Annotated in this window: 51 protein-coding genes, 1 pseudogene and 1 riboswitch (2 of these 53 only partly in view); of the genes and pseudogenes, 32 read left to right on the top strand and 20 right to left on the bottom strand. The window is 67.7% G+C overall.

All coding sequences use genetic code 11. The features are described from left to right. The 3 genes from ALI144C_RS09480 to ALI144C_RS09470 all read right to left on the bottom strand — a co-directional run. Window positions 1-546: the 5' portion of a TetR/AcrR family transcriptional regulator gene (locus ALI144C_RS09480; protein ID WP_076986641.1), read on the bottom strand. The gene continues 21 nt to the left of window position 1, outside the view; the window shows 546 of its 567 coding nt (coding positions 1-546); its start codon is at window positions 544-546; its stop codon lies beyond the left edge, outside the window. A 72-nt stretch (window positions 547-618) separates the two neighbouring features. Further along, entirely contained in the window at window positions 619-1,632 is a 1,014-nt protein-coding gene (locus tag ALI144C_RS09475; protein ID WP_076986640.1) for an NUDIX domain-containing protein, read from the bottom strand. Between the two features lie 31 nt (window positions 1,633-1,663). Continuing rightward, a complete protein-coding gene (locus ALI144C_RS09470; protein WP_076986639.1) occupies window positions 1,664-2,227 on the bottom strand; it encodes an AAA family ATPase in 564 nt (187 codons plus the stop codon). Window positions 2,228-2,269: 42 nt separating this feature from the next. Here ALI144C_RS09470 and ALI144C_RS09465 point away from each other — a divergent pair, with 42 nt between their 5' ends. Further along, window positions 2,270-3,430, top strand: a complete 1,161-nt coding sequence (locus ALI144C_RS09465) for an NAD(P)-dependent oxidoreductase (RefSeq protein ID WP_076986638.1) — start codon at window positions 2,270-2,272, stop codon at window positions 3,428-3,430. 49 nt (window positions 3,431-3,479) lie between these two features. Here the strand turns inward: ALI144C_RS09465 and ALI144C_RS56640 are convergent, their stop codons facing one another. Together ALI144C_RS56640 and ALI144C_RS09455 are read right to left on the bottom strand one after the other, a co-directional pair. Then, complete coding sequence (locus ALI144C_RS56640; RefSeq protein ID WP_202818896.1) at window positions 3,480-4,919, bottom strand: PKD domain-containing protein; 1,440 nt, start codon at window positions 4,917-4,919, stop codon at window positions 3,480-3,482. A 309-nt stretch (window positions 4,920-5,228) separates the two neighbouring features. Beyond that, window positions 5,229-6,020, bottom strand: coding sequence for a S1 family peptidase (locus ALI144C_RS09455; RefSeq protein ID WP_076986636.1), 792 nt, complete (start codon window positions 6,018-6,020; stop codon window positions 5,229-5,231). Between the two features lie 270 nt (window positions 6,021-6,290). Here ALI144C_RS09455 and ALI144C_RS09450 point away from each other — a divergent pair, with 270 nt between their 5' ends. The 5 genes from ALI144C_RS09450 (at window position 6,291) to ALI144C_RS09430 (ending at window position 13,084) form a co-directional block, all read left to right on the top strand. Next, on the top strand, window positions 6,291-7,337 hold the full coding sequence (locus ALI144C_RS09450) for a sensor histidine kinase (RefSeq protein WP_143230530.1): 1,047 nt from the start codon (window positions 6,291-6,293) through the stop codon (window positions 7,335-7,337). Continuing rightward, window positions 7,334-8,014, top strand: a complete 681-nt coding sequence (locus ALI144C_RS09445; RefSeq protein WP_076986634.1) for a response regulator — start codon at window positions 7,334-7,336, stop codon at window positions 8,012-8,014. Before ALI144C_RS09450 ends, ALI144C_RS09445 begins: the two co-directional genes overlap by 4 nt. Window positions 8,015-8,092: 78 nt before the next feature. Then, entirely contained in the window at window positions 8,093-10,108 is a 2,016-nt protein-coding gene (locus ALI144C_RS09440) for an MMPL family transporter (protein WP_237774063.1), read from the top strand. 54 nt (window positions 10,109-10,162) lie between these two features. Then, complete coding sequence (locus ALI144C_RS09435; protein ID WP_143230529.1) at window positions 10,163-12,448, top strand: sensor histidine kinase; 2,286 nt, start codon at window positions 10,163-10,165, stop codon at window positions 12,446-12,448. A gap of 9 nt (window positions 12,449-12,457) precedes the next feature. Beyond that, complete coding sequence (locus ALI144C_RS09430; protein ID WP_076986631.1) at window positions 12,458-13,084, top strand: response regulator transcription factor; 627 nt, start codon at window positions 12,458-12,460, stop codon at window positions 13,082-13,084. 7 nt (window positions 13,085-13,091) lie between these two features. Here the strand turns inward: ALI144C_RS09430 and ALI144C_RS09425 are convergent, their stop codons facing one another. Both ALI144C_RS09425 and ALI144C_RS09420 read right to left on the bottom strand, forming a co-directional pair. Continuing rightward, window positions 13,092-13,535 carry a hypothetical protein gene (locus tag ALI144C_RS09425; protein WP_076986630.1) on the bottom strand — a complete coding sequence of 148 codons (444 nt, stop codon included), beginning with the start codon at window positions 13,533-13,535 and terminating at the stop codon, window positions 13,092-13,094. After that, window positions 13,532-14,671 carry a DUF5995 family protein gene (locus tag ALI144C_RS09420; protein ID WP_076986629.1) on the bottom strand — a complete coding sequence of 380 codons (1,140 nt, stop codon included), beginning with the start codon at window positions 14,669-14,671 and terminating at the stop codon, window positions 13,532-13,534. Before ALI144C_RS09420 ends, ALI144C_RS09425 begins: the two co-directional genes overlap by 4 nt. Before the next feature lie 134 nt (window positions 14,672-14,805). Between ALI144C_RS09420 and ALI144C_RS09415 the strand changes: the two genes are divergently transcribed. Genes ALI144C_RS09415 through ALI144C_RS09405 form a run of 3 tightly spaced genes read left to right on the top strand, consistent with a single transcriptional unit; the run spans window position 14,806 to window position 17,060 of the window. Next, the gene (locus ALI144C_RS09415; protein ID WP_076986628.1) at window positions 14,806-15,576 is read left to right on the top strand and encodes a nucleotidyltransferase domain-containing protein; all 771 of its coding nucleotides are present in this window, start codon (window positions 14,806-14,808) and stop codon (window positions 15,574-15,576) included. Between the two features lie 6 nt (window positions 15,577-15,582). Then, window positions 15,583-15,993, top strand: coding sequence for an FxsA family protein (locus ALI144C_RS09410; protein ID WP_076986627.1), 411 nt, complete (start codon window positions 15,583-15,585; stop codon window positions 15,991-15,993). A 29-nt stretch (window positions 15,994-16,022) separates the two neighbouring features. Beyond that, on the top strand, window positions 16,023-17,060 hold the full coding sequence (locus ALI144C_RS09405; RefSeq protein WP_076986626.1) for a DUF3616 domain-containing protein: 1,038 nt from the start codon (window positions 16,023-16,025) through the stop codon (window positions 17,058-17,060). Between the two features lie 15 nt (window positions 17,061-17,075). Here the strand turns inward: ALI144C_RS09405 and ALI144C_RS09400 are convergent, their stop codons facing one another. Beyond that, window positions 17,076-17,528: a MarR family winged helix-turn-helix transcriptional regulator gene (locus tag ALI144C_RS09400; protein WP_076986625.1), complete on the bottom strand. Its 453-nt coding sequence runs from the start codon at window positions 17,526-17,528 to the stop codon at window positions 17,076-17,078. A 63-nt stretch (window positions 17,529-17,591) separates the two neighbouring features. On the opposite strand from ALI144C_RS09400, the gene ALI144C_RS09395 reads away from it, so the two are divergent. After that, a complete protein-coding gene (locus ALI144C_RS09395; RefSeq protein ID WP_076986624.1) occupies window positions 17,592-17,960 on the top strand; it encodes a VOC family protein in 369 nt (122 codons plus the stop codon). Then, on the top strand, window positions 17,953-18,810 hold the full coding sequence (locus tag ALI144C_RS09390; protein ID WP_083752869.1) for an NAD(P)H-binding protein: 858 nt from the start codon (window positions 17,953-17,955) through the stop codon (window positions 18,808-18,810). Before ALI144C_RS09395 ends, ALI144C_RS09390 begins: the two co-directional genes overlap by 8 nt. A gap of 51 nt (window positions 18,811-18,861) precedes the next feature. Here ALI144C_RS09390 and ALI144C_RS09385 read toward each other — a convergent pair whose 3' ends face one another. Continuing rightward, window positions 18,862-19,323, bottom strand: coding sequence for a MarR family winged helix-turn-helix transcriptional regulator (locus ALI144C_RS09385; RefSeq protein ID WP_143230528.1), 462 nt, complete (start codon window positions 19,321-19,323; stop codon window positions 18,862-18,864). 87 nt (window positions 19,324-19,410) lie between these two features. Here ALI144C_RS09385 and ALI144C_RS09380 point away from each other — a divergent pair, with 87 nt between their 5' ends. Both ALI144C_RS09380 and ALI144C_RS09375 read left to right on the top strand, forming a co-directional pair. Next, window positions 19,411-19,779 carry a cupin domain-containing protein gene (locus ALI144C_RS09380; protein WP_202818895.1) on the top strand — a complete coding sequence of 123 codons (369 nt, stop codon included), beginning with the start codon at window positions 19,411-19,413 and terminating at the stop codon, window positions 19,777-19,779. 93 nt (window positions 19,780-19,872) lie between these two features. Beyond that, window positions 19,873-22,872, top strand: coding sequence for an alpha-mannosidase (locus tag ALI144C_RS09375; RefSeq protein ID WP_076986622.1), 3,000 nt, complete (start codon window positions 19,873-19,875; stop codon window positions 22,870-22,872). A gap of 14 nt (window positions 22,873-22,886) precedes the next feature. Here the strand turns inward: ALI144C_RS09375 and ALI144C_RS09370 are convergent, their stop codons facing one another. The 6 genes from ALI144C_RS09370 to ALI144C_RS09345 all read right to left on the bottom strand — a co-directional run bounded on the left by ALI144C_RS09370 (window position 22,887) and on the right by ALI144C_RS09345 (window position 29,964). Continuing rightward, window positions 22,887-23,252, bottom strand: a complete 366-nt coding sequence (locus ALI144C_RS09370; protein ID WP_076986621.1) for a hypothetical protein — start codon at window positions 23,250-23,252, stop codon at window positions 22,887-22,889. After that, a complete protein-coding gene (locus ALI144C_RS09365) occupies window positions 23,249-25,951 on the bottom strand; it encodes an FtsK/SpoIIIE domain-containing protein (RefSeq protein WP_076986620.1) in 2,703 nt (900 codons plus the stop codon). Before ALI144C_RS09365 ends, ALI144C_RS09370 begins: the two co-directional genes overlap by 4 nt. Beyond that, on the bottom strand, window positions 25,951-26,196 hold the full coding sequence (locus ALI144C_RS09360) for a hypothetical protein (protein ID WP_076986619.1): 246 nt from the start codon (window positions 26,194-26,196) through the stop codon (window positions 25,951-25,953). Before ALI144C_RS09360 ends, ALI144C_RS09365 begins: the two co-directional genes overlap by 1 nt. Continuing rightward, window positions 26,193-26,453 carry a hypothetical protein gene (locus ALI144C_RS09355; protein WP_076986618.1) on the bottom strand — a complete coding sequence of 87 codons (261 nt, stop codon included), beginning with the start codon at window positions 26,451-26,453 and terminating at the stop codon, window positions 26,193-26,195. The genes ALI144C_RS09360 and ALI144C_RS09355 overlap by 4 nt, the downstream gene beginning before the upstream one ends. Window positions 26,454-26,689: 236 nt before the next feature. Beyond that, complete coding sequence (locus ALI144C_RS09350) at window positions 26,690-29,290, bottom strand: AfsR/SARP family transcriptional regulator (RefSeq protein WP_076986617.1); 2,601 nt, start codon at window positions 29,288-29,290, stop codon at window positions 26,690-26,692. A 98-nt stretch (window positions 29,291-29,388) separates the two neighbouring features. Next, window positions 29,389-29,964: a histidine phosphatase family protein gene (locus tag ALI144C_RS09345; RefSeq protein ID WP_076986616.1), complete on the bottom strand. Its 576-nt coding sequence runs from the start codon at window positions 29,962-29,964 to the stop codon at window positions 29,389-29,391. A gap of 160 nt (window positions 29,965-30,124) precedes the next feature. Here ALI144C_RS09345 and ALI144C_RS09340 point away from each other — a divergent pair, with 160 nt between their 5' ends. The 3 genes from ALI144C_RS09340 to ALI144C_RS09330 all read left to right on the top strand — a co-directional run bounded on the left by ALI144C_RS09340 (window position 30,125) and on the right by ALI144C_RS09330 (window position 31,728). Then, on the top strand, window positions 30,125-30,316 hold the full coding sequence (locus tag ALI144C_RS09340; RefSeq protein ID WP_076986615.1) for a CbtB domain-containing protein: 192 nt from the start codon (window positions 30,125-30,127) through the stop codon (window positions 30,314-30,316). Window positions 30,317-30,334: 18 nt separating this feature from the next. Next, a complete protein-coding gene (locus tag ALI144C_RS09335; protein WP_076986614.1) occupies window positions 30,335-31,093 on the top strand; it encodes a CbtA family protein in 759 nt (252 codons plus the stop codon). Between the two features lie 170 nt (window positions 31,094-31,263). Then, on the top strand, window positions 31,264-31,728 hold the full coding sequence (locus ALI144C_RS09330) for a hypothetical protein (RefSeq protein WP_143230527.1): 465 nt from the start codon (window positions 31,264-31,266) through the stop codon (window positions 31,726-31,728). 102 nt (window positions 31,729-31,830) lie between these two features. Here the strand turns inward: ALI144C_RS09330 and ALI144C_RS09325 are convergent, their stop codons facing one another. Further along, window positions 31,831-33,048 (bottom strand): glycoside hydrolase family 18 protein, encoded by a 1,218-nt coding sequence (locus ALI144C_RS09325; protein WP_076986612.1) that lies wholly within the window; start codon window positions 33,046-33,048, stop codon window positions 31,831-31,833. A 137-nt stretch (window positions 33,049-33,185) separates the two neighbouring features. After that, complete coding sequence (locus tag ALI144C_RS09320; protein ID WP_076986611.1) at window positions 33,186-35,222, bottom strand: AMP-binding protein; 2,037 nt, start codon at window positions 35,220-35,222, stop codon at window positions 33,186-33,188. A 348-nt stretch (window positions 35,223-35,570) separates the two neighbouring features. Here ALI144C_RS09320 and ALI144C_RS09315 point away from each other — a divergent pair, with 348 nt between their 5' ends. Together ALI144C_RS09315 and ALI144C_RS09310 are read left to right on the top strand one after the other, a co-directional pair. Further along, window positions 35,571-36,389: an LLM class flavin-dependent oxidoreductase gene (locus tag ALI144C_RS09315; RefSeq protein WP_237774062.1), complete on the top strand. Its 819-nt coding sequence runs from the start codon at window positions 35,571-35,573 to the stop codon at window positions 36,387-36,389. Between the two features lie 37 nt (window positions 36,390-36,426). Then, window positions 36,427-40,005 (top strand): CHAT domain-containing protein, encoded by a 3,579-nt coding sequence (locus tag ALI144C_RS09310; protein WP_076986609.1) that lies wholly within the window; start codon window positions 36,427-36,429, stop codon window positions 40,003-40,005. Here ALI144C_RS09310 and ALI144C_RS09305 read toward each other — a convergent pair. Beyond that, window positions 39,988-40,539 (bottom strand): PadR family transcriptional regulator, encoded by a 552-nt coding sequence (locus ALI144C_RS09305; RefSeq protein ID WP_076986608.1) that lies wholly within the window; start codon window positions 40,537-40,539, stop codon window positions 39,988-39,990. The two genes, ALI144C_RS09310 and ALI144C_RS09305, sit on opposite strands and share 18 nt — an antisense overlap. A gap of 74 nt (window positions 40,540-40,613) precedes the next feature. On the opposite strand from ALI144C_RS09305, the gene ALI144C_RS09300 reads away from it, so the two are divergent. From ALI144C_RS09300 to ALI144C_RS09290, 3 genes are read left to right on the top strand one after another with little or no spacing between them, the layout of a single operon-like run. After that, complete coding sequence (locus ALI144C_RS09300) at window positions 40,614-41,636, top strand: LLM class F420-dependent oxidoreductase (protein WP_076986607.1); 1,023 nt, start codon at window positions 40,614-40,616, stop codon at window positions 41,634-41,636. Then, window positions 41,633-42,682, top strand: coding sequence for an MBL fold metallo-hydrolase (locus ALI144C_RS09295; RefSeq protein ID WP_076986606.1), 1,050 nt, complete (start codon window positions 41,633-41,635; stop codon window positions 42,680-42,682). Before ALI144C_RS09300 ends, ALI144C_RS09295 begins: the two co-directional genes overlap by 4 nt. Continuing rightward, the gene (locus ALI144C_RS09290) at window positions 42,679-43,446 is read left to right on the top strand and encodes a GrpB family protein (protein ID WP_083752867.1); all 768 of its coding nucleotides are present in this window, start codon (window positions 42,679-42,681) and stop codon (window positions 43,444-43,446) included. Before ALI144C_RS09295 ends, ALI144C_RS09290 begins: the two co-directional genes overlap by 4 nt. A gap of 172 nt (window positions 43,447-43,618) precedes the next feature. Here ALI144C_RS09290 and ALI144C_RS09285 read toward each other — a convergent pair whose 3' ends face one another. Next, window positions 43,619-44,002 (bottom strand): DUF6319 family protein, encoded by a 384-nt coding sequence (locus ALI144C_RS09285; protein WP_441297544.1) that lies wholly within the window; start codon window positions 44,000-44,002, stop codon window positions 43,619-43,621. Window positions 44,003-44,111: 109 nt separating this feature from the next. Here ALI144C_RS09285 and ALI144C_RS09280 point away from each other — a divergent pair, with 109 nt between their 5' ends. From ALI144C_RS09280 to ALI144C_RS09240, 9 genes and pseudogenes are all read left to right on the top strand, one after another. Next, entirely contained in the window at window positions 44,112-45,680 is a 1,569-nt protein-coding gene (locus tag ALI144C_RS09280; RefSeq protein ID WP_076986604.1) for a cobyric acid synthase, read from the top strand. Between the two features lie 92 nt (window positions 45,681-45,772). Further along, the gene (locus ALI144C_RS09275; protein WP_076986603.1) at window positions 45,773-48,469 is read left to right on the top strand and encodes a lectin; all 2,697 of its coding nucleotides are present in this window, start codon (window positions 45,773-45,775) and stop codon (window positions 48,467-48,469) included. A gap of 165 nt (window positions 48,470-48,634) precedes the next feature. After that, window positions 48,635-49,117 carry a DUF11 domain-containing protein gene (locus ALI144C_RS09270; RefSeq protein ID WP_076986602.1) on the top strand — a complete coding sequence of 161 codons (483 nt, stop codon included), beginning with the start codon at window positions 48,635-48,637 and terminating at the stop codon, window positions 49,115-49,117. Window positions 49,118-49,136: 19 nt separating this feature from the next. Continuing rightward, a pseudogene (locus ALI144C_RS09265) lies at window positions 49,137-49,256 on the top strand (MMPL family transporter); the annotation flags it as partial. Next, window positions 49,257-49,397: riboswitch (cobalamin riboswitch) on the top strand. Between the two features lie 99 nt (window positions 49,398-49,496). Then, entirely contained in the window at window positions 49,497-51,410 is a 1,914-nt protein-coding gene (locus ALI144C_RS09260; protein WP_237774070.1) for a VWA domain-containing protein, read from the top strand. A 12-nt stretch (window positions 51,411-51,422) separates the two neighbouring features. Then, complete coding sequence (gene cobO / locus ALI144C_RS09255) at window positions 51,423-52,037, top strand: cob(I)yrinic acid a,c-diamide adenosyltransferase (protein WP_076986599.1); 615 nt, start codon at window positions 51,423-51,425, stop codon at window positions 52,035-52,037. 175 nt (window positions 52,038-52,212) lie between these two features. Continuing rightward, window positions 52,213-54,411: a sensor histidine kinase gene (locus ALI144C_RS09250; RefSeq protein ID WP_143230524.1), complete on the top strand. Its 2,199-nt coding sequence runs from the start codon at window positions 52,213-52,215 to the stop codon at window positions 54,409-54,411. Next, window positions 54,375-55,034 carry a response regulator gene (locus ALI144C_RS09245; protein WP_076986597.1) on the top strand — a complete coding sequence of 220 codons (660 nt, stop codon included), beginning with the start codon at window positions 54,375-54,377 and terminating at the stop codon, window positions 55,032-55,034. Before ALI144C_RS09250 ends, ALI144C_RS09245 begins: the two co-directional genes overlap by 37 nt. Window positions 55,035-55,110: 76 nt before the next feature. After that, window positions 55,111-55,485 (top strand): hypothetical protein, encoded by a 375-nt coding sequence (locus tag ALI144C_RS09240; protein ID WP_143230523.1) that lies wholly within the window; start codon window positions 55,111-55,113, stop codon window positions 55,483-55,485. A gap of 147 nt (window positions 55,486-55,632) precedes the next feature. Here the strand turns inward: ALI144C_RS09240 and ALI144C_RS09235 are convergent, their stop codons facing one another. Continuing rightward, complete coding sequence (locus ALI144C_RS09235) at window positions 55,633-55,860, bottom strand: hypothetical protein (RefSeq protein WP_076986595.1); 228 nt, start codon at window positions 55,858-55,860, stop codon at window positions 55,633-55,635. Window positions 55,861-55,992: 132 nt separating this feature from the next. On the opposite strand from ALI144C_RS09235, the gene ALI144C_RS09230 reads away from it, so the two are divergent. Together ALI144C_RS09230 and ALI144C_RS57335 are read left to right on the top strand one after the other, a co-directional pair. Beyond that, window positions 55,993-56,856 (top strand): helix-turn-helix domain-containing protein, encoded by an 864-nt coding sequence (locus ALI144C_RS09230; RefSeq protein ID WP_076986594.1) that lies wholly within the window; start codon window positions 55,993-55,995, stop codon window positions 56,854-56,856. Beyond that, a protein-coding gene (locus ALI144C_RS57335) for a DUF397 domain-containing protein (protein ID WP_076986593.1) crosses the window boundary here: on the top strand, window positions 56,853-57,031 show its 5' portion. The gene runs 4 nt beyond the window's last position; the window shows 179 of its 183 coding nt (coding positions 1-179); the start codon lies at window positions 56,853-56,855; the stop codon falls past the right edge of the window. The genes ALI144C_RS09230 and ALI144C_RS57335 overlap by 4 nt, the downstream gene beginning before the upstream one ends.

The raw sequence follows: 57,031 nt of genomic DNA, 5'->3' as shown, positions 1-57,031 counted from the left end.
GGCACTGATCAGCGCGCGGACTCCGGCCGCTATCTCGTCGGCCGAGGCCAGCCGCACCTTGGCGATCAGGATCTGGCCCTGGATCTGGGCGAGGATCATCCCGGCGAGCCGCGCGGGGTCCACGCCGGCCCGCAGATCGGCCTGCTCGCACGCGGCCAGGAGGCGTTTCTCCCAGCGGTCGAAGACCGCGGCGACGTGCGTTCTCAGGTCGTCGTCCGTGGTCGACAGTTCGGCGGCCAGATTTCCGAACGGGCACCCGACGATCCGTCCGAAGCGTTCCTCGAACGCCCCCTGCACGTGGGCCACCGCTCCGGCGACGGCGTGGAGCCCCTGGTCCTCCGCCTCGTCGAAGCGCTGGTCGAACTGCGCCGCGTGCAGGTCGATCACCGCTTTGGCCAGGTCCGCCTTGGACGGGAAGAAGTGGTAGAAGCTGCCTTTGCGCACGTCGGCGGCCGCGCACAGGTCGGTGATCCCGACCGACGTGTAGCTGCGGGTCAGGAACAACTTCGCTGCCGAGCGGACGATCCGGTCCCGCGACACCACCATGGGTGGACCGTAGCCTGCGCTTGACTGACCGGTCAACTACGGACGCGAGGCGTCCGCATGGTCACGTCTGCTTCACTTCGCCTCGGTGGAGGTGTAGTGCCTGGCGGTCAGGTAAAGCCGCTGTGCCACATCGCGGCTGGTGCTCTCGCGTCGGCCCCGCGCTTTCCCGTCGTTGATCCGATGCCATTCGGCAACCGCCTCGTCGATGGCACGAATCGCTGCGCCCTCGTCCTGTGCGCAATCGAGCAGGCTCACCTCGATGCGGTCGCGCTCGGTGTACTTGGGTACGACGGCAGGTGCGGTTGATCCCTTGGTCGAGCAGATGTAGATGAAATCCAAGTGCCGCTTGTGGTCCATCTTGCATGACCCGCCGAGGTCCTCGTCGAGCAAGAAGTCGGGCTGCTCGATCCACCTGGTCTCGGTGGTCGAAAGCGACGTCGCCGCGCCTCGGGTTTCCAGTCCCGGAGTGGCCACCAGTTCGGCGATGAAACCCGTCTCACTGGCTATCTTCTTGATCACCACGTCGGTGGGGTCGTCCACGTCCGGGTCGAAGTGGCCGCCTGGGGAGACCCACAGCCCGTGCGGTGAGTTGATGTTCAGGTTGTGTACCAGGACGAAGAACTTGCCCGAAGTCCCCCGGTCGTGAACCAGAACGCTGGTGGCGGCGAACCCCAGTGTTCGACCTGGGGGTGTGCTCGTGTTCTGCGCGGCGAGGCGCCGATAGCCGATGAAGAGCCAGAGTTCGCTGACCGCGAGCACCAGGAGGGGAACGGCCAGATAAGCGTCGTTGTGGACCGGGCTTTCCGCGATGATCGTGGTTCCGACGAAGGTCACGAAGGTAAGGCCGAGCACGCCCAGTCGATCGGCAACGGACGTGTGCTGCTTGCCGCTGTTCCGGGCTGCCAGGTAGTGGACGGCGGGTACCGCCAACAAGATGATCCCGAATACCACCAAACCCGTGGTGCTGTAGATGCGGAGTTGGTCACGCATCCACGGCACCGGCAGGATCAGGATGGCGAAGACGATGTTCGAGCAGACGTTGAGAACCAGGTTTCGCAGGTCAGATCTGCGCTGGGAAGACGACATACGATTCACCTTTCGGCTGAGCTCTCATGCGTCAGGAAAACTCCCTGAGTACGTCGTCTATCTGGCGATGCAATTCCGGCAAGGTGCCGTTGTTGATGATGTGCAGGTCGGCCAGGGCGATGGGAATCGCTTTGTCGAGCATGGTCACCTCGAACTCGTCCCGCCTGTCCAACTCGTCGGCTGTCAGCGGCCGTATCGGGCGCTGTGCCACTCGGTATTTTCTGATGCGGCGCGATGAGTGAACCGCCAAGGTGACCATGGAGCCACCCAAGGATTCTTCCAGCAGTGTTCTTTCGGCTGCGCTGTACAGGCCGTCGATGACGACAATTCCCCCGGTTTGCCGAATGCTGATCACATGGGGTATCGAGCGCTTGGCCATGACGGCCATTCCCTCTTTGGCCCGCAAGTCCTCGCGGACAATCCTCTCGTTCTCCGGTGACACGGGCAGTTCGCGGCGCTTGACTTCATCGATCACCACTCCGCCGAAGTACACCGGGGTGTAACCGTATTTGCTCACAAGTTGCTCGGTCACCCGGGACTTGCCTGTACCCGCCAGTCCGACGACAGCGAGTATGGGGGGAGGCGTCAAGCTCATGGGCCTATCATCTCAGGGCTCCCTGCGCTAGCGTCGCGAGGTGTGCCAGAAGCGACCGCGGCTACTCTGGGTGACCACGAGACCGTCACAGCGTGGAACTTCTTTCACGAGTTGATCGATGTGCTCCCGGCTCGGTCGCCCTGCGACCTGGTTTTGGTGGCTCATCTACTACCGGATCGACCGCCTCTGCTGGACGCCTACGCGGCAACGGGCTCGCTGAAGGCGGTAATACCGATCGAGTACTCGACCGATCACGTCGTGTACGAACAGGCTCGCGCGGCCGGAATTCCGGTCACCGACTGGCAGGCCACACCGACGACAACCGGTCGAATACTGCAAACTGTGCGAGAGGTCCTGAGAACGAGTGACCGGTCGTTGCTCCTGATGGATATCGGTGGGTGGTGTTCCGCGGCGGCGGTGACCGCGCGGAGCGAATTCGGTGATCGATTGCTCGGGGTGGTCGAGGACACCGAAGCCGGGCATCGTGTGTACGAAAAGCTGAACCTGGATTTCCCGGTGGTCTCGGTGGCGCGCAGTCCACTGAAGGATGCCGAGGACAACTTGGCCGGGCATTCGGTGATCTTCTCGGTGGAACGTTTGACGAGACGCCTCGGGCGGCCTTTGTCAGGGTGCAGGGTGTTGGTACTCGGGTTCGGTAAAGTGGGGCAAGGAGTAGCCAGGGCCGCGCTCGGCAGGGGAGCGTCGGTTGACGTCTTCGACGTGCGCTCCGATCGCCGGGCGTTGGCATTGACCTTGGGGTACCGGATACCTGACCGTGCCATCGCGCTTCGCGAAGCGGACATCATTGTCGGCTGCACCGGCAACGGAAGTCTCCATGCCAGTGATCTTGCGAACCTCAGAGACGGCGCCATCGTGGCCAGTGGCAGCAGCAAGCGCCTGGAGTTCACATTTCCGGTACCGATCGAACGGAACTCCGGCTTACCTGACCGGATCGCGACGCTCACCACGCCGTCGGGTGGCCGCGCCCTGCTGGTCGCCGATGGTGAGCCAGTGAACTTCCTCGATGACGCGGTGATCGGGCCCGCACTTCGGCTTGTGCAGGGCGGGCTGCTCGCTGCCGCGGTGAGCGTCATCTCGCAACGGGCACCCAAGGGGATTTCCGACCTCGCCCCAGAGTTCCTGGAAACGGTCTCCGACACGTGGATCAAACACTATGTGCGCCCGGATGGGCTGTTGAAATAGCAGCGAACAGGGCCCGCGCGCAGAGCGCGGGCCCTGTTCCGTCAAGCTGTCACTGGCCGAAGCAGAAGGCTTGGCTGCCGACGCTGAAGCATTGGACTTGTTTGGTGGCGGTGCTGGCGTTGCCCGCTCGGTCGGTCACCTTCAGTTCGCTGGTGTAGGTGGTTTGTCGGTTGGGGTATTTGTGCGTCGTGGTAGCACCGGTCCCGGTCGTGCCGTCGCCGAACTTCCAGTCGTAGGTGGCGATGTCGTTGTCGGGGTCGGTGGAGCCGGTGCCGTTGAAGGTGCAGTTGTCCCACTGGCACTGCACGGTGAACGACGCCCTGGGTGCTTGGCCTTGTTGCTTGCCTGCGGTGACCTGTTTGGTTTCGGTGTCGGTCTTGCCTTCGTTGTCGGTGACAGTGAGTTCGACGGTGTAAGTTCCGGCCTGGCCGTAGGTGTGTGATGGGGTGACGCCGGTGCCGGTCTGGTTGTCGCCGAACTTCCAGGCGTAGGACGAGATCGAACCGTTCGGGTCACTGGAACCCGACGCGTCGAACGAACATGATGGCTCACTGGTGGAACAGTTCGCGGTGAACGCCGCCGTCGGCGCGCCCGGCTCACCAGGATCGCCGTACTTCTTGATCATCTCGTTGGCCCAGTCGCCCATCGTGCCGGTCAACCGGCCCCAGGCGCCGTAGCTGCCGCAGCCGACCTTGACCCAGGACGCGACGCCGACGATCACGCCGTCGACCACCATCGGGCCGCCGCTGTCACCCTGGCAGATGCCGTCGTGGCCGTCCTGGTACCCGCCGCAGACCATGTAGTCGTTGTTGAACGTACCGAACGAGCCGCAGGTGTTGCTGCCGTTCACGATCGGGTAGCTGGCCACCCGCTTGAGGTGGCCGAACTCGTTCTCGCCGTCGCGGATCCGGCCGTAGCCCAGGAGCAGGGCGTTCTTACCCGGCTGGGTCAGTGCCGAGTCGCCCGACGCGGCGACGCGCGGGTACTTGTAGCCCGCGGGCACCGGGATGTCGGTCTCGGTGACCACGATGCCGACGTCCCAGCCGGTCTGCCAGCCGTTCGGCGGGTCGTAGTTCGGGTGCTGCAGGTATTCCTTGACGGCGATCTTCGTGCCGCCACCGACGGTCAGGTCGTCGGCGCCGTAGTACATCGACTTCGCGCCTTGGCCGTCCTTGCAGTGCGCCGCGGTCACGATGACCCGTTTCGCGACCACCGCGGCCGTACACGTCTGGCCCATCGGGCGGGCGCCGCCTTCCCGCAGCATGGCGATGATGAACGGGTAGTCCTTCACGAACGCCTTCTCGCCGCCGACGATCTGGGTGTGCGGGCCGCCCCCGGCGTCGGGGTCGGGGGCGGTGTCGGTCGGGTTGATCGCCTGCGGCGCAGGGGAATCCACCGCCGGGGCTGCCGACGACACACCGGGTACCAGCGTGGACAGGGCCATGGCCAACCCGGAGACGCAACCGAGCCATGCTCTCTTACTTCGCATCATGCTCCCTCGCGTGAGCGGCCCACCGTGCGCAGGGAGGGACACGGTGCGGCCGACCACTCGAGCATCAGCAGTGGCCCCAGCCGAAACAATCAAGGTATCTATCCGTATCCATACGGCTTTAATGCGTATCAGCCGCTGGCCGGACGACCCGAATACGGTGCGATGCCCGGCGGTTTCGCCGGACACGGGGCAGACGACCGGCTCGCCCAGGTGGAGGTCCGGTACCGCACCCAGGGACAGGGCGCGGGCCGATGTGGCCTTCGCCGCGCTTGTCGCGACGAAGGCCACATCGGTCATCTACCCCGGTCAGACACCTGCGGTCTGGCGAATCCAGGTGCGGATGGTGGAGCTCACCACGGTGTTGTAGCCGCCGAAACCGCTGCCGTCGGTCGGCTTGTTGCCGATCGAGCAGACGCCGATCAGCTCGCCGGACGAGTTGATCATCGGGCCGCCGGAGTCGCCACCGGAGGTGTCACCGTTGTTGCGGATGCAGGCGATGTCACCGAAGTTGGTGGCGCAGTTGAGCTGGGTGACGCTTCCGTTGGAGGTCTTGAGGTTCTCCGGCAGGTTCGTCCAGTTCGAGTTCTGGTAGCCCCAGCCGTAGACGCGCTCGGTGGTGCCGACCCGCAGCGATCCCTGCGCCGCCACGCGCAGGTACGTCGCGTTGACGTCCCTGGACAGCTGGAGGATCGACACGTCGTTGTTGCCCGGCGCGTTGATCACGCGGCTGACGGTGGCCGTCGTGCCGCCGGACGAGCGCGTCAGCGAACCGATGCGGACGTTCAGGTTCGGCGAGCCGACGCAGTGCTTGGCCGTGATCACGTAACGCGGCGCGATGATCGACGCGGTGCAGGAGAAGCTGCTGCCGGTGTGCAGCGCGGCGATGTACGGCACCGGGGAGGTGACGCGGCTGCCGCCCACGATCGCCGTCGACGGACCGGGCTTCTCGCCCTCGGCGATCGGCCGGACCAGTGTGCTCTGGTCCGCGATCCCGTCCGGTGTCGTGGTCTGCGCGCCGCCGGCGCTCAGCGCCGCGGTGCTGAACGCGAACGCCGCCGCCACGGTGACCACCGTGGCGCGCTTCAGCAAGGTATGCATTTACTCGGATCCTCTCAACGAAAATGGAGAACGCAGGGGAGTTCGTCGAATGGAAAAAGGAGTTCCGCAACATCCCATGTTGTTTGTTGCCGCTTGATGCTAGGCAGGTTTCGACGCTCACGGCCAGTGCCTCGTTTTCACACGGACCGTGGCGAAAACTGTGATACGAATCCGTATGAACAAGGCGATTCGGCCAAACACTAGGTATGCGGTGCGCTAGCGATAGGTAGTGCGCCGCGTGGTCGCCCCGAGTGGTGGCACACTCGGGTGGTGAAGTGGACAAAGGACGCACTCTGGGCAGGCGTGGTGCTGGTCGGCGTCTACGTGCTGACTGTCCTGCAGGGACCGCCGCTGGAGTTCTCCGGCTTTGTCCTCATTGTCCTGACGTGTGCGCTGCTTGCTCTCCGGCAGCGTTTTCCGATATGGGTCGCCTTCGGGACGATGGCGGGCTGCGGGATCTACTACCCGTTCGCGGGCAGTGCCGGGCCGTTGCTGGCGGCATTCGTGATCGCGTTGTACTCCGTCGCCGCGACCGGCCGCATCGTTGTCGCGATCGGCATCGCCCTGCTCGCGATGGTCGGGATCGTGCTCGGCGAGGCCGCGAGTCCGGCGCGGCACCTCGACGACATCTCGATGTTCATGCTGGTGGGCTGGTTGGTCGCGGTGATCGCTCTGGGAGCGGTCAGCCACGGCAGGCGCGCACTGGTCGCGGAGGCGGAGAAACGGGCCACGTCGGAAGAACGGCTGCGGATCGCGCGGGAGTTGCACGACGTCCTCGCGCACAACATCTCGCTGATCAACGTCCAGGCCAGCGCCGCACTGCACCGTTCAGGCAAGGAAACCGAGGCGCTCGGCGCGATCAAGCAGGCCAGCAAGGACGCGCTGAGGGAGCTCAGGGCCACTCTCGGCGTGCTGCGCCAGGTCGACGAACAGGCGCCGACCAGCCCGCCGGGGCTCGGTCAGCTCGGCGACCTCGTCGAGCGCACCAGGGCGACCGGGCTCGCGGTGACGGTCGACGGCGAGCCGAGGGCGTTGCCCGCGGACGTCGATCTGGCCGCGTACCGGATAATCCAGGAAGCGTTGACCAACGTGACCAGGCACGCGTCGGCGCGTGCGGTGACCGTGCGGATCCAGTACGACGACAAGGACATGTTGGTGCTGATCGACGACGACGGCCGGAGCGGCGAAGTGAAGCCGGGCAACGGGATCCGTGGCATGACCGAACGGGCGCGGTCGGTCGGCGGTGACCTCACCGTGCGCGGCGACGCCACGGGAACGCGGGTGTCGGCCCGCCTGCCGATCGGGGGTGAGCGGTGATCAAGCTCCTGCTCGCGGACGACCAGCGACTCGTCCGCGCCGGGTTCAAGTCCATTCTGGACGGTGAGGACGACGTCGACGTGGTCGCCGAGGCCGCCAACGGCACCGAGGCCATCGCGTTGACCCGGTCGGCACGGCCGGACGTCGTGCTGATGGACATCCGGATGCCCGAACTCGACGGGCTGGCCGCGACCCGCGAGATCGTCCGGGTCTCGGACGCCAGGGTGATCATCCTGACCACGTTCGACCTCGACGACTACGTCTACGGCGCCCTGCGCGCAGGCGCCAGCGGGTTCCTGGTCAAGGACACCGAGCCGATGGAGCTGATCCACGCCGTGCGCGTGGTCGCCAGGGGAGACGCGCTGCTGGCACCGGCCGTGACCCGCAAGCTGATCGCGGAGTTCGCCGGTCGCGTCGACCGGCCCGCGCCGAGCCCACGGCTGAACTCGCTGACCGACCGCGAACGCGAGGTGATGGTGCTGGTCGCGGCGGGCCTGTCCAACGACGAGATCGCCGCGAAGCTCGTGCTCAGCCCGGCGACGGCGAAGACCCACGTCAGCCGGATCATGACCAAGCTGGGCGTGCGCGACCGCGCCCAGCTCGTCGTACTGGCCTACGAGTCGGCCATGATCACGCCTGGGTGGATGTCAACCCGGGATGTAGGGGATCGCCATTAGGGAACAACTCCGGTCGTACGCGTAGTGCCCGCTGTCGCCCGACGACCGCAACCTGGTGCGTAGCCGACTCTGTGCGGCGTGAACACATCGAAACCGAGCCGGTTCGAGCGGCTGGCTGTCTGGGCGAGGCGACGCCGCTGGCTCGCCGTGATCCTCTGGGTGGCGGCGCTGGCCGGGATCACGCTCGCCGCGCAGGCGGTCGGCAGCGACTACCACAACGACCACACCATGCCGGGCACCCAGTCCCAGCAGGTCGCGGACATGTTCCAGGGGCGCGAGGCAGGCGCTGTCCAGGTCGTCGCCGAGGGCGACCTGACGAGGTTCCCCGCCGTGCTGGACAAGCTCCGCGACCTGCCGCACGTCGCCGCCATCCAGGAGCCACAGGCCAACGGCGACATCGCGTTCGCGACCGTGACACTGGACGCCAAGGAAGTGCCCAAAGAGGACATCCGCCGGATCGTCGACACCGCCAAGTCCACGGACCTGCGGGTCGAGCTCGGCGGTGACCTCGTCCGCGGCGCCGAGGAATCCGCGGGCGGGGGCGCGGAGGGCGCGGGGATGCTGGCGGCGCTGGTGATCCTGGTGCTGATGTTCGGCTCGCTGCTGGCCGCCGGGCTCCCGCTGATCACCGCGGTCTTCGCGGTCGGCGCCACGGTCGGGATCATCATGCTGGCCTCGCACCTGGTGGACCTGCCGGACTACGCGCCACCGGTGATGATCCTCGTCGGACTGGGTGTCGGCGTCGACTACGCGCTGCTGATCTTCGCCAGGTACCGCACCGAACTGCTCGCGGGCGCGGACCGTGACACGGCCGCGAGCCGGGCGTTGAACACCGCCGGGCGGTCGGTGATGTTCGCGGGGTGCACGGTGATCATCGCACTGCTGGGGCTGCTGGCACTCGGGCTCGGGTCGTTGCAGGGGCTCGCGCTCGCCGTGACGTTGACCGTCCTGCTGACGCTGGTCGCGTCGCTGACACTGTTGCCTGCGTTGCTTTCCCTGCTGGGCAGGCGGATCGAGAAGGCCGTGCTGCGCAAGGCGCACAAGCCGCACGGCAATCGGTGGCGTGCGTGGGCGGCTGGGATCCAGCGGCGCCCGTGGCCCGCACTGGTCCTCGCGGTCGCCGCGCTCGCGGCGTTGTCGTTGCCCGCACTGGGCATGCGGTTGGGCTTCGCCGACGCCGGTACCGAATCGCCGAGTTCGACCAGCCGTCAGGCATACGACCTGCTGGCCAAGGGATTCGGTCCCGGTTTCAACGGACCGCTGATCGTCGTCGCGCAGGGCGACGAACAACCACGGCTGCCCGAAGTGCTGGCAAACACGCCTGGCGTGGCCGAGGTCCTGCCGCCGCAGCAGACTCCGCAAGGGACTGTGGTGGTGCTGTACCCGACAAGCGCGCCGCAGGCCAAGGAGACCAACGACCTCGTCGTGCGGCTGCGCGACGACGTTCTCCCATCGCTGCCCGGCAGCACGTTCCTGGTCGGCGGTGCCACGGCCGCGGCGGACGACTTCGCCGAGGCGGTCAGCGACCGGCTGCCGCTGTTCGTGCTCGTCGTGGTCGGCCTGTCCGCGCTGTTGCTGCTGGTGGTGTTCCGGTCGATCCTGATCCCGCTCAAGGCCGCCGTGCTCAACCTGCTCAGCATCGGAGCGTCCATGGGCGTGGTCACGCTCGTCTACGGCGAAGGGCTCTTCGGTGTCCAATCGGGACCGATCGAGGCGTTCGTCCCTGTGCTGATCTTCGCGATCGTGTTCGGCCTGTCCATGGACTACGAGGTGTTCCTGCTGTCGCGGATGCACGAGGAGTGGCGCCGGACCGGCGACGCGGCTCACGCCGTCCGCGAAGGCATGGCGGGCACCGGCAGCGTGATCACGGCCGCGGCGGCGATCATGATCGTGGTGTTCGGCGCGTTCCTGTTCAGCCCGGACCGGATGCTCCAGCAGTTCGGCCTCGGCCTCGCGGTCGCCGTCCTGCTCGACGCGGTCGTGATCCGCTGCCTGATCGTGCCCGCGGTGATGCGCCTGTTCGGCCAGGCGGCGTGGTGGCTGCCACGTCCGGTCGACCGCAAGTTGCCCCGGTTGGCGCTTGAACCCGGCTGACAGGCGGCAGAAATACCCACCCGGCGGACCGGCGATTGCGACTACCGTCTGCGGGTGCGGACAAGTGGTGCACGCGGGGAGACGATGGGGTCCGCGGAACGGGAACTGCTCAGCACGGGTCTGCGGTACGCCCTGGGGTTGAGGCTGGTCGTGGTCGCCATGGCCAGCCTGGTTTCCCTGCTGCTCGAACCGGCGCCGCGGCCCGCGTTCGCGGCGGTCGTGGTGGTCGCGCTGAACGGCTGGAACGCGTGGTACGCCTACCGCCGGGTGCGTGGTGGCGGCAGCCTGCTGACCGTCGCGGATGTCACGGTGATGTGCGCGGTCTGCCTGACCCAGGTCTGGACCGCCACTCCCGAGACTGCCTCAGGCATGAGCTGGGTCCTGGTGACCGCCGAGATCACCCTGGTGGCCTACCCGTGGCAGATCGGCGCGAAGACCCTGGCCGCCGCCACGGTGCTGATCATGGGTGCCTACCTGGCCGGAGGGGCGCTGGCCACCCCGGAGAACTGGGCGGCGACCGTGCCGGTCCAGCTCTGGATGGTCATGGAGGCGGCGCTTTCCTTTGCGTTGTACCGGTTCGTGCGGCGTGGCGCACGCAACGCCGACCGGCTGGTCGCCCGCAACGAACAGCTGCGCCTGCAGGCGGCCGTCGCCTCGGCCAGGCGCGACGACGAACGGGAGTACCTCGCCGCCCTGCACGACACGGCTTCGGCGACACTGCTGATGGTCGGCGCGGGCGTGGCCACCAAACCCGAACGGTGGTTGTCCGACCAGGCGGCCCGCGACCTGGAAGTCATCCGCGGCCGGGAGGACGTGCCCGCCGGTCAGGTCGATCTGCTGGACATGCTGCGCGAAGTCAGCGACCGCACCCCGCTGACCGTCCGGTGGCAGGCCCAGCGGGCGGTGACCGTGCCCGCGGTCGTCGCGATCGCGTTGTCCCGCGGCACAAGGGAAGCGTTGACGAACGTGGTCCGGCACGCCGCGGTCGACACCGCCGAGGTGCGTGTGCGGTCCAACGGTGACACCGTTACCGTCGAGATCGTCGACGAGGGCTGCGGATTCGACGCCGCCAGCGTGCCCGGCAACCGCTTCGGCGTGGCGCGCTCGCTCGTCGAACGGATGTCCCGGATCGGCGGCACCGCCGAGATCACCAGCGAACCGGGGCACGGCACCACCGTGCGCCTGGAAAGCCCGATGGCCGTCAGGCAGTCCGGCGGCGGCGACGCGGACATCATCGCCAACCGGTTCCTGCGCGGGCTGCGCTGGGCGCTCGTCGCGATGAACCTGGTCATCCTCTACGGCCTTGACCTGCCGAAACTCCTGTCCAGTACGGACGCGTACACCACGGTCGTCCCGCAGTACCTCGCGCTCGGCCTGGGGACGGCCGTCTCGCTGTGGGCGGGGTTCGCCACCTGGCGCGGGTTCGAGCGGATCCCGGGGCGCTGGCCGCTGGTGGTGCTGGTGTTCGCCGTGTCGGTCCTGGCGACCCAGACCGCGCTCCCGGAACGGCGCCTGGGCATCGCGCACTGGTCCGAGGGTGACATCGCGTGGTCGCTGGCCCTGCTGTTGCTGGACGAACGCGCGGCGGTGTTCATCGGTGTGGTGGTCGCCCAGTACACGTTGACGTTCGTCCACGTGACGATCGGCGGCACCAGCGCCGTGACCGTGGCGGGTGCGGTGAACGCGACCGTTGTCGTGCTGGCGTACCAGATGGCCGTCGGGATGATCGCGACTGTTCTGCGTGGGATCGCGGTATCCGCCGCGCGCATCGCCCGTGACGAGGAGGAACTGCGGACCTCCGAGGCTGTGGCCGACCAGTTGCACGACGACCGCAAGGAACGCTACGCCCTGGTCGCCGACACGACCGCGCCCCTGCTGGCGGGCCTGGCATCCGGCGAACTGGACCCCGGGGACGTCGCGGTCCGCCGACGGTGCTCGCTGGACGCGGCGAAGATGCGACGGCTGTTCGCGGAAGGCGCGTCCGATCCGCTGCTGCACGAACTGCGCGGCTACATCGAACTGGCCGAACGAAACGGTGTCTCGGTGCGGTTCGCCGAACGAGGCACCAGGCCGACCGTGCCGCCCGACGCACGCCGGGCGTTGACGGAACCGGCGGTGGCCATGCTCGCCACCGCGGTCCGCGTGGCACGGGTCACGGTGGTGGGGACGGGGGAGTCGGTGACCGTGAGCGTGGTGTCCGACTCGCCGCCCGAGGCCGTGCCGTCGACGGAGTTCGCCGGGATCACGACGTCGACCGTGCTGAGCGGATCGCAACTCTGGGTCGAGGTGACCTGGATGAGGGGTGAACGACTGTCACCGGCCGCGCCGGGCGATTCGTAACGTGTTCTCATGGGGATCAAAGTCGGTGTCGTCGAGGACCACCCGCTCTACCGCTCGGCCCTGGTGCGGTTGGTCGAGGGGGCACCGGACTTCGAACTCGACGCGGCCGCCGAATCCGTCGACCGGTTCGCGGCCGTCCGGCGGCACCGCGACTCGGTCGTGGCACTCGACCTGAACCTGCCCGGTGTCAAGGACGCGGCGGCGGTGATGGCGATCGTCGCCATGGGCCACCCGGTCCTCGTGGTCAGCGCCCACGCCGAACAGCAGGACGTGCTCGGGGCGTTGGCGGCCGGTGCCCGCGGTTTCCTGTCCAAGGACGCCGACGGCGCCGAACTGCTGCGGGCGTTGCGGCAGATCGCGTCGGGGGACAGCTACATCTCGCCCGTGCTCGCCTCGTACATGCTCGACGCCCACCGCGGCAGGCACGTGCTCGAACTGTCCACTCGGGAACGTGAGGTGCTGTCGCTCGTCGCGTCCGGCGAACGGGACCAGGACATCGCGGACGAACTGGCGATCAGCATCCGGACCGTGCGCTCGTACCTGGACAGGATCAGGGACAAGACCGGTCAGCGCCGCCGCTCGGAACTCACCCGGTACGCGATCGAGCAGGGCGTGCTCGGCCGCCGCTCGGCGTGACTGCCGACTACAACCAGTCGGGGCTGACCACGAGCCTCCCGTCCGGCCCGACGGCCAGCGGCAACCCGGTGTCGGTGACGTGCACCTCGGTGATTCGACGGACCGACTCGGCGTATCCGGCGGCGGTGGTGCGCTGGTCGGGCGTGAGGCCGTCGGGTGGTTCGGGGACGGCCAGGTCAGCGAGGGCTTGCTCGGTCGCGGCGCTGTCCGCCTGCTTCGTCGACGTCGTCGTCACGAGCCTGTCCAGCAGCCGATCGGCGAACGACGACGCGGGGCTGCGCAGCTCGGCCAGTCCGCTCGCGGCGATTCGTGCCCTGTCCTGCGGATCCACGGCGGCGACGGCACGCAGCCAGCGCCCGGCCATGGACGTCTGCCAGTCCACCAGCCGGGTCAGGGCGGCGCGGTCGTCGCGTTCGGCGGCGGCCAGTGCCGCGGTGATGGTCCGTGTCATCGGGGCTGGTTGTTCCAGTTGTAGTCGCTGATCTTCCTGCCGTCCACGTCGAAGTCGTCGCTGCCCGAGAACGGGTGCGCGCCGGTGCTGTACGCCTCCAGCCTCTTCTGCATGCCGCCCTGGGTGTCGACGCCACGCTGGTGCCCGCTGACGATCGTGGTCGCCTTCTCCCACGAATGGTCGCGTTCCATCGGGATGTCGAACATGAACGGCATGCCCGTGTCCTGCAGCCAGCCCCAGCTCATCGGGTCGTACGAGCCGAGCGTGGCGGTTTCCTGGATCTCCGGGCGGAGGTCGGCGGTCGCTTTCTCGAACACCGGCGCCATCCGGTTGTAGTCCTCGTGGAAGTCGGCGAGGGTCACGTTCGGCAGGCCCGCGTAGTGCTGCTCGTACATCGCGGCGATCGCTCGTGGCAGGTCGAACCTGATGTGCGCCTCCATCGACGGCAGCAACGCGTTGCCGATCTCGTGTGCCTGCGTGCGGATCCAGCTGCCGTCGTTGGAGGACTCGGCGGCGGCGAAAGCCGCCTGCCAGTTGCCCTCCACCTTGTCCTTCTGACCGGCCCGCCACGCCTCCAGGTTCTGGTGGTAGGTGGCGTGGAAGGAGATGACCTCCTGCATCTTCATCAGCGGGTACTGGTAGGCGCCCGCGTCGATCGCCTCGAGCTCGTGCTTGGTGACGAAGTGGTACACCTTGGCGAACCAGTACTTCATGTCGCCGCGCAGGGACTCGGCCGTCACCAGCTGCTCGGCGGCGATCGCCACGCACCGCGACCGCAAGGCGTTGAACGTGGCGATGGGATTGGCGGGCAACGCCTCCGGCTTGGGGTTGCCCGAGAACACGACGTGACCGGCCGACGCCGGGATCGCCGTCAGGTGCTCGTGGCCGCCGTCGATCCGGGTCTGGTTGCCTTCCTGGTCCGTCGTGGTCGTGTCGACGGCGACCGGCCCGAGGACGTTCGGCTCACGCCGCACGGCCAGCACGCGCTGGATCGGCTGGGACTCGCTGGCCCCGCTCAGGACACCGGCGACCGCTCGGTTGCCCGCCTGCCCCAGCAGGTTCAGCACCGGGTGCGCGCGACCGGCCTCAGTGGACGCGGCCGGGCCTTGGTCCGGTTGTCGGTCATGCGTGTGCACGTGTGTTGCCTCCCAGCGCTACCAGCCAGAGTCTGCCGGTGCCGTGCCGTGGGGGACATGCCCGAAAGGGTGGACGGACAGGTCCACCATGATCGCCGGGCGGGCCATCCGCGAAAAGCGATAGGGTCGGGCGAATGATCGACGAGATCGACAAGATCGTCAACCGGTACCTGTCGGTCGCCGACCGGCTGCTGCCCGGCCGGATCAGCGGTTTCTACCTGGTCGGGTCGGCGGCGCTCGGCGCCTGGCACCCCGACACCAGCGACATCGACTTCGTCGCGGTCATGACCGGCCCGGCGACACGGCTGCGCGCGCTGCACATCCTGGGCAACCTGGCGACGGCCGGACGCGCGTTGGTCAAGCGGCAGACCACCATTCCCGGCACCATGAACGGTGTCTTCGTCGCTGCGGACGACATCGGCAAGCCCGTCACCGAGATCCGGCCGATCGCGTCGCACAGCGGCCGCTCGTTCAAACCCGGCGTGGCCTTCGACGTCAACCCGGTCATGTGGAAAGTGCTACAGGACAAAGGAATCACCATCCGCGGCGGCGAGCCGTCCACCCTCGGCCTCGATCCGGAACCCCGAAAGCTGCGGCAGTGGAACCTCGACCAGCTCGACGGGCATTGGCGATCTTTCGCCGAGCAGTGCCTGTCGGCCCACCCGCCCCGCAAGCCGCTGCGCACCGCGCACGAGACGGCCGCGGCGCGGGTCACCGGCCCGCCGAGGCTGCACCACACGGCCGCGACCGGCGAGATCATCTCCAAGGACGACGCGGTGCGCTACGCCGCGGACACGTTCGGTGTGCGCGTCCAAGACCTGGAAAACCCCAGGCAGATCGGCGAATTCATGCTCGAGGTGATCGACGACGCCACTCGGGAGTCTTTTCGCCGTCTCGGACGTTGACCGAGTATGCCCGTTTTGATCCTGGTGTTGCTGGCCATGGCCGTCGAGATCACCGTACTGGTGCTGATCGGCTCGGCGATCGGCGTGCTGCCCACGATCCTGCTTGTGGTCGCGGCCACAGTGCTGGGTGTCGTGCTGCTGCGCCGCGAGGGAACGCGGGCGCTGACGGCGTTCCAGAGCAAGGTCCGATCCGGACAGCAGCCGCAGGGCGAGATGCTCGACGGCGTGCTGATCGCCGCCGCCGGGATCCTGGTGGTGCTGCCCGGGTTCGTCAGCGACGTGCTGGCGATCGCCCTTTTGTTCCCGCCGACGCGGGCGCTCGTGCGCAAACGCGTGCTAAAACGGGCTGAAGAGCGCGCGCGTCGCTACCGGGAGAACGGCCCTGGCCAGGTCTTCGTCATCGACGCGCAGCCCTGACGGCCGTTCAGTTGTAGAAGAGGGGGCCCATGACCGTCAATCGCCAGGTCCGGCTGCGATTCGAAACCGGCGCTGTCGAAGCGCAGACGCACGTCAACCTGTCCGCGGTCCGCAGTGACGGGCGCTACCTGTGGATCGCGGGCGACGAGACCGCGACCATCGAACGGCTGACCGCCGACGAGATCGGCCACCCGGCCGAGTACGCCGAGCACGTGACGTTCCCGTTACCGGACGTGATCAGGCTGCCCGGAGAGGCGGACGAAGAGGTCGACGTCGAAGGGCTCACCCGCGTCGGGCCGTACCTGTGGGCGGTCGGATCGCACAGCGCGAAGCGCAAGAAGCTCAAGCGCGAACACTCGGACGCCAAGTCGGCCAAGCGGTTGGCCAACGTCAGCGCCGAGCCCTCCCGCCGGGTCCTCGCGCGACTGGCGATCGAGAACGACGAGCCGGTGGCGCGGACCAGCGACGGCCACACCAGTGCGGCGCTCGGCCGTCCCGGCCTGATCGACCTGTTGGATGACGACGACCACCTGGCGCCGTTCCTGGCGATTCCCGGTAAGGACAACGGGCTGGACATCGAGGGGATCGCCGCTGCCGGGGAGCCAGGCCAGGAGCGCGTCTTTCTCGGGCTGCGCGGGCCGGTGCTGCGCGGCTGGGCGGTGATCTTGCAGCTCGCGCCGCGTGCGGACGGCAACGAGCTGGAGCTGGAGAAGGTCGACGGCGACCGGTACGTGAAGCACTTCCTGGACGTCGACGGGCTCGGCATCCGGGATCTGTGCGTGCACGGTGACGACTTGTTGATCCTTGCCGGTCCTTCGATGGATCTGGACGGGCCCGTGCGGATCTACCGGTGGCGGGACGCCGCGGACCTCAAGGCCGCCGACGTCGTCCACCGGGACGAGTTGGAGCGGGTGCTGGATCTGCCTTTCGGGGAGGGGGATGACCACGCCGAGGGGATCGCTTTGTTGCCTGACAACGAGTTGCTCGTCGTCTACGACAGCCCCGCGCAGAGCCGGTTGACCGAGCCGGGCGTCGTGCTCGCGGACGTGGTGAGCCTTCCGTCCTGACCAGGGCGGTTGGTGCTACGCACTGTCGTTGCCGTCGCGCAGGTTCCGGATCATGCTCCGCATGATCCGGAACGCGTCGGTCTGCTCCGCCTCGGTCATCCCACCCAGCATCCTGACCTCCACCGACCGCACCGCCGCCGTCGCACGCTCCAGGCTCCGCCGTCCGCGAGGTGTGAGCCGCGCGGGAAGCGCCTTCCCCACAGGCGCCGCCGCGGGCCTGGTCACGTAGCCGTCTCGCTCCAGCGCCTGCAGTAGCACGTTCATCGTCTGCCGGGTCACGAACGCACCTCGCGCGAGCTCGGAGTTCGACAAACCCGGCCGCTGAGCCAGCAACTCCAGACAGGCGTAGTGCGTCACGTTCATCCCCAGCGGCCGTAGCACCTCCTCCATCGCCGCGCGCAACGCGCTCGACGCCTCCTTCAGCAGATAGCCCAGTGACGTGTTCAGGTCGACACCGCCTTGACTCATGTCAGTATTCTGACATACAGTCGGACGTGTCAGAAGACTGACACGTAAAGAAGGAGCAACACCGTGCCCGCCACCGGCCCCGACTTCATCTCACTACAAGCGCGCGACCTCGTCACGTCACAGGCGTTCTACGAGCGCTACCTCGGCCTCGTCCGCTCACCGGCCGGACCTCCGCACGCGGTCGTGTTCGACACGAAACCCATCGCGTTCGCCCTGCGCGACATCATTCCCGGCACCGACCTCGCCGCCGCCGCCCGGCCCGGCATCGGTGCCGCGATCTGGCTGCACGCCACCGACGTCCAAGCCATCCACGACGCCCTCGCCGCCGACGGCCACACCATCGTCACCGCGCCCGTCGACGGCCCCTTCGGCCGGACGTTCACCTTCGCCGACCCCGACGGCTACCAGATCACCCTCCACGACCGTGTCTGAGGCGGGCATCCTGGTTTTCGGGGCCACCGGAGCGCTCGGTCGCCACGTCCTGGACGCGCTGGTCGTCCGGGGAACCAGTCCGGAAACGATCACCGCGGCCGGCCGGAACCAAGTGCGCATCGGGGAACTCGCGTCCGCCGGGTTCGGCACCGCCGCCGTCGACCTGTCGGATTCGGCCGGCGTCGCGGACCTGGTCGCCAGGCACTCCGACATCGTGTTGATCTCGGGCAGGGATCCGGATCGCCTTGCTCAGCACGAGTCGGTCATCGAGGCCGCGAGGAACGCGGGTGTCCGGCACGTCTACTACACCAGCGGAGTCCGGGCCGACGATGACCGGTTCGAGATCAACGCGGACCACCGGGCCACGGAGAACGCGCTCATCGCTTCCGGCGTGACGTACACGATCCTGCGGAACACCTGGTACATCGAGAACTACATCCAGGCGCTGGCAGGCCCCCGCTTCACGGGCGTTCTCGCCGCGGCGACCGGTGACGCCGTCGTCGCGGCAGCAAGCCGGAAAGACCTTGCTGAGGCTTTGGCCGCTGTGGTCACCACTGATGGGCACGACAACGTCACCTACAGCCTCTCGGGCGACAAGAACTTCACCTACGCCGATATCGCCCAAGCGATGGCGGTCGTGCTGAACCGAGAAGTCACGTACCGGCCTGTCACTCCCGACGAGTTGCGGGCAGCGCTCATCGGTTCCGGGATGGACGGCGAACTGGCCGGTTTCCTGGCAGGTCTCGACGAAACCATCGCCGCCGGGGTTTTCGCCCGGGTCGGTGACGATCTCTCCCGGCTCATCGGCAGGCCGACGACGGGCCTTGTCGAGGGACTGACGGCAGAGTGATCACCAAGGACGGCGCGGGCGAGCAGGCGACATCGGCTCGCGCCGTCCTTCTCACCAGACCGGTCGCAGTGCTGGCAGTTCCGGGCCGGACATCGTTCTGATCAGCTTGGTCAGCTCTCCGCGCAGCCCGGTGAAGTTCACCTGTCCGGCCAGTTCCGCTTCGAGGCCGTGCAGGATCCGCCCGGCCACGGTCAGGTGCCGTGTCGCCTTGTCCGTCAGCACCACCAGCTTCCGCCTGCCGCCGTCCGGGTGCGGCGTGCGTGTGACGTACTCCTTCTCTTCCAGTTCGTCGACGATCTGACTCGCGGCCTGCTTGGTCACCCCGAGGCGGTCTGCGAGTTCGGTTCCGGTCATGCCGGATCTGCGCAGCGCCTGGAACACCGCGCCGTGGATGGGCCTGAGGTCCTGGTACCCGGCGGCGTCCAGCCGCGTCACGAACTCCCGTAGGACGAGCTGGAATCCCATGCCGAGCAGGAACGTGAGCTCGGTTCGAGCCAATGGGTCCTCCGTCACGCCTCCATCTTGACACATCTGAGTCAAGTAGGTTTACTTAATATTGAGTAAAGCTGGTTGACACAGAAGCGCAGGGGAGAAGCTGAATTGATCGTTGTCGAGTCCGCACGCGCGACCGAGACGCCGAACGCCACCATGGCCAGCCTGGCCACGCCGGGACTGGGCAGCAAGGAACTCAGTGTGTGGAAGGTCAGCATGCGGGCCGGGACGCAAGGACCGGTGCACGCGATCGACCGCGAGCAGGTGTGGGTGGCGCTCAGCGGCGCGATCGAGTTCGTTGTGGATGACGGCGTGAAACTCGTCCGCACTGGACAAGCCGCCATCGTGCCCGCCGGTGAGGTGCGGCAGGTGCGTGTCGTCGAGGGTCCGGCGGAGGCGTTGGTCTGCATGTCGGCAGGTGGTTTCGCGACTGTGCCCGGCTCGGACGAACGGCATCCGTTGCCGTGGGCCGAGTGACGGCTTCCCGTCCGGTCCCAACATCATCGGCTGCCGTTTGGTGAAACCTTGGTATACGTTCGGCTCGGAGAGCCGGATACCTGGAGGTCACCTGTGCACGACGATCGGCGGCTGGTCGAGGAACGGCTGGCTCGGATGCTCACCACCCGCATCGCGCCAGCCAAGTACGCCGGGACCGTTGCGTTGGAGGTCGAGGTCTGGCACGTGCCGGACGAGCCGGTGCCGGTCGCCGAGGCGCTCGCCGCCGACTTCGAGCCGTTCGCCGTCGGGCAGCGGTGGGGCGCGCCGTGGTCGACGAGCTGGTTCCGTGTCCGCGGCGGGATTCCGGACGAGTGGCGGGGCAAGCGCGTCGAGGCCGTGATCGACCTCGGGTTCACCAGGACGCAGGCCGGTTTTCAGGCCGAGGCGCTGGCGCACGACCTGGACGGCCGTCCGATCAAGGGCATCGCGCCGTTCAACGACCACGTTCCGCTCACCGGTGACACGGTCGGCCTGCTGATCGAGGCCGCGGCCAACCCGGACGTGCTGGCCGGTGGCATGCAGCCAACACCGATGGGAGACAAGGAAACCGCGGGCAAGGACCCGTTGTACGTGTTCACCGCGGCCGACGTGTGCCTGCTCGACGAGGACGTCTGGCACCTGCGGACGGACATCGAGGTGCTCAGCCAGCTGATGCACGAGCTGTCCACTTCGGATCCCCGGCGGCACGAGATCCTGCGCGCGCTGGAGCGCGCTCTGGACGCCATCGACGTCGCCGACATTTCGGGCACGGCAGCGGCAGCGCGTACCGAGCTCACCGAGGTACTCGCCCGGCCCGCGCACGCCAGCGCGCACACCCTGTCCGCGGTGGGCCACGCACACATCGACAGCGCCTGGCTGTGGCCGCAGCGCGAGACGATCCGCAAGACAGCGCGTACGTTCGCGACCGCCACCGCCCTTGCCCAGGAGTACCCGGAGTTCGTCTTCGCGTGCTCGCAGGCCCAGCAGTACGCGTGGATCAAGCAACACCAGCCGGTCATCTTCGAGCGGATCGCCGCGGCCGTGAAGTCCGGCCAGTGGGCGCCGGTCGGCGGGATGTGGGTCGAGTCGGACGCCAACCTGCCCGGTGGCGAGGCGCTGGCCCGGCAACTGGTGCACGGCAAGAGGTTCTTCCTCGACGAGTTCGGCTACGAGTGCGAAGAGGTCTGGCTGCCCGACTCGTTCGGCTACACGGCGGCGTTCCCGCAGCTCGCGCGGCTGGCCGGAGCGCGCTGGTTCCTGACCCAGAAGATGTCGTGGAACCAGACCAACAAGATGCCGCACCACACCTTCTGGTGGGAAGGCATCGACGGGACACGGGTGTTCACCCACCTGCCGCCGGTGGACACGTACAACTCCGAGTTCTCCGGCAAGGAGATGGCGTACGCCGTCTCGAACTACCTGGAGAAGGGACGCGGTACGACGTCGCTGGTGCCGTTCGGGTACGGCGACGGCGGTGGCGGCCCGACCCGCGAGATGCTGGAGCGCGCCCGTCGCCTCAAGGACCTCGAAGGCTCGGCGAAGGTCGTGATCGAGAAGCCGCACGAGTTCTTCGAAAAGGCGCTCGCGGAGTACCCGGACGCGCCGGTCTGGTCCGGCGAGATGTACCTGGAGCTGCACAGGGCGACCTACACGTCACAGGCAAGGACGAAAGCAGGCAACCGCCGGAGTGAGCACCTGCTCCGCGAAGCGGAGCTGTGGGCGGCGACCGCAGCGGTCGGCGGTGACTACGAATACCCGTACGAAGCATTCGACCGGTTGTGGAAAGTCGTGCTGCTGCACCAGTTCCACGACATCCTGCCGGGCAGCTCGATCGCGTGGGTACACAAGGAGGCCGAGGCCAAGTACGCGGCGGTGGCCGCCGAGCTGAACGCGATCACCAACTCGGCGCAGACGTCGCTGGCCGGTGCGGGCCAGGAAACAGTGGTCTTCAACACCAGCCCACGAGCCCGCCTCGAAGTCGTCGACGACGTGGTGACATCGGTGCCCGCGTCCGGCGCGGCCCTTGTGTCCAGTGTAGACGCGGCGCGGATCGAGGTGACGGACCGCAGCCTGGACAACGGCCTGGTCAAGGTCCTGCTCGACGACAACGGCTTGCTCACGTCAGTGGTGACGAACGGCAGGGAAGTGCTGGCCGGACCGGGAAACCTGCTACAGCTGCACCCGGACCTGCCGAACTTCTGGGACGCCTGGGACATAGACGCCCACTACCGGCGCCGACACACGGACCTGACGGACGTGGACTCGATCAAGGTGCTCCGCGCGGGGGCGGCGGAGGGCGCGATCGAGATCGTGCGGTCGTTCGGATCGTCGCGGATCACCCAGGTGATCAGCGTGCGGGCGGGAAGCCGCAGAGTGGACGTGGAGACGGAGATCGACTGGCACGAGTCGGAGAAGATCCTCAAGGCGGCGTTCCCGATCGACGTGCACGCCGACCGATCGACGGCGGAGATCCAGTTCGGCCACGTCCACCGGCCCACACACACGAACACCAGCTGGGACGCGGCCCGCTTCGAGATCTACGCCCACCGCTGGGTCCACGTGGCAGAGCAGGGCTACGGAGTGGCGGTCATCAACGACTCGACGTACGGCCACGACATCAGCCGCACCTCCGACGACTCGGGAACGACGACAACCACCGTCCGGTTGAGCTTGGTCCGTGCCCCTCGCTGCCCAGACCCGCACGCCGACCAGGGAAAGCACGTCATGACGTACGCGCTGCTGCCGGATGCCACGATCGCTGACGCGGTCGCCGAAGGATACGCCCTGAACCTGCCTGTCCGCCGGGTAACGGGAGCCTCGGCCCCAGCGTCACTGATCACAGTAGACAGTGATGCGGTCACGGTCGAGGCAGTCAAACTGGCGGACGACCAATCGGGAGACGTGGTGGTGCGGCTCTATGAGGCGCTAGGCGGTCGCGCCACCGGGGTTTTGAAGACGAGCTTCCCCGTGTCCTCAGCGACGGTGACGGACCTGTTGGAACGGCCGCTGTCGAACACCGAGGTCACGCCGGAGGGCATCCCGGTGAAACTGCGACCATTCCAAATCCTCACCCTCCGTCTGACCAGCAGCTGAAACCTCGTGAGTGGTCAGGGGAGTTTTTTTGGCCAGACGGCTTTTCTCAGGGCTGCTGTGAAGGCGTTGGTGGCTGGTTCTATTTCGGCTATGTAGTCGTCCAGCCGGTCTGGCCGTCCGGCTGGGTCGGGGTCCGGGGGGTGGCCTCGGCTGATCCACGAGACCCCGTCCAGCCGGGCGACCACCTGGCGCCACCAGCCCGTGATCTCCTTGCGTACCTGTTCTTCCTCTTCGGTCGCTGCTTTGATGTCACGGTCGGCCGCCGTGATTTCGTCGACCACTTCCACCCTGCGGCGCCGTTCTCGTTCCGCCAGCTTCTGCGCTGCCTGGCGGGTCACGTCGAGGATTTCCTTGTACCGCGCGACGGGGTCCTGTGTCATTCCGATTCCACGGTGTCGAAGGGGATGATCACGTCCGGGGTGCTGTGGGTCGACTTGTCGAAGAAGATCGCCCGTTTCGGTCGTGGCGACCAGTCGATGATCTGACCTGCCGCTATCGCGTTCAGCTCCGCGCCCTGCACGTCCAGTGCCACCCATGCGCCGATGTCGTCCACGCCGCCGAAGCCCAGGGTGTCCTTCATCCGCCCCACTCCGCGCCACCAGCCGAACGTGTGCACGTGGTTGGCCGGCCCGTTCTTCAGCAACGCCCGCAGGTCGTCGAGCTTGCTGCGCATCGCCGGTGGTTCTTTGCGTTCCAGCCACTGGTGTGCCGCGTCCACCGCGAAGAACAGGATGTAGCGCGGCCTTTCACCGGAGGCCGGTACGAGGGTGGCGATCTGCTCGTCTGTCCGGTGGTCCACCGAGTGGCCGATCGCTGCCAGGATCTTCGCCAGTCGCGTCACTCGCTCCTGCAACGCCGGCACCGCGCACCAGATGCTGAAGTCGACCGAACCCGCGTCGTGCTTGCGGGCCAGTGAGTACGTGATGCTTTCCATGATGGACAGCGCGTCCGCTGTCGCCGTGCCGATCACCGCGAGGTTGCGGCCCGGCACCGCGTCCAGGTCCATCGTCGCCGCGCGGCAGGCGACGTCGATGACCTGGCCGAGCAACGGCCCCACCGGTTCGGCGAAGTCCGGCGCGTCGGCCAGCAGCGGCTGGTGGGCTCCGTCGAACAGCTTCGGTGCCGCCGACTGCCACGTCTCCCACAGCCTTGTCTGCAACCGGTCGAACGTTCCCTTCGCCGAGGCGTCCGGGACGTGTGCCACCTGGTTCCCGTGCGGCACACCGGAGTCGTGGTTGATCACCGCGTGCCAGCGCGGCAGGCTGAACGCCGCGTTGTTGGTCTCCGAGAGCACCCGTTTCGCCTTGGGCATGGCGATCCTCAGCGTGCACTGCTCGAACACCGCCGGTTTGCCCCAGAACGCCTCGATCCCGGCGATGTCCTGGCTGGCCAGCACCAGGTGGATGCCCTGCGACCGCCCGCGCCGCGCCACGTCCTCCAGCAACACCGTTGCCTGCTGGGTGATCCGGTCGCGGCCCCCGAACAACGCCTGGAACTCGTCGATCACCGCGACGATCCGCGGCCAGTGCCCCTCGGGATCGGCTTCCCGCAGTTCGGCGAGCTTGGTGACCTCCTGGCGCTTGGCCGCGTCCGCCCTGCGTGCCAGTTCCTGGGTGAGGAACCGCAGCAGCGCGAGGCCGAACTCGCGGTCGGTGTTGACGTTCACGCCGACCAGCCGTGCCTGCGGCAGCCAGCTCGGGTCCTTGCGGCCCGGCGCCAGCCCGGCGAACGACACACCTTCCTTGAAGTCCAAAAGGTACAGTTCGAGCTCGCTCGGCGCGTACCGCGCCGCCAGCCCGCCGAGCATCGCGTACAGGAAGTTCGTCTTGCCCGATCCGCTCGGCCCTGCGATCAGCGCGTGCGGTGTCGCGTCGCCGAGCACGACCTCGACCGGCACGCCTTCGGCGAACCCGACGGGCGCGCGCAGTTCGTCGTGCGAGCTGAGCATGCCCGGTCGCGCCGGCAGCAGATCGTCGAAGGTCCGCGGCTTGCCGCGGCGCGCGATCAGGTCCTGCGCGATCGCGGTCGCCGCCCGGCTGGCCAGGCTGGCGTCCGGCGCGTCGTCCGGCCGGAACCGGACCCCCGGCCCGGTCATGCTCGTCGTCGCGTTCTGCGGGTCGGCGAACACGATCGTCTCAAGTGGACTGTTCGCGGACAGCGGCACGTCGACGCAGATCAGGCTCACACCCGCGTCGATCCCGGTACGCGCGACGCGCTGCAACTCGCGTTGCTGCTCGTCCGGCAGGCGCTCACCGTTGCCGAACAGCACGACCACGCGCCACGGCTCGACACGTTCACCCTTGGCGACGCAGACCGACCGCAACGACGTTTCGCCTTCGCGCATCGCCTTGGCGTGCACGCGGCGGATGTGCCCGGCCATGTCGGCGAGCAGGTCGTCCAGCCTGGTCGGGTCGTGGATGGTGAGTAAACCGGCCGCCGTCAGCGGCTGGAGGTTGGGCAGCGATCCGGTCAGGTGCCCGATGTCCCACAGATGGACCTTGACAAGGCCGGGCCGGAAGTAGCTCATCACCCGCAGTAGCAAGGACTCGACCAATGAGTCCACAACGGACCGGCCATCCTGCGCGGAATTGACGCGCAGATGGGCCCGGTCGAGTAAAGGGACGGCCACCGGGAACTCCTCCTGGACCGGTGCCTCCTCGACCACGGCCGTGCCGACCCGCCACAGCTCCGGCGCGGTGCCGCCGGCGTCCGTGCCGACCTTGCCGAGCCAGTCCGGCCACGGCGACCCGGCCCCGCCGCGCGCCACCTCCGCCACGAGCGCGCGGAGCTTGCCCGGCCCTTCCGGGTGCCAGTCCCGGTAGAGCTCGTCGCGTTCCGCGATCACCTTGTCCCAGGTCCTGGCCAGCGCGGGTTGGCCGCGCAGTTCGGTGATGTGGGGGTCCAGCCGCGCGCGCGACAACCCCAGCTGCATCACCGACTGCTCGAATTCCAGCTGGTCCTTGGTGGTTTGAGCGTTCTGCCGCTTGGCTCTGGCTGCGCCGAGCGCGAGCCGCAGTGCCTTGCGCAACTCGTCGAGCGCGTCCAGTGCGCGCTGCCGGCGTTCGCCTTTGCCCAACATTACAGCCTCAGCAAGTAGTCCAGGATCGACTGACGGGCCGCGGCGATGAGGTCCCCGGCCGTCGACAACTGTGCCATCGCGTGATCCAGTTCAACAGGGTCATACCCGTTCGGGTCCCTGCGTACCGCCACCAGGGTGGCTCTGGACTCGGCCAGTAACGGAACCGCCGACCTCGTCGTCGCGCGGGCTCGTTCCAGTGTGACGTTCACTTCACGCAGCGCACCGGCCAACTCCGAGATCGTCAAAGCCTGCTCGCGTAACCCTCGGCCGACGAGATGCTCGCCTGGATCGCGTTCTGCGCGCCCTCGAGGGTCTGCAACGCCTCGGTCAGCAGGTTCTGCGCCTGTGCCACGTCGTGCTGGCTGCTTCCTTGCGTCGCGTTGAGCAGTGCGGTGCGTGCTTCGTCCAGTTGCATGGAAGCCTGGTTGATCGCAGCGATCCCGCTCTGCGACTTCTCGTTGGCCAATGCGATCCCAGCTTTGATTTCCTCAACGCCCGCCATGCCGCCACAAGATACTGTTGATCACCAAGGCGGTCACACCCGGGTGGCCCAACTTTCGATCCGGCCTCGCGGGAGCAGGTCGTGGTCGCGGGACGGCCGGTCCTGGCGCTACGGCATCCGGTCGATCGACCGGATGGGGCAGGCGAGTAAACTGAGTTGGTAACGCTGGTATCCCCGCAAGATACTGTTGATCACCAAAGGGTGCGCAGCCGGGTGACCCGGCTGTCCCTCCGTCCTCATTGGAGCTGGTCGCCGTGACCGGCCTCGGCCAACAGCCGGGCGACCTCGGCTGCCGAACGGTGGTCGCCGCTGCGCAGATGGGCGTCCAGCGACTCGGCCAGCAGATCCCTTGCCCGCGCGCGATCCCCGGTACGCAGGAACAACTCCCCAGCGTGCCGCCGCGCGTACGCGACGCAGCGGTCGTCGCCGAGGTGCTGGAACATCTCGGTCGCCTCGGTCAGGTGGTCGAGTGCCTGCGCGGGCTCCCGCAGGCCCGCCAGCCGCTGCAGGGCGTGCGCCTCGCGGTGCCGGTCGCCGATCCGCGCCGCCTGCTCCCGTGCCGCGGTCAGCCATTTCTCGGCTTCCGGAAATCTTTGCTGGGCAAGCAGAACCGTGCCGACGGCGATCTTCGCGGCCGCTTGGAAGTGCGGTTTCCCCGCCCGGACGAAGATGCGCAGCGCCCGCCGGTGGTGGCGCAGCGCACCCGGGTAGTCACCGTGGATCCGCGACGTCGTGCCGATTCCGGCGTGCGCGATCCCGATCCCGGTGTCGTCCTCGGCTTCGCTGAACAGCCGCAACGCCTGCCGTGTCGTGGTCTCGGCCGCGGCGAAGTCGTCGTCGTAGAGCGCGACCTGTCCCTGGTTGCGCAGGATGATGGCCTCGCCGTGCCTGTCGCCCGCGTCACGCGCGCCGCGCAGCGCGATCTCGTGGGAACGCCGCCAATCGCCGTGCTTGCCGCGCAGATCGAAGTACGGCGCGGTCATGGCGGGAATGCGCCACGCGTCCCGCTGGATGCCCAGCCGCTCGGCGAGTTCCAGGATCGCCGTGATCGACGGCATCTCGGCGTCGAACCACGCCGCCGGGTCGTCGGCGCTGATCAGGGCGTTCTCCTGCTGGGGAAGCACGCCGAAGAACGCCACCGGCATGCGTGCGGCCGCATGTGTCGCCCGTGCCAGATATCCGTCCAGCACCCGCCGAGCGGCCGTCCGCAATTCACGCCGCGGGTCACCGGACAGTCGTTCTGTTGCGTAACACCGGAACAAGTCGGGCAGCCGGTATCTGATCGTTCCCGTGGCATCCGCCGAAGCGGCGAGCAGATTGGCGTTGACGAGGGTGTCCAGGACGTCCTCGGCGCCCGGGCGGCCGAGCAGTGCCGCGATCGCCCACCCGGGGAACGAGACCGGGCCGAGCATGCCCGCGAACCGGAACGCACGCGCCGCGGTGGTGGGCAGCCGCAGGTAGCTGTCGGTGACGCTGGTCCGAACGGCAAGGCTTCCGGTTGTCAACTCATCGAGCCTGCCGTGTTCGTCGGCCAGTCGCCCCGCCACCACGCGCAACGGTACCGCTCGCCGGGCGGCGATCCTGGTGCCGGCGACCCGGATGGCCAACGGCAGATTGCCGCACGCCCGCAGGATTTCCGTGACCTGATCCGGTTCACCGGCCACTCGGTCGGGCCCCGCGACCCTGGCGAGCAGGTCGTGTGCTTCGGCGTCGGCGAGCGCGTCGAGGTGGACCGTGACGACGCCGGACAGTTCGGGCAGCCACGTCCGGCTGGTGATCAGCACGGCGGACGGGCCGGAACCCGGCAGCAGCGGCCGGACCTGCGCCGCGCTCGCCGCGTCGTCGAGCACGACCAGCATCTGGCGGCGTGCCAGCACCGACCGGTAGCGCGCGGCGCGTTCGGCGGTGTCCGCCGGGATGTCCGGGACGGCCAGGGCCTTCAGCAGGAACGCGAGGACGCCGGCCGGGTCGCGGTCGCGGAGGCACACGTGCAGCTGCCCATCGGGGAAGGCGCGCGCCACCCTGTGTCCGATATGGACGGCCACTGTGGACTTCCCGGCACCCGGCGGCCCGGTCAGCAGGACGGCCGCGGGCGCGCGGGTCAGTTCGGCCATGACCCGGTGGACGACCTCGCGGTGGCCGGTGAAGTCGGGGACGTCCATCGGCAGCTGGCAGACCGGGAAGACATCGGCCTGGATCAGTGCGCGCGCCTTGCGCAACTCCGGGCCCGGCCGGGTGCCCAGTTCGTCGGCGAGCACCCGTTCGGCCTCCCGGTAGGCCTGCATGGCCTCCGCGGTCCGGCCGGCGCGGTGCAGGGCGTGCAGCAGGTGCCGCCAGAGCTCCTCGCGCAGCGGGTGTTCGGCGAGCAGGCCGCGCAGATCCGCGATCGGAACGGACGGGCCGCGTTCGAGCACCGACAGCCGGAGCTCCTCCAGTCTGGCCAGCGTCGGCTCCCACACCAGGCTGCGCGGCAGGTCCGCCAAGGCGCGGCCGCGCCACAACGCGCTGGCTTCGGCCAGTTCGCCGTCCCGCGCCTTGGCTTCGAACGTGGTCATGTCGAGCTCGCCGGGCCGCGGCGAGATCTGGTAGCCGCCGGGTCTGGTGCACACCCGCGCGCCGATCGCGGCTCGCAGGGCGTGGGCGTACGTGCGGACGTTGGCGACGGCCGACCGGGGTGGCGAACCGGGCCAGAGGACGTCGACCAGTGTGTCGACGCCGACAGTGGTGTCCGGCTGGAGCAGCAGGGTGGCCAGCAGCATCCGCGGTTTGCGCCCGCCGAGTGCGACCGGCCGCCCGCCCGCGCTGACCTCCAACGGGCCGAGGACGCGAAATGCCATCTCGGAGCTGTCCACGCGGACCCCCAGTGGGTAGGCGAACAGGGGTAGCCCAACTGGCCCGATGGTAAATCCCTGACCATCGAACGGCCTAGAGTTGGTTATCGATTCACGGTGTGGCCGGTTTCCCGCAATGTCCAGTTCTGCCCCGAGTTGGTCAGGCGCGTGACCGACAGGGGAGCGACGTCGATCCGCCAGAAAGCCTGGGCGGGAGCGGTCAGCACGTGCACGATCGCGGCACGCACGACCGCGGGATGTGTCACCGCCGCCACGCGTTCGCCGGTGCCGCGCAACCCGTCCAACCAGCCTCCGACGCGGGCCACCACGTCCCGCACGGACTCGCCGCCGTGCGGTGCCGCCGACGGGTCGGTCAGCCACGAGAAGTCCGCGACGTCCTCGAGCGCGCGACCGCGCCAATCCCCGAAGTCCAGATCGGCCAAGGCCTCCTCGACCGCCGCGTCCCATCCCAACGCGGCCGCGGTCTGGCGGCACCGCGTCTCCGGGCCGGTCGAGAAACGGGTGAAACGCCCCAGGTTCACGACGAGCGGATCGCCTGGTCGTTCCAGAGGTTCGTCGTCGGGAAATGACGCACAACGGGTCGCGGGTGTCGCCGCGTGGCTGATCAGCACGACCCGTCCGGAGGCATTCGGGTGAGCAGTCTCTCCTGGCGTTGACACGGTCTCTGGCTCCTGCCTACGGTCCTCTGGCCATTCGTCGGAGTAAGCCGGTGAGAGCCCGGCACGGTCGCGCCACTGTATGCGGGTAGTCCCGTAAGTCAGACACTCCGGCGGCCACGAAACACCCCATGGGTCGCGTCAGCCCGAGGAGGTCACACCGGTGACTACCGCAGCAGTTCCCGTGCCGGTTCCCATTCGCATTCCCATTCGACAGATCCTGCCGTGGGCTGTGTTCACCGCGATCGTCGCGCTGATGATGCTCTACTTCGTCGGCAGTGCGCAGGGCGCGGACAGCGTCATCCACGAGTTCGTCCACGACGGACGCCACCTGCTCGGCTTCCCCTGCCACTGAGACGAGCACGGCACCCACATGAAAACTGGAAATCTCCTGGTCCGGGGGATGATCGCCGGACTGCTCGCCGCTGTGCTCGCGTTCGTCTTCGCCTCGGTGTTCGGTGAGCCGCAGGTCGACAACGCCATCGCGGTGGAGGAGTCGGCGGCGCCCCCGGAAGCGGAAGCCGGGCACGACCACGGCGGCGCGGAAGAGGAAGTCGTCAGCCGTGGTGTGCAGAGCACGGCGGGCCTCGCGGTCGCCACAGGCGCGTACGGCTTGGCGTTCGGCGGGTTGTTCGCGCTCGCCTTCGCCTTCGCGTACGGCCGGATCGGCAACCTCAGCGCCCGTGCGACCGCCGCTGTCGTGGGAGCCGGGGCGTTCCTGGCCGTGTACTTCGTGCCGTTCCTGAAGTATCCGGCCAACCCGCCTGCGGTGGGGCAGTCCGGCACCATCGACGAACGCACCACCACGTACTTCGTTCTGGTGCTGATCTCGGTCGTCGTCGCGGTCCTGGCGACCGTGCTGGCACGTCGCCTCGAACCGCGGCTCGGCGGCTGGAACTCCGCCTTGGTCGGTGTGCTCGGGTACGTCGTGGTGCTCGCTGTCGCCGCGGCGCTGTTGCCCAAGATCAACGAGGTGCCCGGCGGGTTCCCGGCCAGCCTGCTGTGGAACTTCAGGGTCGCCTCTGTGGGCACGCAACTGGTCCTGTGGGCCGGGATCGCCCTGCTCTTCGGGGCGCTGACCGAGCGGCATGCACGGCGTGTCGCGCAGATGGGCGCGTCGCCGTCCGTTTGACCTGCGGGTTCGCGCACCCCTGGTGCCTCGGAGACCCCTGTCTTGAGCCAGTCACGCAAAACTTGTGTTCAGCGTCACGTTTGGTGACGTACCATGGAGCCAGCGATACGGGGATCGCTCGAATGGAGCAACAGGCGAGACAGGGGTATAGGGGATCTGTAATGACAACGATGACTCAACCGGCTCCGGCCTGGCTGCGTGAGCTGGCCGCCGCCCGGGCCCACTACGAGGAAACCTTCGGCTGGCCGGTGGCCGTCCAGGTCGGTCAGCGCCAGCTGGCCGTGGCCCTCGGTCAGGTGCTCGACGCGATCACCATGCCTGCCGACCTGGCGGATCAGGTGAACCAGCAGCTGGGCATCGCGATGCTGTCCGGTCCGGTCATCGCCCACCCTGACGGCGGGCGGTGGACGTTCCTCACCCAGGCCACGACCATGATGTGTGGGGACATCGTGGACGGCATGGCAGGCAACGAAGTGCGTCACGCGGGGGCGGGCGCGTACACGGTCGTGCCGACCGAGTCCGGCGACGGGGGATGGCGCTGGATCAGCGAGCCGCGTCCGCACCAGATGCTTCCCTCGGCCTACGCGGTCATCGCGACGGCCCGCAGGCTGTGCGCGGCGAGCGCCGCGGCCTGAATTCCCCACGAGTTTTTGGCCGGGCGGACTTCGCCGAGTCCGCCCGGTTTCTTCGTGTGGGGGCACGGGTGGAGGTTCCGTGCCCCCGTTTTCCTACCCCGGTCAGCCGTTCTTCATCGCGGTGACGAGTTCACCGTTGGTGGTGTCACCGGACAGCTCCCAGAAGAAGGAGCCGCCGAGTCCCTGGCCCTTGGCCCAGCTCATCTTCCCCGCGATGGTCGACGGGGTGTCGTAGCTCCACCACTGCGACCCGCACTTGGCGTACGCGGTCCCGGCGATCGTCCCGGTGGACGGGCACCGGGTCTTGAGGACCTTGTAGTCCTCGATCCCGGCCTCGTACGTACCCGGCGCGGGGCCGGTCGCGGTGCCACCCGGCGTCGCCTGCGTCACGCCGGTCCAGCCACGGCCGTAGAAGCCGATGCCGATCCACAACTTGTTGGACGGCACGCCCTTGGCCTTCAGCTTGGCGATGGCGTCAGCGGTGTTGAACCCGGCCTGGGGGATGCCGGTGTACGAGGTCAACGGCGAGTGCGGTGCGGTCGGGCCCTGCGCGGCCCATCCGCCGAAGAAGTCGTACGTCATCACGTTGTACCAGTCGAAGTACTGCGCGGCGGACGCGTAGTTCGCCTTGTCGATCTTGCCGCCGTCCGACGCGTCGGCCGTGATGGCGGCGGTGACGAGCTTCGACCCGAACTTGGCGCGCAATGCCTGTGCCAGCTTGGTCAACGCTTCCGGCCCGCTGGTGTCGCAGGTCAGGCCGCACGCGTTCGGGTACTCCCAGTCGATGTCGATCCCGTCGAACACGCCTGCCCAGCGTGAGTCGTTGAGGAGGTTGTAGCAGGAGTTGGCGAACGCCGTCGGGTTCTTCGCGGCCTGCGCGAAGCCGCCCGACCAGGTCCAGCCGCCGAACGAGAAGATCACCTTGAGCTGCGGGAACTGCTTCTTGAGCCGCTTGAGCTGGCCGAAGTTGCCGCGAAGCGCACCGGCGTCCCACGTGTCGGCCACACCGTCCACACTGGACCCGGCGTCGTAGAACCTGTCGTAGTCGGCATAGGTGTCGCCGAGCACGCACTGGCCGTTGGTCACGTTGCCGAACGCGTAGTTGATGTGCGTCAGCTTGGCCGCCGCGCCGCTGGTCTTGATGTTCTTGACGTGGTAGTTGCGCTGGTAGACGCCCCATTGTGCGAAGTAGCCCAGTACGTTGCCGCTGGGCGCGGCCTCGGCTGGTGCTGTCGCGGCTGGCGAGACGGTCACGACGCCCAACGCCGTGACGAGTGCGCTGGCGAGAGTGAGGAACCTCCGCCATGGAGACTTGGACATGAGTTCTCCGTAGGTGACGCGGTGCAGCGACGCACCGCACCCAGCAGGGAACCGCGAAGCCCGCGCCTGGCCGGCGGTTGGTCGAACCACTTCAAAGTAGAGTGGACTAGACCAATACGTCAATGGTCAACCGACTGCTACCAGTGTCCGTCCTCGAGTATCTGCCTGAGCACCTTGCCGGTCGCGTTGCGCGGCAGGTCCTCGACGAAGACGACGTCACGGGGGACGGCGAACCGCGCCAGCCGGTCGCCCACGTACCGCCGCACGAACTCGGCGTCCAGCCGCGCGCCGGGCCTGAGCACCAGGTACGCCGCGAGGCGCTGGCCGTACTCGTAGTCCGGCACGCCGACCACAGCGGCCTCCAGCACCTGGGGGAGCGCGGTGAGCGCCTCCTCGACCGGGCCGGGGAAGACGTTCTCGCCACCGGAGATGATCATTTCGTCGTCCCGGCCCTCGACGAACAGGCGACCGTCGGCATCGAGGTAGCCACGGTCGCCTGTGTCCATCAGGGAGTGTCTCAAAGCGAGGTTCGCCCCGTTGGTGTAGCCGTCGAACAGCATGTCGTTGCCGACGAAGATCCGCCCGACCACCCCGGGCGGCGTCGGCGCCCCTCGGCCGTCGAGAATCGCGATCCGGGTCCCGAGTGGAGGCATGCCCGCGGTCGTCCGCGCGGCCCGCATGTCCGCTGGGGTCGCGATGGTTCCCCACGACACTTCGGTTGAGCCGTAGAGGTTGTAGAGGATGTCGCCGAACGCGTCCATGAACTTGTCGGCCAGGCGTCCCGGCAGCGCCGATCCGCTGCTGGCCACGACCCGCAGCGACGACGTGTCGTAGCGCTCGCGTACCGCCCTCGGCAGGTCCACCATGCGCTGCAACATGATCGGGACGGCGAACATCGACGTGCAGCGGTGTTCCTGGATCGCCTGCAACGCCGACTGCGGGTGGAACCGGCGCTGCAACACCAAAGTGGCGCGCAACGGCATGCCGAGCTGGATCGCTGCCAGCCCCCATGTGTGGAACATCGGCGCGGCGACGAGCATCTTCTCCCCGGCGCGCAACGGGATCCGGGACAGCACCGCCGCCGCGTCGCCCAGGCCGCGCGGAGTCGGCCGCCGGGCTCCTTTCGGTGTGCCCGACGTCCCCGAAGTCAGCACCACGACCTGGCCCGGCTTCTTCGGCGGCGTGATCCTGTCCGGGTTGCCGTGCGCGATCAGCTCCTCGACGTTCGGCCCGCGCCCGAACGGCTCCGCCCATGTCCGGATGCGCGGCAGGGCAGGCGGGAGGTAGGAGGTGAGGTTCGCGAACTCGTCGTCGACCATCAGCAGAGTCGGGTCGTGCTGGCGGATGACCTCGGCGATCTGCGCCGCGGCCAGTCCCGTGTTCATCAGCAGCACGTCCGCGCCGAGCTTGCCGCACGCGATGAACGCCTCCAGCATCGTGCCGTGGTTGCGGCACATCAGCGCGACCCTGGAGCCCTCGGTGACCCAGTACTTGGCCAGCAGGTTCGCCATCCGGTTCGTCCGCTCCTCGACCTCGGCGAACGTGTGCGACGTCAGTTCGTCGCGGTAGGCGATCTCGGCCGGGATGCGCACAGCGGACGCCTGGTAGCCACCGGCGATGGTGGCGCCCCACTTGGCCAGCTGCGCCATCTGTCTGAGCATCCGGTCCGGCCGTCCCGGTGCCAGCGCACCGGCCCTGGCCAGTGTTTTCGCGATGCTGAGCATCGAGCCCCGCGCGGTCGCGGGATCACGCGGCACGGGTGGCAACGCGACCGGCGCTCCGTCGAGGTGGTCACGCAGCCGGGCGAGCGCCTCCTCGACGTTGCGCCGCACGGTGTGCGCGTTGAACGCGTCGACCAGCAACGTGACCATGATGTTGATCTCGGTCCCGCCGCGCGGGGTGGGTTTGAGCCTGACCGACAGCCGGTGCGTCTGCCGGTGCGTGCTGGACCACGCGAGGTGCTCGGCGTGCCGGAACATCGTGATCTCGACCTCGTCGTCGAAGCCGACGCGAGCCAGGTAACGCGCTCCCCGGCCGTGGTGCTGCGTCAGGCGTTCACACCAACTAAGCCCAGGGACGTACCGTGGGTACAGCTCGGGGTCGCCGATCACCTCCCAGACCCGCATGGGTGGGTGGCGCACGACCGCTCGCGTCTCAACGCTGTCGGATCGCATATCTACCGATGGGTAGCATTGCCCCGCTGATCGGTGCAAGTGTGTCGCCCGAACGGACCAGCAAGGTGACCAGGCCGCCAGCCGGACCGAACCGGCAGAAGTGGCCTTTTGCCTGCTGAAGGACCGGCGCGGACCACCGGGAATCCCACGCCTGCGGAAAAGGGCGGTGACCGTCAGCTACCGCGGTACCAGGCCCTGTGGTGAAAACCGGTTCCGGTGATCGGATACAGTGGGGGCACTCAAGCGATCACGCTCTCCCGGACAGAAGCCGCAGATGGAGAGCACCGCCGGGTTCCGGCGTCTGAGGGGCGGCAGCACTGTCGTATGCCCTCATCAAAGGATCGAACTGTGGTAAATGTTGGTCTTGGCCTGCCTGTCGCCGACCCCGATCGCCTGCTCGACTGGGCCCGTCTGTCCGACGCCGGTCCCTTCTCCACGCTGGGCCTGCTGGACCGGCTCGTCTACGACAACCCCGAGCCGATGGTCACCCTGGCCGCGATAGCCGGTGCCACCACGAGGATCCGCGTGCAGACCGAAGTCCTGCTCGCGCCCCTGCGGGAGACCGCGCTGCTGGCCAAACAAGCCGCCACCCTCGACCGCCTGTCCGGCGGGCGCTTCACGTTGGGAATCGGCGTCGGCGGCCGCGCCGACGACCACCAAGCGGCGGGCACGGACATCACAACCCGTGGGCGCAGGCTCGACCGGCAGATGGCCGAGATGCGCCGGATCTGGACAACCGGCGACATCGGCCCGGAGCCGTGCCGCCCCGGCGGACCCGAGGTGCTCTTCGGCGCCTTCAAACCGGCCGCGATGGCCCGCGTCGCCCGCTGGGGCGACGGTTTCCTCGCCGCCGCACCAGTCGAATGGTGCGGCGGACTGTTCGACACGGTCCGCACATCGTGGGCCGAGGCGGGCCGCTCCGGCTCGCCACGGCTCGTGGCTCAGGTGAACGTTGCTGTTGGTCCCGCTGAAGCCGAGGCCCGGCGGAATCTTTCGGACTACTACGGCGACCAGGCCGGGTGGGCGCTCGATCGTCTGCTGACCACACCGGCGCAGGTCCGTGATGTGATCAACGCGTTCACCGATCTCGGCGCCGACGAGGTGATGTTGTACTGCTGGTCGCCGGACACCGACCAGATCGCCCGCCTGGCCGATGTGGTCGGCTGACTGCTAACGCCGCGCCCCTGCGTCCGACATGGCACTTATGACCCGCCTGGAGGTGCTGGACTACGCCGGTCCGACGAAGTGGCGTTGGCGGCTGACGACGTCCACGGGTGAGTTCCTCGCTGACCACTCGGTCTCGCTCGACGAGACCGAGTGGCAGTACGAGGCGTTCACGGACCTGTACCGGTACCTCAAGTGGAACGCCGTGCCCGACCGCCGCGTCGCCCATGAGGCCGAGCTCACCGCTCAGGTCGCCGAGTGGGTTCGTACCCGCGTGTTCGGCGGCGTTCTGGCTGGGGTTCGTGGGCCGGTGCGGCTGGAGGTGCCGCCGGAGGCCGAGGTGCTGGCGTACCGGCCGTGGGAACTGGCCGGTACGACGTTCGTGATCGACCTGCCTCATCCCTCGCGGCCGAAGGCGGACGTGGGCGACCGGTTGCGGATGCTGGCGGTGTTCAGCCTGCCGGAGGGCGCGGGCGCCTTGAACCTGCGCAAGGAGCGTCACGCACTGGCTCGGCTGGTGCACGAGATAGCCGCGGTGAACCAGAAGGCGATCGAACTGCGGGTCCTGCAGTACGGGGCGACTCGTGAGCGCCTGGAGGAGGCTTTGCTTGAGCAGGCCGGGTGGGATGTCGTGCACCTGTCCGGGCACGGCCTGCCCGCCGGGCTGGTCCTGGAGGACGACACCGGACGCCGAGATCTGATCACCAGCACGGAGTTGGTGGATCTGCTCGACGAGGCCAGTGACCAGATCAAGCTGGTGACGCTGTCGGCTTGCGAATCGGCTGCCGTGACCGCCACCGAGCACTTGCAACTGCTCGGTCTGTCGCCCGCTGTCCGGACCGCTTCGGAGTCTTCGGGGTCGCTGCCCGCGGTGGCGACGGAGATCGTGCGGCGGCTGGACTGCGCGGTGCTGGCGATGCGCTATCCCGTGGTCGACGACTTCGCCATCGCGTTGACCGGGAGGTTCTACGACCTGGTGCTGGGCAAGGGCAGGACAGTGGCCAGTGCTTTGGCCGTCGCACTGTCCAAGGTGACTTCCGGTCCGCCCACTCCCGCCATCCCCGCGCTGTCCGCGGCTACTCCGACGTTGTTCGGCGCCCGCTCAGGTGATCTGAGGCTTGTTCCGCCTTGGGGTGGCCCTGACGAGTTGAAGGTCGACCGGCAGAAGTTGGCGGAGTTCCCTGAGCAGGTGGAGCGGTTCGTCGGTCGCGTCGGCCCGATGACACGGGCCACGACCGCTCTGGCCCCGCGCAGTGGTTCGTCGGGCGTGCTGTTCCACGGGATGGCTGGTGCGGGCAAGACCTCTTGTGCGGTGGAGTTGGCGTACACACATCAGGAGTCTTTCCCTTTCATGGCTTGGCATGTCGCGCCACCTGATGGCCACGAGATCGCCACCGCGCTGGCTGGGTTCGTGCGGGCTTTGGAACGCCAGTTGCCTGGGCTGAAGCTGGTGCACCGGGTTGGCGACATCGACATGTTGCGGGAGGCTTTGCCGAATCTCACGGAGGTTCTTGAGAACAACCGTGTCCTCATCATTCTCGACAACGTCGAGTCGTTGCTCACCGACAAGGGGGAGTGGCGTGATGAGCGGTGGGCGCTGCTGATCCGTGCCCTGACCAACCACAGGGGCTTCTCGCGGCTGGTGCTCACCTCACGACGTAAACCCATGGGGTTGCGGGATTCGGTGCTGTGCGAGGCGGTACACGCGTTGTCGTTGCGTGAGTCGGTTCTGCTGGCCCGTGAGTGGCCCCATCTGCGTGCGCTGATCGACAACGAGCCGGAGCTCGCCGTGCGCACGTTGCAGATCGTTCAGGGGCATCCGAAGTTGCTTGAGTTCGCCGAAGGAATCGCGGCCGACAAGGACAGTTTGGCCGAGCGTCTCGATCTGGCTGACTCGACGTGGCACATCCGTAGCACTCGGCTCGACGCGTTCATCCGCGATGGCGAATCGATCGCGAGTGACGACGACTTCCTCGCAGTCCTGGGAAATTGGACTACTGCAACAGTTGCGGCATTGCCCGATGACGCGGTGCTGTTATTTCAAATGTTGTGCTGCATTGAGGAAGGCGACCGGCTCGGCGAGGTCGTAGCGGAGGTGTGGCCCAAACTGTGGCTCCAGCTGGACCGGCCCGGAGATCCATTGGACGTCGGTGAGTTGCTTGCCCTACTTGTGGAACATGCTCTGGTTGTAACCGTCGGATCCAGCTACCGGCTTCATCCAGGAATCGCCGAAACCGGTCGGGCTGATGTTGGTGTCGAATTCTGGGGTGCGGTTGACAATGAGATGGCAAAATGGTGGTCGGAGAAACTGTTCGATGGTCTTGTTAGAGAGCATCGGCAGCAGCTCGGCTCGGTAGTGCGACAGGCTGCTCTGGGCGCGGCTCCGTATCTGCTGCGTCAGAGGATGTGGGAGGGTCTCAACCTGGCCGTTGAGACAGCCATTCAACGTGATCGGTCGACTGCGACCGCTGCTTCTTTGCTACCGATCATTTCCACTGTCGCCGAAGAGACTCGGGGTAGTGATCTCGAATTTTCGGTTAATGTGAACCTGGCGACCGTGCTCGCAGTTGTAGATGAGTCTCAAGCTGAGAAGTCATTTCGCGACATGCTTGAGTCGGCGGTCGCTGATGGAAAGTTTGACGACGCGGTGCTCGTCTTGGGAGAAATGGCTGATATGGCGATCAGGCAGGGTCGGTTCAAGCAAGCCGATGACCTTATGGTGAAACAATTTCGGTACCTGGACAAGGCTGAAACCGATTCATTGACTCGGTTGGTCAACGATGCGCGTCGCCTGCAAGTAATGGTAGCTCAAGGGCGCGGGCGAGAGGCACTCGAACTGGCTGAACATTACTTGGCTGTAGTGGGAGAGAAAGAAGCTGAGGGTGGCTATTTTTCGGCATGGTCGGCGCGTGAGATGCTGCTTAACGTCGGAGTTCTGGCGGCGGGCCAGTCTGAGCAGTGGCAGAAGTCGATAGAGTTCAATAAAAAGCTTCTGGAATTCAAGCGTATGCGTGGTGCGTCCGTTTATGAACAGGCTCGTGCTTCTCTCAATGACTATACATCGCTGATTGGCCTCGGTCGTGCTGTCGATGCTCGTAATCTGTTGCGCTGGTGTTGTGAGACCTTCAAAGCGAATGGAGACTATTTTCAATTAGGTAAGGGTCTAGCCGCGCTGGCGACCGTCGAATGCGAACTGGGAAACCTGGATCGCTCTCTTCAGTTGGGCCTCGACGCACTTCGGCTCCTGTATGTGTCTGACGATCTGGCGGCTATTTCTGTCGCTCATGGAAACTTCGCTCTCCATCTTCTGATGTCGGAATCGGACGATATGACTGTGTGGGTGCATATGCTTGCATCTTATGTCATCCAAAAATGCGCGGGTCGGGTGAAAATTGACGGGCGTTCGGTTGTGGCGAAAGTTGCTGCAATGGGTATTTCGGGCCAGGAAGGTTCGTTTGAGTGGGTGTCGCGGAAACTTGAGGAAACCCCAGGTGTGCAGTTTGGTGAACTGCTGAACCGTCTTGGTGTGACTGACGGACAGGCACTGCTTGATGAGGTTTTTCGTCAAGCAGAACGAGCGGCCCTTGAACAGTCGGGTCGGTCAGGAACGGTTTCGTAGCACCCCGGAAGCCCACTCGCACCAGTCGATCTCGTCCCGCAGATACATCCGCCCACGCGTACCCGCCAGGTAAGGACCGATGTTCTCGGCCGAAGCCAGGTACTCCTCCTCCGACTTCCCGTCACGCAACCGGGCCAGCTGCGACTGGAGGAACTCGTCCTTCGCGCGGGACTGGGCCAGCCTGTCTTCGAGCTGCTTGATCAGTACGCTCGGGTCTGCCGCGTGCTCGGCGTAGGCCTTCACGATCAGGTCGTCGCGGATCGAGATCGGCTTCGTCGGGGCCGCGGTGAACCGGGCCAGCTCGTCGCGGCCGTTGTCGGTGAGGGCGAAGACACGCTTGTTCGGGCGGCCGTGTTGGACGACTTCATGGCCGGTCAGCAGGCCGTCTGCTTCGAGTTTGGCCAGTTCGGCGTAGAGCTGCTGGGACGACGCGTGCCAGAAGGAGGACGCCGCCAGGTCGAACAGCTTCGTCAGCTGGTAGCCGCTCAGTTCGCGGTCCAGCAGCGCTGCCAGCAGTGCGTGCCGAAGTGCCATGTGTCTCCTGTCTCTTGCCAAGATAGTACTCAAGGATATGATTACTCAAGAAATTGAGTAGTGGGGAGACGCGTGTGAAGCTCGGGTTCCACACCGGTTACTGGTCGTCCGGCCCACCCGCGGGCGTCGATGAGGCCATCGCCGAGGCCGAACGGCTGGGTTTCGACTCGATCTGGGCCGCGGAGGCGTACGGCTCCGACTGCCTGACGCCGTTGGCGTGGTGGGGCGCGAAGACCGAGACTGTCCGCCTGGGCACCAACATCCTCCAGCTGTCCGCGCGGACGCCCACTGCCACGGCGATGGCCGCGCTGACCCTCGACCACCTGTCCGGTGGCCGGTTCGTCCTCGGGCTCGGTGCTTCCGGGCCCCAGGTGGTCGAAGGCTGGTACGGCCAGCCGTACCCCAAGCCGTTGGCGCGCACCCGTGAGTACGTCGAGATCGTGCGCAAGGTCATCGCGCGTGAGCGCGTCGAGTACTCCGGGCAGTTCTACCAGCTGCCCTACCAGGGCGGCGCCGGGCTCGGCAAGCCGTTGAAGTCCACTGTTCATCCACTTCGGACCGACATCCCGATCTACCTCGCCGCCGAGGGCCCGAAGAACGTCGCACTGGCCGCCGAGATCGCCGACGGCTGGCTGCCGCTGTTCTTCTCCCCGCGCAGCAACGACTTCTACAAGGCCGCGCTGCGCAACGGGTTCGACAAGCCCGGTGCGCGCCGCGACTGGGACACGTTCGAAGTGCCCGCGTTCCTTCCCGTCATCGTCAACGACGACGTGGAGCAGGCCGCCGACTGGGTACGGCCGATGCTCGGGCTCTACATCGGTGGAATGGGCGCCAAGGGCGCGAACTTCCACTTCGACGTCTTCGCCCGCCTCGGGTACGAGGCCGAGTGCGCGAAGATCCAGGAACTCTACCTCGACGGCCACAAGGCCGAGGCGATCGCCGCCGTACCGACCCGGATGGTCGAGGACATCTCGCTGATCGGCCCGCTGGCCAAGATCAAGGACGAACTCGCCGCCTGGAAGGAAAGCGTGGTCACGACCTTGCTGGTGAACGCGGACGTGAAGACGCTGCGAGCGCTCTCGGAAATCGTCGCATGAGCACTGTCCCGGCCGAGCCGAGTGCCCAGGGCCAGTGGGAAGCGTGGAAGCGCAAGGAAATCCCGCCGGTCGAGCGTGTCAGGGACGACCTGTGGTCGGTCCCCGTGCCGATCCCGCACAACCCGCTGCGTTACACGAACGCGTACCTGTCGATCGCTGACGAGGGTGTCGTGGTCGTCGACCCGGGCTGGTTCGCGCCCGAGACGTGGGACGGGCTGGTGGCGGGCCTCGCCGTCGCGGGCGCGTCGGTGTCCGATGTGGTCGGTATCGTCGTCACCCACATGCACGCGGACCACCATGGCCTGAGCGCGCGCCTGAAGCAGGAATCCGGTGCGTGGATCGCGATGCACCCGGCCGAGCGCGAGGTGCTGCCCGCGCGACTCGCCGAGACCACGGAGTCCTCGTACGACCGCGACTGGTTGCGCGCCTCCGGCATTCCGGCGGACGTCGCGGCGAAGCTGGAGTTCAGCGGCGAGGCCTTGAAACCGTTCATGGACCTGGCGATGCCGGACATCCTGCTGGACGACGGCGACGTCGTGCCGCACGGCGCGCGGACGATGCGTGCGGTGTGGACGCCGGGACACACACCTGGCCACATCTGCCTGTACGACGAGGCCAGGGGCGTGTTGCTCACGGGCGACCACGTGCTGCCGCGGATCAGCCCGAACATCGGACTGGTCGTCGGTGACGACAACCCGTTGTCCAGCTACATCGCGTCACTGGAACGGATCGCCGCCTACGACGACGCGGAAGTGCTGCCCGCGCACGAGTACCGCTTCCGCGGTGTCGCACGCCGGACGCTCGCGCTGATCCAGCACCACCAGGAACGCTGCGACGAGATCACCACGGTGTTGCGCGCCAACGGCGAGTCCACCACGTGGGAGATCACCGAGAAGCTGACGTGGTCGCGCGGCTGGGAGAACGTGCGCGGCATCATGCGCCGCAGTGCCGTCGCCGAAACTGGCGCCCACCTGCAGTACATGCGTAAGGTCGGTTCAGTGGAACTTGTGGATGGTGAGGTACGCCGCTGGCGAGCCAGCTTGTGAGACTGGCGCTGATCGGTGCGGAACCGGACAGGCGATACCCGGGCGTCACGTGGACGGATGCCGACGACGCGGGTCTGGTGATCGCGGTGGGGGAGCCGTCGGCGGCCGCGGACGTGGTCGTGGCGTCCACAAAGGATATCGATGAGCTGTGGGAGACCCGGCTGTCCCTGCTCGTCGGCAACCTGGCGGACGGCAGGGTCGCCCGGTTCGGTGCCCCGCGCCTTGAGCCGCACAACCCGGAGTGGGCCGTGACCGCGGACAGGCTGCTGCGGCGACTGGCCCGGTTCGTGGCCAGGCCGGACTACGCGTGGGACCACATCGGCTCGACCTCGGTCCAGGGCCTGGCCGCGAAACCCATCGTCGACCTGCAGATCGGCGTCCCGTCGCTGCGGGACGTCGACGGTATCGACGCCGCCGTGGCCCGAGCGGGGTTCGTGGACGTGGCCAAGATCGCCCCGAACTCGCCCGGCGTGTTGCGGGACAACCCGAGGGGTGCCGGGAACTTCTGGGAGAAAAGGCTTTTCGCCTCGGCTGATCCCGGGCAGTACGCCATCCTGCACGTCCGCCAACTCGATTCGCCCTGGTGGCACTACACGACCCGGTTCCGTGACCTGTTGCGTTCCGACGAAACCCTGCGCGGCGACTACGAACGGATGAAGCGCGGCCTGGTCGAAGCCAACGCGGGCGAAACGAACTACGACAAGTACACCATCGCCAAGACGGCCTTCTTCGACGCGATCCAGCACCGGCTGAACCGCCCGTAGCGCAAGTGGTGTGCCAGTAGAGTTCCGTCCGTCTCCCGGTCCGGCGAGCCGACGTGGTGGCCCGGCTGCGCGAGGCGGGCGACGAGTGGGCCGCTCGGATCGTGCGGCGCCCTTGACACACGCCACCGCTGGCGCGTCCCCACGGGACGCGCCGGCGGCGGATGCGGGGTCGTCAGGCGTCTTCGCCGAGGTCGGCGAGGGCCTGCTTGACCTTGGCCATCTCCTCCTCGAGTTCACGCAGCCGCGACTCGTGCTGCTCGCGGGCGGCGTTGATCACCTCTTCGATCTTCTCTGCGATCTCCGGGTGCAGCTCCTGCGCGGCCTTGGCGACCGCGGCGGCGGGGATGGAGAGGCCCTGCACGACACGGGACGTGCCGTGCATCAGGTCGGCCTGCCAGTTGCCGTCGAGTGTGCCCGTCACGGTCAGCGTGAGCTCGACAGTGCGGGTCTTCTTCGCGGTGCTCTTGGTCCGAGCGGCGCGCTTGGGCTTTTCCTCAACCACTGGAGTCTCCTCAGCAGTCGCTTCGGTGCCCTCTTCGTTGGTCGAGGCAGGCACCTCCTCGTCACCGGGAGCGCTAGTAGCCGCCTCGGCGGTTGGAGCGGTCATCCTGGTCCTTTCGTGGTCACGTGGAGGGGGTAATGCATCCTAGAACACGTGTTCGAACATGTGTGCTCCAGGGGTGTCAAGACACTATCCCGATAGGGTTCGCCGGGTGAGCGGAGGCCTGTTGGTAGCCGGGACGTCGTCGGACGCGGGCAAGAGTGTGCTGGTCGCGGGCCTGTGCCGGTGGCTGGCGCGGCAAGGTGTCCGGGTCGCGCCGTTCAAGGCGCAGAACATGTCCAACAACTCCGTGGTCACCCCGGACGGCGGGGAGATCGGCCGGGCGCAGGCACTGCAGGCCGCGGCTGCCGGGCTCGTCCCGAGTGTCCGGTTCAACCCCGTCCTGCTCAAACCCGGCGGCGACCGCACGTCGCAGGTGGTCCTGCTGGGCAAGGTGATCGGGCAGAGCACCGCGTTGTCCTATCGGGACCGCAAGCCCGAGCTGTTCCAGACGGTGCTCTCCACTTTGGAAGGCCTGCGTGCCGAGTACGACGTGGTCGTGTGCGAGGGCGCCGGGTCGCCGACGGAGATCAACCTGCGTCGCGACGACATCGCCAACATGGGACTGGCCAGGGCCGCGGACCTGCCCGTCATCGTTGTCGGCGACATCGACCGCGGCGGCGTGTTCGCCCACCTGTACGGCACGGTCGCGCTGCTCTCACCCGCCGACCAAGCGCTTGTCGCGGGCTTCGTGATCAACAAGTTCCGCGGCGACCCCGCGCTGCTGCGCCCCGGTCTGGACCAGCTCAGGGGCCTCACCGGGCGGCGCGTGCTCGGTGTGCTGCCGTGGAACGTGGACCTCTGGCTGGACGCGGAGGACTCGCTGTCGTACACCGCCGACGGCGTGGTGGGCAGACCGCGCCCGCCAGTGGGGGAGCAGTGGCTGCGCGTGGCCGTCGTGCGGCTGCCCAGGATCTCCAACGGCACCGACGTCGAGGCGCTGGCGTGCGAACCTGGTGTGTCGGTGCGGTTCGTGACGGAGCCGTCCCGTCTGGCGGACGCCGACCTCGTCGTCCTGCCCGGCTCGAAGGCCACCGTGCACGACCTGGAGTGGTTGCGGCGCAACGGCCTCGCCGACGCCGTCGCCGACCACGCCCGGCGCGGGCTGCCGGTGCTCGGCATCTGCGGCGGGTTCCAGATGCTGGGCACGAAGATCACTGATTCGTATGAATCCGGCGCCGGGGCCGTGCCCGGCCTGGGTCTGCTCGACGTGGAGTTCGAGTTCCGGCGGGACAAGATCCTGCGCCGCCCGGACGGGTTCGTTCTCGGCCACCCGGCGACGGGATACGAGATCCACCACGGCACGGTCGTCGACCAGCCCGCCGACGGCCTGGTGACGCTGTCGGACGGTACCCCCGAAGGTGTACTCAGTGGTGCGGTCGCGGGCACGCACTGGCATGGCCTGCTGGAGAACGACGAGCCCCGCCGCGCGTTGCTGGACTGGGCGGCGGGCCACGCGGGACGGTCGGGATTCCGCGCGGCGCCGGGCACCTCCTTCGCCGCCGCCCGTGAGGCGCAACTCGACCTGCTCGGTGATCTGGTCGCCGAGCACATGGACACCGATGTCCTGCGTGGCCTGCTGGCGGAGGGGGCGCCGTCGGGCCTTCCCGTTCTCCCGCCGGGCGCGCCCTGACGGGTTAAGCCGAGCGGTGGTTTCCCAGCGCTTTCCGGGCTGCGAAAATGAGTGTTGACAACGTTGTCACCCTCCATCCTGCAGGAGAAGCCATGCGTGTATTCGCCGCGGCCTTAGGCTTCGCGGCGGCGCTCACGTTCGCCGCCGTACCAGCAGCCGCCGCTCCTTCCAGACTGGCTGTGAACGATCCCGCTCAGTACGTCAATCCGTTCGTCGGAACCAAACCCGGTGGCCCGGACTTCGGGCACGGCGGCGGCGCGGGCAACACCTTCCCCGGCGCGGACGCTCCGTTCGGGATGATGCAGTGGAGCCCGGACACCGTGCTGCACCAGCACGGTGGCTACCACTACGACGACAACCGCATCAAGGGCTTCAGCCTGACCCACATCTCCGGCCCCGGTTGCAGCGACTTCGGCAACATCCCGTTCATGCCGGCGCTGGGCACGAGCCCGGTCGGCAACTACACGTTCTCGCACGCCAACGAGTCCGCCTCACCCGGCTACTACTCGGTGAAGTTCGACAACGGCCTGCGCACCGAACTGACCACGACGACCCGTACGGGCATGGCCCGGTTCACCTATCCCGCAGGGCAACGGGCCTCGTTGTCGGTGGACGCGGGCAAGGCGTTCAACTCGGCCAGCGGTTCGATCACCATCGGCGCCAACACGTTGTCCGGCTACACCGACGGCGGCGGGTTCTGCGGCGCGGGCAACCGGTACCGCATCCACTTCCATGCCGTGTTCGACACTCCCTTCGCGACATCGGGTGTCGCGGGCGCGGACGGCAAGGTCGACGAGAGCCGCAAGACGATCGAAGGCCGCGGCACGGGTAGCGTCCCATCGCAGCCCAAGGGCGTGGAAACCCGCAAGGGCCCGGCGGCCACGAGCGACGTGACGCCGTTGGCGGCGTCGGCGTTCGTGTCCTTCAACGCCACCACGGTCACCGCGCGGGTGGGGATCTCGTTCGTCAGCCTCGACGGCGCGAAGGCCAACCTCAGTGCCGAGCAGGGCACCAGGAGCTTCGACGAGATCAAGACCGGCACGCGCGACGCGTGGAACGGGCTGCTCGGCCGGATCAACGTCACCGGCGGAACCGACGCGCAGCTGCGAACGTTCTACACCGCGCTCTACCACTCGTTGTTGCACCCCAACGTGTTCAGCGACGTGGACGGCAGGTTCGCCGGCTTCGACAAGCAGGTCCACACGGTGGCCAACGGACGCGCGCAGTACGCGAACTTCTCCGGCTGGGACGTCTACCGGTCCCAGGTGGCCCTGATCGCCCTGATCGCGCCCGCCGAAGCGGCCGACATCGCCCAGTCCGCGGTCGACCAGGGGAAATACGGCGGGTACTTCGACCGTTGGACCGTGGCCAACGGCGGTACGGGCGTGATGAACGGCGACCCGGTGTCCGCGATCATCGCCACCATGCACGCGTTCGGGGCGACCAACTTCGACGCGGTCGACGGCCTGCGCCGGATCGTGGCGGGTGTCAACGATGTCCGCCAGCGGCCGGGCTGGTTGCAGTACAACCAGTACGGCTACGTGCCGACTGGCCTCGGGGACGTCTGGGGTTCGGCGTCGACCACGCTGGAGTACACCAGTGCCGACTTCGCCATCTCCCAGTTCGCCGCTCGCCTGGGTGACCAGGCGACAGCCGAGAACTTCCTGCGCCGCGCCCAGAACTGGCGCAACCTCTTCGAATCGGGCAACAAGTACCTCCAGCCGCGCAACACCGACACGACCTTCCCGGGCTTCAGCCCGACGCAGCAGAACGAGTTCGTGGAAGGCAACGGCGGCCAGTACGCGTGGATGGTGCCCTACAACCACCGTGGCCTGTTCGACGCCATGGGCGGGAACGCTCCTGTGGTGTCCAGGTTGGACTCGTTCTTCACCGAGCTGAACGCCGGACCGAACAAGAACATGGCCTACCTGGGCAACGAGCCGACGCTCAACACCCCGTGGGCGTACGCGTACGCGGGCGTGCCGTACAAGACGCAGGACGTGGTCCGGCGGGCGCTGACGACGTTGTTCAAACCGGCGCCGGAAGGCATCGTCGGCAACGACGACCTCGGGCAGATGTCCTCGTGGGCGGTGTGGGCCGCGCTGGGCATGTACCCGCAGGCGCCGGGCCGGTCCGAGCTCGTGCTGGCCAGCCCGCAGTTCGCCAGTGTCACGATCAGCAGGGGCAACGGCAAGACCATCAGCGTCAACGCCCCAGGCGCGTCGGACACGAACAAGTACGTGCAGAGCCTGCGGGTGAACGGTCAGGCATCGAACCGCGCCTGGCTGCCTGAGTCCATTGTGGCCAACGGTGGCACGCTGGACTTCACGCTCGGCGCGGGTCCGAACACCTCGTGGGGCAGCGCGCCCGCGGACGCGCCGCCGTCGTTCGACGTAGGCCCGGCGACCCCGAGGACCGGCCTGATCTCCGGCCTCGCGAGCAAGTGCGTCGACGCGAACCCGCCGCAGTCCAGCGGTTCCGTCGTGCGGCTGTGGGAGTGCAACAGCTCGGTCGCGCAGCAGTGGACCTTAAAGTCGGACGGCACGGTCCGTGCGGCGGGCCGGTGCCTGGATGTTTCCGGCAGCAAGCGGGACAACGGAACCAAGGTCCAGTTGTGGGACTGCAACGGCACAGGTGCACAACAGTGGTGGCCCAAGGTGAACGGCGCGTTGGTGAACTCGCCGTCCGGGCGGTGCCTGGACGTGCCGAACAGCAATTCCGCCAACGGAACCCAGTTGCAGATCTACGACTGCAACAACTCGGGCGCACAGATCTGGCGCCTGCCGTAGCACGGGTGTCCGGCCGGTCCCGGCGTGGACCGGCCGGACCGCGTCCCGCGGGTGTGCGATTGTCACGCCCGGTGTTGCGCTGGTGGGTGGATGGCAGCGCCGCTGCCCGAAGCGATACTGGGGTCCTCGTCCGGAAGGGGTGCCGCCGAAAGGAAAGGACCCACCGTGTTGACAACCGCAGCACTGCTCGCAGCGACCCTTCTCGGCGCTGCCGCGACCGCCCCGCTGCCCGTGGCCGCTGACATCTCCGTCGACCTCGCGGTCACGTCGACGACGTATCTCCTGCCCGGAGCCAACTTCGAACTGTCGATCACGAACCAGGGACCGGAACCGCTCACCTCCGCGACGGTCGTTGTGCGGTTCGGCGCCGACGGCGGGCCAACTTTCCCGACGCCGTGCGCGTTCGACAGCGCGGCCGACACGCTGACGTGCCCCTTCGGCGCGCTACCCGTCGGTGGCACCGCGAAGATCTCCTTCACTGCCTACTTCGCGATCGGCGGGCCACCCATGCACTTCACCAACACCGCGACACGGACAGCGAGCACTCCGTTGGACCCCGACAGCGCCAACGACTCCGACAGCGTGAGGTGCGACTACATCGGTAGTGGTGGATTCCCGCCGCCTGCCGTCCGGACGCTGTACTGCTAGTGACTCATGCGTTGATGATGTGGCCTTCGGTGTGTTGCTCGACACGTTGATAGTGCGATCGCTGCTGGTCCCGGCGATGACGTTGCAGATCGGCCGCAAGATCTCGTGGCTGAGCGCCCTGTCGCGCGGCCCCGCCTAGTTGGGTTACGGGCACGCGGGATGCGACGATGGCCTGTGGTGCGACGCGGAGGAAATCCGGTGCGAATCCGGTGCGGTCCCGCCACTGTCACCAGGTGACGAGCCTGGGAGCCAGACACTCCGCCCGCACTCGGGTACGCGCCCGCGTGCCCGTGGCTTCGACTTCGGGCGTGGACACCCGGGGAAGGATCGTGCCGTGCGCTTCCCGTTCTCTGCCATCGTCGGACACGACGACCTGCGGATGGCACTGTTGCTCAACGCGGTGCACCCGGGTATCGGGGGAGTGCTGGTCAGAGGCGAGAAGGGGACAGCCAAGTCCACGATCGTGCGTGCGCTGGCGGCCTTGCTGCCCGCCGTGGACGTCGTGCCGGGCTGCCGGTTCGCCTGCGATCCCGCCAACCCCGACCCGGCCTGCCCGGACGCGCCGCACGACGGGGTCGACCAGCGCGCGGCGCGTCTGGTCGAACTGCCCGTCGGCGCGACCGAGGACAGGCTCGCCGGTTCGCTCGACCTGGAACGCGCGCTGACCGAGGGCGTCCGGGCCTACCAGCCCGGCCTGCTCGCGGCGGCGCACCGGGGAGTGCTTTACGTCGACGAGGTCAACCTGCTGCACGACCACCTGGTCGACCTGCTTCTCGACGCGGCCGCGATGGGCCGTGCGCACGTCGAGCGGGAAGGCGTGTCGATCTCCCACGCGGCGAGCTTCCTGCTGGTCGGGACGATGAACCCGGAGGAGGGCGAGCTGCGCCCGCAGCTGCTGGACCGGTTCGGGCTGACAGTGCACGTGGTGGCGTCGCGTGACGTCGCGGTACGCACCGAGGTGATCCGGCGCAGGCTGGCGTTCGAGGCCGACCCGGCGGGCTTCGCGGCGCAGTGGACCACGGCCGACGCTGAGCTGGCGGAGCAGATCGTGAAGGCCCGTACCGCGTTGCCGCACATCTCGTTGCCCGACGCGGAACTGCGCAGGATCGCGTCGGTGTGCGCATCCTTCGAGGTGGATGGCATGCGCGCGGACCTCGTGGTCGCTCGTGCGGCGGTCGCGCACGCCGCGTGGCGTGGCGTGGACAGCGTCAACTCCGACGACATCGAAGTCGCGGTACGGCTGGCGTTGCCGCACAGGCGTAGGCGTGACCCGTTCGACGAGCCGGGGCTGGACGAGCAGCAACTCCAGGAAGCCCTGCAGAACGCCGCCGAGCAGGAGCAAGAGCCAGAGCCGGACGACGACCCCGATGGTGGCGGCCCAGATGGGGGCGGAGCCGAGAGCCCGAGCGACGCACAGCAGCCCCCGGCCGACTCGGAACAGCCACCGGGCGGTGGCGGTGGTGGGGACAAGCCGCCGGTGCCTCCGGCGGCGTCGTTTCGTGCCCGCGTGCTCGAAGTGCCCGGGATCGGCGAGGGCGCACCTGGCCGCCGATCCCGTGCGGCGGCACGCAACGGCCACACGGTCCGCCCGTCCACAGTCGAGGGACACGGTCTGCACCTTGTCGGAACGCTGTCGGCCGCGGCGCCGCACCAGGCGCTGCGAGGCCGGACAGGCACCGGCCTGGTGTTGCGTTCGCAGGATGTGAGGCTGGCCGTCCGCGAGGGCAAGGAAAGCAACCTCGTGCTGTTCTGCGTCGACGCCTCGGGTTCGATGGCGGCCCGCAAACGCATGTCCGCTGTGACCGGCGCGGTCCTGTCGCTGCTGCGCGACGCGTACCAGCGGCGTGACAAGGTCGGCGTGGTCACGTTCCGAGGCAACTCGGCGGAGGTGGCGTTGCCTCCGACGTCCTCGGTGGACGCGGCGGCGGCACGGCTGAAAGGACTGCGGACAGGTGGCCGCACGCCACTGGCCGACGGGTTGCTGAAGGTGCGTCGAGTCCTTGCCGCCGAACGACTCCGTGATCCCCGCCGCCGCCCGTTGCTGGTGCTGCTGACCGACGGCAAGGCCACGCAGGCAGCGGGCGGACGTGACCCGATGGACGACGCCCTGCGCGCGGCCAGGATGCTCGCGGCGGACGGCATCGCGAACATCGTGGTCGACTGCGAAGAGGGGTACGTCCGGCTGGGTCTGGCGGCCAGGGTGGCGGCGGTGCTGGGCGGGACGTGCCTGCGCCTGGCGGACCTGTCGGCCGACCAGGTCTCGGGTGTGGTCCGGGCAGCACGAGCAGCGTAAGGAGAATCAGGCGTGCCACAGGGAAAACCGGTCGCCGTCCCGCAGGACGGCCTGACCACGCGGCAGCGCCGCAACCGGCCGTTGCTGGTCCTGCACACGGGCGAGATGCGCGGCAAGTCCACGGCGGCGTTCGGCCTGGCGTTGCGCGGGTGGAACCAGGGCTGGTCGATCGGCGTGTTCCAGTTCGTGAAGTCGGCGAAGTGGAAAGTGGGGGAGGAGAACGCCTTCAAAGCACTCGGGCGGCTGCACGAGCAGACCGGCGAAGGCGGACCGGTCGAATGGCACAAGATGGGCGAGGGCTGGTCGTGGACCCGCAAGCAGGGGACCGAGGAGGACCACGCGGCGGCGGCGCAGGAGGGCTGGCGTGAGATCTCCCGCAGGCTCGCCGCCGAACAGCACGGGTTCTACGTGCTCGACGAGTTCACGTACCCGATGCACTGGGGCTGGGTGGACGTCGACGAAGTGGTGACGGCGCTGCGGGACCGCCCAGGCCACCAGCACGTGGTGATCACCGGACGGCACGCCCCGCAGGCGCTGATCGACGCGGCCGACATGGTCGTGACGATGACGAAGGTCAAGCACCCGATGGACGACGGCCAGAAGGGCCAGCGCGGTATCGAGTGGTAGAAGATGTGCCGTGAAGGCCACCTTACCGGCATGGGACGCCCGTAACTCGGCTTTGGTGGTGTGGTGGGGTGCCGTGAAGGTGGCCTTACCGGCGTGGGAGGCTCCGAAAACTCTTCAAGCCGAACGGGTGAAAGCAGCGGGCTAACGCCTGGCCGCCGTGCGCGACCATCAGGGTGTGGGGAGCGAGCCGCTCGGGGGAGAGCTGCGCGGGATGGGACGGTGGTACCCGGCGGCGTGGCGCTGTGCGGTGATCGTGCCCAGTGCCGTGCTCGCGCCCCTGGCCGTGCCGGGTCCCGCGACTGTGGTCGCCGCCGTGGTGGTGATCTGCTGGTCCGGAGTCGAGCTCACGTTCTTTCGGCACCGCCCGGAGAAGGTGCTGGCCGTCGACGTGGCGCTCGTCGTTGCCGTCTGCCTGACCGCCCCGCTCACCAGTTCCTTCGAGGCACTGGTGGACGCCACGAGCTGGGTGGTCGTGGTCGCGTCGATCACCATCGTGTGCTGCCAGCCGTACACCAGGATGGTTGCCGGGACGGTGGCCGCGGCCTGCATGACCAGCGCGTTCGTGCTCGGGGGCTGGTTCGCTGAGCCGCAGCGGGCGGTGGAGACGGTGCCGCTCGCGTGCTGGCTGTTCGCCGAGGGGCTGCTGTGCCGGTGGCTGTACTGGTTGCTGCGGCGAGGCGCTCGCATCGCGGATGATCTGACAGAGGAAATGAGTGCGCGCCGGACGGAGGCGTCGGCTGCCGCCGCGTTGCGCGCGGGCCGTCGCGAGCATCTCGCCGCACTGCACGACACCGCGGCGGCGACACTTCTGATGGTCGGTCTGGGTGTCCCGTCACGGACATGGGTGCGTAGGCAGGCGGCGCGTGATCTCCGAGTGCTGCGGGGAGTGGACGTCGCGGATCCGTCGGCCGATCTGAGGACGCTGCTCGCTGAGGTGTGCGGGGATGTCGCGGTGTTCGTCCCACCCGACGGCGGGGCGCCGGTCAACAGCGGGCAGGCGGAGGCGGTGACGGGCGCGACCGCTGAGGCGCTTGCGAACGTCGCCAGGCATGCCGGTGGGGTGACCGCACGGGTGACGCTCACCGGATGCGCCAGGTCCGGCTTCACCGTCCGGATCGAGGACCACGGCAAGGGCTTCGACCCCGGAGCCGTCCATGAGCAGAAGCGTGGTGTCAGCGAGTCGATCATCGGCAGGATGGCTGCCGTCGGTGGAACCGCGACCATCCAGTCAGCCGTCGGCCACGGCACCACAGTGACGCTCCGGCTACCTGGCACGGCAGGTGAGCGCGTCGAAGCTCCTCGCATGGTCACCGGGCTGCGGCACGCGGTGCTCGGGCTTTCCGCTGCCGGGCTGTTCGGGGTGTACCTGCCTCCTTTGCTGCTCAGCGGACGGCCGTCCGTGACCGAGATGGCCGCGTTCGCGCTGATGGCCGCGGCACTGGGTGCTGCCGCCGTCCGGATCTGGCGCGGTCACCGGGGTTTTCCGTGGCTTTCGCTGCTCGTGGTCTTGATCGCCGACGTCATCGTGGTGGTCGTGGTGCCAACGTCGGCGCTGATCGGCCATTCCAACTGGGCCTATCCGGCGGGCGGGATGCTCGGCGTCGTGCTGCTGATCGATCGGGGCCTGCCGCCGCTGACCGGCTTTCTCGTCCTGCACAACGTGGTCTCGTTGGTACCGGTGTTCGTGGACGGTGGCCCCGAGCGGGCGGTGGCGCTGGGTACCTGGGCGATCATCGTGATGGGGCTGGAAATCGGCATCGCCGGGATCGCGATCGCGTTGCTGGGGGTGCGTGCGCGGGCGGCGGCCGCGGTCGCCGAGCAGGACCGCCTGCGTACCAGGGAGGTGGTGCACACCCAGCTGGCTGCCGATCGTCGGGCCAGGTACGCGGAGCTGGCCGAGACTGTCGTCCCACTGCTCGGCGGGCTCGCCGCGAACCGGCTCGACCCCTCGGCACCCGCCGTCAGGCAGGCGTGCGCGCGTGAGGCAGGCCGGTTGCGGCGGTTGTTCGCCGAGGCCGATGACGTGGCCGAGCCACTCCTGCACGAGCTACGGGCCTGCGCCGACGTGGCCGCCCGGCGCGGTATCGGGGTGTCGCTGGCCGTGTGCGGAACCAGCTTCGAGCTCTCGGCACAGGAACGAAGGGCGCTGACTGACCCGGTGCTCGCCGTGCTCGCCGCGGCGACCGGTGATTCCCGGATCGCGGTGACGGTGATGGCGGATTCGGTTACGGTGAGTGTGGTGGCCGAAGTGCCGCCAGGAGCCGAGTTCGTCATGGGAAGCCGCGATGAAGGCTGGGGTGCGGCGCGGCTTGGCTGGCGCCGAAGGGGGAGTTCGGTATGGCTGGAGGCGACGCTGGACCGACCATCGCCGTGATCGACGACCATCCGGCGATAGTCGCGGGAGTCAGGGCATGGTGCGCGGCATCCTGCCCGTCGATCGACGTGGTGGCCGTCGGCGCGAACGTGTCGGCGGCGTGGACGCACCCGGGAGCGGACGCCGACGTCGTGGTGATGGACCTGATGCTTGACGAGGCCGCGCCCGCGATGGGTGACCTGCGCAGGCTTGCCGACGCCGGGCGGCGGGTGGTCGTCTACTCGATGCGCACCGACGACCGGACTGTGCTGTCCAGTTTGGAGATCGGCGCCTACACCTACCTGACGAAGGCGGAGGGCGAGCAGCACCTGGTCGCCGCGATCCACGCGGCAGCCGCCGATTTGCCTTACACCGCCCCGAACTTGGCCGGTTCGATGTACGCGGACAGCCGGAAGTGCCGCCCCCGGCTCACGCCGAGGGAGCAGAACGCGCTCATGCTGTGGTTCCGCTGCGAGTCCAAGGAGATGGTGGCGGATCGGATGGGCGTCTCGGCCAGCACGGTGAACACCTACCTCGACCGGGTCCGGATCAAGTACGCCAACGTCGGCCGGGCCGCGGCCACGAAGACGGCGTTGCTCGCCCGGGCGATGCAGGACGGGTTGATCAGTCTCGACGAATTGTAGGTTGTTCGGGTGACAAACCGAGGTCGCCCGGCCCCATACGGTGAGGAAGTGTTCTTCACCGGATTGGGGAGAGAAGATGAGGAAAACTGTAGGCTCTGTGCTGGTCGCGGCGGGACTTCTGTCGAGTTCCCAGCTGGCTGAGGCCACGCCGGACGCTGGCGTCCTGGCGTGCGAGATGTCGGTCAGGAAGGTCCCCACCGTAGCCGAAGGTAGGGTCGTCACTAGCGGCGCTTCGTCGGGATGCCCACACTACTACCGGTTCGAGGTATCACTGGAATACCGCAACATTTTGGGTCAGTGGTGGGAGAAGGGCGACGACTTCTGGAGTGCCAACGATCGGGGGGAGGCTTCAACCCTCTGCACGCACCACCGGACTCCTTACCGCGGCATTGTCTACAACCACTCAACCGGCAAGAAAGAGATAAGCGACGAAAAGGTCATCGCGTGCTGATGGGGTTGGCCTATCGAGCCGTTTTCGAGAACGTCACGTCCGGCGGGGAGCGGACGACCCCTGGTGTCAGGATCACCTGTTGACGTTCGCCTGGCCGGCCTGGTGCTTCTCTGCGCCGGGCCGGCCGTTGCGGTAAGCCGGAGCGCCTCACTCGTCGTCGGGGGTGGCCGAAGCCAGGTCGGCGGCGGCGCGGCTGCCCAGTTCCAGCATCTGGCCGAGGTTCTTGCGGCTCAGTCGCATGACGTATTCGTTGCGGTCGCCGAAGAACAAGGTGGCGGCGTCGTTGGTCGTGTCGACCTCGTACCTCATCGGGGCGGTGGTGGACAGTTCCACCCAGGACTCGACGCAGACACCGGAGTGGTGGTACAGCGGCATAGCTACCTCTTATCTCTCTGGAACAGGTTTTGACAAGAGGTTATCCATACAGAATAGATTTGACAGCTCCCTGATCGGGTGACGGTCGCCGCCTGGCAAACTTGGCCAAGATCCAGGTCGAGGAGGTGGCGCGTGGGGCAGGCTCGCCCGACGGTCGAGCGACGACAGCTCGGCCTGACATTGCGGCGTTTGCGAGACGAGGCCGGTCTCACGCAGGACGTGGCGGCCGCGGCGATCGGCAAGGCCAGGACGAAGATCGTGGCGTTGGAGGACGGCACCACCACCGCGACTGTCGACGACCTCGTGGCACTGCTCGACCTCTACGAGGTTCATGGCGCTGACCGGAATAGTCTTCTCGAACTCGGTGTGCGGGCGCGGAAGCGGCCGAAGCGTCGGGTCACTGTGGACACGTTGCCGGACGCGTATGACAGGTTCGCCAACCTGGAGGCCAGGGCAACCGAAATCAGCTGGTACGAGTCCTCGATCATTCCAGGTCCGTTGCAATCGGTCGGCTACGTGCGGGCAGTGTTCGAGGAAGGTGAAGGGGTCTGGTGGGCGAAGGGGGACCCCGAGGGAGAAGACCGGGTGAATTTCCGGTTGCGGCGGCTGGAGAAGCTATGGGGCTCGACTGAACCCAAGCGGATGCGTTACGTCGTGGCCAAGGAAGCGTTGCACGCGAACATGGGCCACCCGGACATCATGCGCGGGCAACTCCGGCACATGCTCAGCCTCCTGTACCAGTGCGAGGATCTCGCCATCCGTGTGCTGCCAAGCGACGTCTACGGCAACCCTGGGCGCGGGAACGGACTGCTGATCTTCGACTTCGGCGATGAGAACGCGCCAGTGGGATGGTCGTCCGCTGTCATCGGACCTTCGACTTACTACGATGAACCATCGGATATCGCAGCACTGCGACGAGCTTTCGAACGGATCTGGGAGCTTTCGTTGAGTGAGCGGGACTCCAAGCGGTTGATCACTGAGTTGGAGGAGGCGTGAGCGTGGACACCGGTTGGTTCAAGAGCGGCTACAGCAGTAGTGCCACTGAGGGCTGCGTCGAGGTGCGGATCACGTCGGATTCCGTGCTGGTCAGAGATTCCAAGCACCGGTTAGGGCCGCACTTCAGCGTTGCCAACGCGTCTTGGCGAACATTCCTCACCATGGCCGGGAACCG

This window comes from Actinosynnema sp. ALI-1.44 (assembly GCF_001984155.1).
In the GTDB taxonomy this organism is placed as follows: Bacteria; Actinomycetota; Actinomycetes; order Mycobacteriales; family Pseudonocardiaceae; genus Kibdelosporangium.
Note: the sequence above shows the minus strand (reverse complement) of the source record. Positions and strands in the feature narration are given on the sequence as shown.

What these genes read in the sequence shown, in the direction of transcription:
- ALI144C_RS09335 (WP_076986614.1), top strand. Translation starts at nt 30,335, where the DNA reads ATGAAAACTGGAAATCTCCTGGTCCGGGGGATGATCGCCGGACTGCTC.
- ALI144C_RS09400 (WP_076986625.1), bottom strand. Translation starts at nt 17,528, where the DNA reads ATGAGTCAAGGCGGTGTCGACCTGAACACGTCACTGGGCTATCTGCTG.
- ALI144C_RS09425 (WP_076986630.1), bottom strand. Translation starts at nt 13,535, where the DNA reads ATGACACGGACCATCACCGCGGCACTGGCCGCCGCCGAACGCGACGAC.
- ALI144C_RS09405 (WP_076986626.1), top strand. Translation starts at nt 16,023, where the DNA reads ATGACCGTCAATCGCCAGGTCCGGCTGCGATTCGAAACCGGCGCTGTC.
- ALI144C_RS09430 (WP_076986631.1), top strand. Translation starts at nt 12,458, where the DNA reads ATGGGGATCAAAGTCGGTGTCGTCGAGGACCACCCGCTCTACCGCTCG.
- ALI144C_RS09320 (WP_076986611.1), bottom strand. Translation starts at nt 35,222, where the DNA reads ATGCGATCCGACAGCGTTGAGACGCGAGCGGTCGTGCGCCACCCACCC.
- ALI144C_RS09310 (WP_076986609.1), top strand. Translation starts at nt 36,427, where the DNA reads ATGACCCGCCTGGAGGTGCTGGACTACGCCGGTCCGACGAAGTGGCGT.
- ALI144C_RS09355 (WP_076986618.1), bottom strand. Translation starts at nt 26,453, where the DNA reads ATGGCGGGCGTTGAGGAAATCAAAGCTGGGATCGCATTGGCCAACGAG.
- ALI144C_RS09245 (WP_076986597.1), top strand. Translation starts at nt 54,375, where the DNA reads ATGGCTGGAGGCGACGCTGGACCGACCATCGCCGTGATCGACGACCAT.
- ALI144C_RS09410 (WP_076986627.1), top strand. Translation starts at nt 15,583, where the DNA reads ATGCCCGTTTTGATCCTGGTGTTGCTGGCCATGGCCGTCGAGATCACC.
- ALI144C_RS09295 (WP_076986606.1), top strand. Translation starts at nt 41,633, where the DNA reads ATGAGCACTGTCCCGGCCGAGCCGAGTGCCCAGGGCCAGTGGGAAGCG.
- ALI144C_RS56640 (WP_202818896.1), bottom strand. Translation starts at nt 4,919, where the DNA reads ATGCGAAGTAAGAGAGCATGGCTCGGTTGCGTCTCCGGGTTGGCCATG.
- ALI144C_RS09370 (WP_076986621.1), bottom strand. Translation starts at nt 23,252, where the DNA reads ATGACACAGGACCCCGTCGCGCGGTACAAGGAAATCCTCGACGTGACC.
- ALI144C_RS09325 (WP_076986612.1), bottom strand. Translation starts at nt 33,048, where the DNA reads ATGTCCAAGTCTCCATGGCGGAGGTTCCTCACTCTCGCCAGCGCACTC.
- ALI144C_RS09455 (WP_076986636.1), bottom strand. Translation starts at nt 6,020, where the DNA reads ATGCATACCTTGCTGAAGCGCGCCACGGTGGTCACCGTGGCGGCGGCG.
- ALI144C_RS09280 (WP_076986604.1), top strand. Translation starts at nt 44,112, where the DNA reads ATGTGTGCTCCAGGGGTGTCAAGACACTATCCCGATAGGGTTCGCCGG.
- ALI144C_RS09275 (WP_076986603.1), top strand. Translation starts at nt 45,773, where the DNA reads ATGCGTGTATTCGCCGCGGCCTTAGGCTTCGCGGCGGCGCTCACGTTC.
- ALI144C_RS09470 (WP_076986639.1), bottom strand. Translation starts at nt 2,227, where the DNA reads ATGAGCTTGACGCCTCCCCCCATACTCGCTGTCGTCGGACTGGCGGGT.
- ALI144C_RS09330 (WP_143230527.1), top strand. Translation starts at nt 31,264, where the DNA reads ATGACTCAACCGGCTCCGGCCTGGCTGCGTGAGCTGGCCGCCGCCCGG.
- ALI144C_RS09305 (WP_076986608.1), bottom strand. Translation starts at nt 40,539, where the DNA reads ATGGCACTTCGGCACGCACTGCTGGCAGCGCTGCTGGACCGCGAACTG.
- ALI144C_RS09365 (WP_076986620.1), bottom strand. Translation starts at nt 25,951, where the DNA reads ATGTTGGGCAAAGGCGAACGCCGGCAGCGCGCACTGGACGCGCTCGAC.
- ALI144C_RS09475 (WP_076986640.1), bottom strand. Translation starts at nt 1,632, where the DNA reads ATGTCGTCTTCCCAGCGCAGATCTGACCTGCGAAACCTGGTTCTCAAC.
- ALI144C_RS09350 (WP_076986617.1), bottom strand. Translation starts at nt 29,290, where the DNA reads ATGGCATTTCGCGTCCTCGGCCCGTTGGAGGTCAGCGCGGGCGGGCGG.
- ALI144C_RS09415 (WP_076986628.1), top strand. Translation starts at nt 14,806, where the DNA reads ATGATCGACGAGATCGACAAGATCGTCAACCGGTACCTGTCGGTCGCC.
- ALI144C_RS09240 (WP_143230523.1), top strand. Translation starts at nt 55,111, where the DNA reads ATGAGGAAAACTGTAGGCTCTGTGCTGGTCGCGGCGGGACTTCTGTCG.
- ALI144C_RS09260 (WP_237774070.1), top strand. Translation starts at nt 49,497, where the DNA reads ATGGCACTGTTGCTCAACGCGGTGCACCCGGGTATCGGGGGAGTGCTG.
- ALI144C_RS09235 (WP_076986595.1), bottom strand. Translation starts at nt 55,860, where the DNA reads ATGCCGCTGTACCACCACTCCGGTGTCTGCGTCGAGTCCTGGGTGGAA.